Raw genomic sequence first — 55,173 nt, 5'->3', positions numbered from 1 at the left:
GGCCGACCGCACCAGCGGTACGGGCCGGGGGCCGGACGACTGGGGCTTCCTCCTCGCGGAGCCCGGCGACCGGCCGCCCGTCCTCGGCCTCGCCCCGGACGCGCCCCGGCTGCGCTCGCTCGCCCCGGACACCCTGGCCGCGGCCGCCCGCCGCGCCGAACGCACCAGGGGCACCGCCCCACCCCCGTCCACCCTGGTGCACCCGCGCTACGGCTCCTGAGGGCGGCCGGCGGGAGCGCGCGCCGCGACGGGAGGGCCGGCGCGGGCGCGCGCCGCCCACGGGAGGGCGGGCCGGCCCGGCGCGCGCCCCGCGTCAAACAGGCGACGCCGCGCCCCGGCCTGAGTAGGCTCGGCTTCCATGGAGCATGAGGTGTTCGTTCCCGTCCCGGCCGAGGCCCTGCGCGCGACGCTCACGGACCCGGCCCGGGTGGTGCGCTGCGTTCCCGGCCTCCAGCGCGACGCCGACGCGGCGGCGGGCCCCCTCACGGGACGGCTCAAGGTCCGGGTCGGCGGCAACACCATCACGTACCGCGGCTCCCTGAAGGTCGTCGAGCGGGACGGCGCCATCACCTACGAGGGCCAGGGCACCGAGGCCCGCGGCAAGGGCTCCGCCGAGCTCTCGCTGACCGTCGTCCTCACTCCGGTGGCCGAGGGCACCAGCCTCAGCTTCACCGGCGCCCTCACGGCGGCCGGCCGGCTCGCCGAGGCGACGGACGGGGCGCGGTCCCTGGCCGGCGCCAAGCTGCTCGACAAGTTCGTGGAGGCGCTGGCCGCCCTCGCGGAGGAGCCCTCGGCCGCCGAGGAGTCCGCTGAGGAGTCCGCGGAGGAGTCCGCCGATACGGACGACGACGGAGTCGACGACGGCATCGAGGAGCCGGGCGGGCGCGGTGACGTCGACACCCCCGTCGCGCCGACCTCTCTCGACCCGCTCCTGGACGAGGACTTCGGCGCCACCCCGATCGAGTTCCCCGCCCCGCAGCCCGCCGCCGAGGCCGCCCACGCCCGCCGGACGATGATCGGGCGGAGCGCCGAGGAGGTCGACCACGCCCCGCCGCGCGGCCGGTACGCCCCCGTCCCCGCGCCCGAGGCGACCAGCGCCGGCGCCACCCTGCGCTGGATCGCGCCCGCCGCGGCCCTTGCCCTCGCCTCGGCGGTCGTCGTCGGCCGCGCGCTGCGCCGGCGGCGCTGAGGCCTTTCACGGAGGGCGGCGGCGCTGAGGCCCCACGGAATCCGGCGGCGCTGAGGCCTTCACGGAAGCCGGGGGCGCTGAGGGCTAGGGTCGTGTCGTGACGACGAAGACGCGACTGACGGCGGGCGCCGCCGAGTTGACCATCAACCCCGAGCACGGGTGCCGGATCGAGAGCCTGCGCATCGGCGGCACCGAGCTGCTGCGCCAGGGCGACCGGTACGGCAGCTTCCCGATGGTGCCCTGGTGCGGGCGGACCGAGAACGGCCGCTTCCGCAACGGCGCCACGACCCATCAGCTGCCGGTCAACGCCGCCCCGCACGCCATCCACGGCACCGTCCGCGACGTGGCCTGGAAGACCGCGCGGACCTCCGCCACCGAGGCCGTGTTCACCTGCGAGCTCGGTGACCCGTGGCCGTACAAGGGCCGCGTCACCCAGGTCTTCGAACTGGCCGAGGACTCCCTCACCCTGCGCTTCGGCGTCGAGACCTACGCCGACTCGTTCCCCGCCCAGGCCGGCTGGCACCCCTGGTTCCTGCGCAACCTCGGCCAGGGCGGCCAGGACGTCGAGGTCGACTTCGCCCCCGCCTGGCAGGAGGAGCGCGGCGACGACCACCTCCCCACCGGCCGCCGCATCGAGCCCCTGCCCGGCCCCTGGGACGACTGCTTCGGCATGCCCGGCGGCGTCGACGTCACCCTCACCTGGCCGGGGGAGCTGGAGGTGAAGGTCGCGAGCCGCGCCGAGTGGGTCGTGATCTACGACGAGCCGGCCGAGGCGGTCTGCGTGGAGCCGCAGTCCGGCCCGCCGAACGGCCTCAACACCCACCCGCGTCTCGTCACCCCGATCGACCCGCTGGAGGTCGAGTCCGTCTGGAGCTGGCGGCGACCGTAAAAGACGCCCCTTAAGCTGCTGAGCATGACTGACGTACGCGCTGAGCTGCTCCAGCAGATCAAGGACAAGGCCGTGGTGCACGGCAAGGTGACCCTCTCCTCGGGCCTGGAAGCCGACTACTACGTGGACCTGCGCCGGATCACGCTGGACGGCGCGGCTTCGCCGCTGGTCGGCCAGGTCATGCTCGAACTGACCAAGGACCTGGAATTCGACGCGGTCGGCGGTCTGACGCTGGGCGCCGACCCGGTCGCGACCGCGATGCTGCACGCCTCCGCCGCGCGCGGCGAGCGGCTCGACGCCTTCGTCGTCCGCAAGGCCGCCAAGGCGCACGGGATGCAGCGTCAGGTCGAGGGCCCGGACATCAAGGGCCGTCGCGTCCTGATCGTCGAGGACACCTCCACCACCGGCGGTTCGCCGCTGACCGCCGTCGAGGCGGCTCGCGCGGCGGGCGCCGAGGTCGTCGCGGTCGCCACGATCGTCGACCGCGCGACCGGTGCCGGCGAGAAGATCAGCACCACGGCGGGGGTTCCGTACCTCTTCGCGTTCGCGCTGGACGAGCTCGGTCTGGCGTAACCGCCGCGAAGTCGTGACTTAGGTCCCGGACCCGTGCGATGTCGGGTCTGACCTGCTCTTTTACCGAAGGGCGGAGTGTTTCACGTGAAACACTCCGCCCTTCGTGTCGTCCGGGCCGTGGGAGCTCCGACGAGAGTCTGAAAGGATGGGGGCGACGATGACGTCGCCCCCAGGTCAGGGACAGCAACGCACACACCCCGCACATCACAAGGAGCGGACGAATGCCCATCGCAACCCCCGAGGTCTACAACGAGATGCTCGACCGGGCGAAGGCTGGCAAGTTCGCCTACCCGGCCATCAACGTGACCTCCTCGCAGACCCTGCACGCTGCGCTGCGCGGCTTCGCGGAGGCCGAGAGCGACGGCATCATCCAGATCTCGACCGGCGGAGCCGAGTTCCTGGGCGGTCAGTACAACAAGGACATGGTCACGGGCGCCGTTGCCCTGGCCGAGTTCGCGCACATCGTCGCCGCGAAGTACGACATCACGGTCGCCCTCCACACCGACCACTGCCCGAAGGACAAGCTGGACGGCTACGTCCGTCCGCTGCTCGAGGTCTCCGCCGAGCGCGTCGCCCGTGGCGAGAACCCGCTGTTCCAGTCCCACATGTGGGACGGCTCCGCCGAGACCCTCGCGGACAACCTGGCCATCGGCCAGGAGCTGCTCGCGAAGGCCGCCGCCGCCAAGATCATCCTTGAGGTCGAGATCACCCCGACCGGCGGCGAGGAGGACGGCGTCAGCCACGAGATCAACGACGAGCTGTACACCACCGTCGACGACGCGATCCGCACCGCCGAGGCCCTGGGCCTGGGCGAGAAGGGCCGCTACCTGCTCGCCGCCTCCTTCGGCAACGTGCACGGCGTCTACAAGCCGGGCAACGTCGTCCTCCGTCCCGAGCTCCTCAAGGACCTCCAGGCGGGCGTCGCCGAGAAGTTCGGCAAGGTCAACCCGTTCGACTTCGTCTTCCACGGCGGTTCGGGCTCGACCGCCGAGGAGATCGCCACGGCCCTTGAGAACGGCGTCGTGAAGATGAACCTCGACACCGACACCCAGTACGCCTTCACCCGCCCGGTCGTGGACCACATGTTCCGCAACTACGCCGGTGTCCTGAAGGTCGACGGCGAGGTCGGCGTGAAGTCCACCTACGACCCGCGCACCTGGGGCAAGCTGGCCGAGGCCGGCATGGCCACCCGCGTGACCGAGGCCTGTGCCGCGCTGCGCTCCACCGGCACCAAGCTGAAGTAAGCGTCCGAGCGACGGGCCCGGTACCTCCCGAGGTACCGGGCCCTCGTGCTGCCACGGGAGGGATGACCCGATGTACGACTTCGACCGCGAGATAGACCGACGCGGCACCTGGTCGGTCCAGTGGGACGGCATAGCGGACCGCTTCGGGGTGTCCGACCTGCTCCCCTTCACCATCTCCGACATGGACTTCTCCTCGCCGCCGGAGGTCCTCTCCGCCCTGCGTGAGCGGGTGGACCACGGGGTCTTCGGCTACACGGACTGGCGGATCGGGGAGTTCCGGGACGCGGTCCGGCACTGGTACGCGAGCCGGTACGCCACCGGGATCGACCCCGAGACCCTCGTCTACGCGCCCTCCGTGCTCAGCCAGATCTCCCAGCTGCTCCGGATGTGGAGCGCGCCCGGCGACGGCGTCGTCGTCCACACCCCCACGTACGACGGCTTCCGCAAGGTCGTCACCGGCCTCGGCCGCGAGCTGCGCGGGGTCCCCCTCGGCGACCTCGACGCCCTGGAGCGGGAACTCGCCCGCCCGGACAGCAAGGTCCTGCTGCTCTGTTCCCCGCACAACCCGACCGGCCGGGTGTGGACGGAGGAGGAGCTCACCGCCTTCGCCGAGCTCGCCGAGCGCCACGGAGCGGCGGTCGTCAGCGACGAGATCCACGCGGACCTCACCACCGAGGGCCACCGGCACATCCCGTGGACGCGGATCGCCGCAGCGGGCCGGAACCGCCGCTGGGCGCTCGTCACCTCGGCCACGAAGGCCTTCAACTTCCCCGCGCTCTCCGGCTCGTACGGCATCGTCGGCGACCCGGAGGAGCGCGAGACCTTCGTCCACCGCATGCAGAACGGCGAGGGCCTCGCCTCGCCCGCCGTGCTCTCCATGACCGCCCACATCGCTGCGTACCGGCACGGCGCCGCCTGGCTCGACGAGCTGCGCGGCTATGTCGCGGGCACGATGAAGCTGCTCCAGGAGCGGCTCGCGACCCTGCCGGGCGTCGTCTGGGAGCCCCCGCCGGCCGGCTACCTGGCCTGGATCGACCTGCGTCCGCTCGGCATCGAGGAAGCCCGGCTCCAGGAGGAGCTGGTGACGGTCGAGAAGGTCGCCATCATGCCCGGCGGCGTGTACGGGACTCCCGGCTTCGTCCGGCTCAACGTGGGCTGCCCCCGCGCCAAGGCCGAACGGGGCGTGGACGCGCTGGTGCGGGCGGCGGAGCGACTGCGCCGCGGCTGACGCCGGAGGAGTGCCGGATACCGGGAGGCGCGGTGTCGGAGACGTGTTCTAGTCTTCGTGCACCGTGCCCCGTCTGAGGGGCCGGGGACCATGTTCTCTGGGGGGTCTCCTAATCGTGCGCAAGCGCACTCTCTCCACCGCGACCTCGTTCGCGGTTCTTGTCAGCTCGGCGGCACTGGTCGCCGGCACGGCGGGCCAGGCGGCCGCCGACAGCAGCAAGCTCCTTCCCCTGTCGTCCGTGGGCGACATGCTGGTGGACGGCACCCACCGGAAGATCTTCATCAGCGACCCGTACACCGGCAAGGTCGTCGCGACGGACTACGCCGGCACCGTGCTCGGCACCGTCACCGACCTGCCCGGCGTCACCGGGCTCGCGCTCTCCGCCGACGCGTCGAGCGTGTACGCCGCCGTCCCGGGGGCCGACGTGGTCGTCGCCCTGGACGCGGACACGGTGACCGAGAAGGCCCGGTACGCCACCGGCGACGGCACCGACCCGAAGTTCGTCGCGGCCGCGGGCGGCCGGATCTGGTTCGGCTACGGCACCGACTACGACGGTGACATCGGCTCCATCGACACCTCGGGCGAGCAGCCCGTGGTGGCCCTGGGCCAGGACGCGGACATCAACTACTCGGGTGCGCCGAGGCTGGTCGCCTCGCCCACGGACCCGAACGCCCTCGCGGCCGTGTCCTCGTACTACCACTCGTTCCGGATCGGCGCCTACGACGTGAGCACGGGCGCGGCGGTCCGCACCGCGCGCTCGGCCGACTCCGAGACGGGCAGCGGCGGCATGGTCGGCGACCTCGCCTACACCCAGGACGGCAGCCGGCTGATCACGGCCACCGCCGGCAACCAGCACCGCGTCTGGCAGGTCTCCGACCTCGCCCAGGTGGGCACCTACCAGAGCGACTACCACGGCGCGGCCGTGGCCGTCGCCCCCGACGGCACCGTCGCGGCGGGCTCCGACTCCTCGTACGGCCCGGACGTCTTCGTCTACCGGCCGGGCGAGACGACGGCCGTGCGCCAGTACGACTTCCCCAACACCGGGAGCTACAGCTCCGGCGACGGCCTCGCCGACAGCGCTCTCGCCTGGGAGCCGGGCGGCAGCCGCCTGTTCGCGGTGACGGAGGCCAGCAGCGGCGACAGCATCCGGCTGAACGTCCTGTCCGAGCCCACCAAGTCGGTGCCGACCGTCACCGTGAAGGTGCCGGCCACCACGACCGTGCTCAAGGCGGTCACCGTCTCCGGCACGGTCGCGTCGACGCTGAAGCTGCCGGCGGGCACGCCGCTGACGGTGACGCGGTACGACGTGGAGTACCCGAAGGGCAAGGCGCTCGGGACGCGGACGCTCGGGGCGAACGGCACGTTCTCGTTCCCCGACACCCCGACGGCGGCCGGGAACGTCACCTACCGGGTGACGTACGCGGGTGACGCCACGCACGCGGGCGCCAGCGGCACCGCGGTCGTCAAGGTGTCGCCGTTCAAGACGTACATCGCGCTGGACCGGAACAACCAGACGGTCAACTACGGCACCAACGTCACGTACACGGCCACCCTCGGCTGGACGTATCGCAACCGGGTCGTGGAGATCTGGGCCGACCCGTACGGCGCCGAGCCGAAGCGGCTCCTGAAGCGCGGCACGGTGAACTCGGCGGGCAAGCTGTCGGTCACCACGAAGATGACCCGCGACACCTGGGTGACCGCGATCTTCGCCGGTGACACCCGCTCCGGCTGGGCCAAGGCCGGTTCCACGGTGTACACGAAGGCGGGTCTGACGACCTCGCTGTCCCGCCACTACAAGTGGTCCAAGATCGGCACCATCTGGTACCAGACGTACCACCAGTCCACCGACGTGCTGATCACCGCGTGGAACAACCCGTACCCGGGCCGCAAGACCAAGGTCGAGCTCCAGGTCTGGTACGCGGGTGCCTGGCGCACCGGTGCCGAGGACTACGTCTCGCTGAACAGCGGCGGCATGGCGTACGTCAACCTCGACGCCAACGGCGCCGAGGGTGTCCGCGCCCGTGTCCGCACGGCGTACGTGGACACCACGTCCGGCGACAACGTGAACACGACGAACTACGGCGGCTGGAAGTACTTCAACGTCACCCGCTGACCCGTCGCGCACCAGGGCCCCGTCCGCCGATTCCCCGGATTCGGTGGGCGGGGCCCTCGCGTTCGCGGGATCATGCAGGCATGGACATCCGGATGAGCTCCGGGACGGGCCGCTGGATCGTGTTCACGACCGTGCTCGGGTCCGGAATGGCGCTGCTCGACTCCACCGTCGTCAACGTCGCGCTGCCGCACATCGGCGAGGACCTGGACGCCGACCTCGGCGCGCTCCAGTGGACCGTGAACGCCTACATGCTCACCCTGGCCGGTCTCATCCTGCTCGGCGGGGCGCTCGGCGACCGCTACGGCCGCCGCCGGGTCTTCGTGATCGGCGTGGTGTGGTTCGCGCTCGCCTCGCTGCTGTGCGGGCTCGCCCCGAACGCCGGGGTGCTCATCGCGGCCCGCGCCTTCCAGGGCGTCGGCGGGGCGCTGCTCACGCCGGGGTCGCTCGCCCTGATCCAGGCGAGCTTCCACGAGGACGACCGGGCCAGGGCGGTCGGCCTGTGGTCCGGCTTCGGCGGCGTGGGCGCGGCGATCGGGCCGTTCGTCGGCGGCTGGCTGGTGGACGGCCCCGGCTGGCGCTGGGTGTTCCTGCTGAACGTGCCGCTCGCGGCCGTCTGCGTGCCGGTCGCCCTGCGGCACGTGCCGGAATCGCAGGACGAGGCCGCGCACGGCCGGTTCGACGTGCTCGGCGCGGTCCTCGGCGCGGCGGCGCTCGCCCTCGTCACGTACGCGCTGATCGGCGCGGCCTGGTGGGCCGGGGCGGCCGGGGCCGTGGTCGGGGCGGTGTTCGTGTGGGTGGAGCGGCGGCGCGGCGAGTCCGCGATGGCCCCGCCGTCGATCTTCCGCTCGCGTCTCTTCACCGCCGTCAACCTGGTCACCCTGTGCGTGTACGCGGCCTTCGGCGGGTTCTTCTTCCTGGCCGCGCTCCAGCTCCAGGTGGTCTCCGGCTATTCGGCGCTCGCCGCCGGTACGGCGCTGCTGCCCACGACCGTCCTGATGCTGCTGCTCTCGGCGAAGTCCGGCGAGCTGGGCGAGCGGATCGGCCCCCGCATCCCGCTCACCGTGGGCCCGCTGCTGTGCGCCGCCGGCATGCTGCTGATGCTGCGGGTCGGGGCGGACGCCTCGTACGTGCGGGACGTGCTGCCGGCCCTCCTCGTCCTGGGGCTCGGCATGACGGCCCTGGTCGCCCCGCTCACCGCGACCGTCCTCGCCTCGGTGGACGTGGCGAGGGCGGGCCTGGCCAGCGGCATCAACAACGCGGCGGCCCGCGCGGCCGGGCTCCTCGCGGTGGCCGCGCTGCCGCTGCTCGCCGGCATGGGCCCGGAGGCGTACCGCTCGGCGTCGGAGTTCGGCGAGACCTTCCGGCGCGCCATGCCCATGTGCGCCGGTCTCCTGGTCGCCGGCGCTCTCATCGCCTGGACCACCCTGCGCACCCCGGCGCCTGTCGCCGCCTGCCACCCGGAGTGCAAGGTCCACTGCGGGGTGACGTCACCGCCGCTGAACCCGGGGGAGCGGGGGAAGCCGGCGGACCGGGGGAGGCCTGAGGGCCCCGGGCGGCAGCCCTGAGGGCCCGGGGCGGCAGCCCTGAGGGTCCGGGGCGGCAGCCCTGAGGCAGACTGGGCGCATGGCCATCCACGAGAACCTGCTGGGGGGACCGGCCCCCACCCACCTGCCCGACGACCCGGGTCCGCGAGAGCTGCTCGCGAACGGTACGGCGCCGGCGGACGTCGCCGCGAAGTACCCGACCTCCTCGCTCGCCTGGGCCCAGCTCGCCGACGACGCCTACGAGCGCGGCGCGGTCGTCGAGTCGTACGCCTACGCCCGTACCGGCTACCACCGCGGTCTCGACGCGCTGCGCCGCAACGGCTGGAAGGGCCACGGCCCGGTGCCGTGGGAGCACGAGCCGAACCGCGGCTTCCTGCGCGCCCTGCACGCCCTGGCCCGCGCGGCCGGCGAGATCGGCGAGAAGGACGAGTACGAGCGCTGCACGACGTTCCTGCGGGATTCCTCGGAGACGGCCGCCGAGACCCTCGGCTGACGTCCGCCGGCCCCGCTCAGGTGCGCCCTCTCCTCCCGTGCGGGGGGAGAGGGCGCACCTGTTGATCGAACTCCGATTCGTGTCATGATGCGGTTGGGACGCGCGCGAAGAAGCACGCCTCCCGAGGGGACCGGAGCTCCCGTGGCGCACGCACGCACACGGTGGAGCGGACCGCTACCCGGTAGCACGTATCGAGGAGACAGAAATGTCCACCTTCCCCGATGCCTCCGGAGCCGGATCGGTCGTCGACGCACCGAACCTCGACTTCGCGGGCACCACGCCGTACGAGGACTACGTCCAGGCGGACGTCCTCACCCACCTCCAGCACCTCCGCTCGGACGACCCCGGCGAGATGGTCTTCCTGGTCACCACCCAGGTCATGGAGCTGTGGTTCACGGTGATCGTCCACGAGTGGGAGACCGCGAGCCGCGCCCTGCGCGAGGACCGCGTCCCCGTCGCGATGGACGCCCTCAAGCGGTCCGTCCGCGAGCTGGAGGCGCTCAACCACTCCTGGCGCCCGCTCGCGCAGCTCACTCCCGGCCAGTTCAACGCCTACCGCGCGGCGCTCGGCGAGGGCTCCGGCTTCCAGTCGGCGATGTACCGCCGGATGGAGTTCCTCCTCGGCGACAAGGCCGCCTCCATGCTGGTCCCGCACCGGGGCGCGCCCCGCGTCCACGCCGAACTGGAGAAGGCGCTCCAGGAACCCAGCCTGTACGACGAGGTCCTCGCGTTCCTGTCCCGGCGCGGCCTGCCGATACCGGCCTCGGTGCTCTCCCGCGACCTCTCCCAGCGGTACGAGCCGTCCCCCGAGGTCGAGGCCGTCTGGGCCGGGATCTACGCCGACCCCGACCAGAACACCGAGCTCGTCCGCCTCGGCGAGGCCCTCAGCGATGTCGCCGAGCTCGTCTGGCGCTGGCGCAACGACCACCTCGTCGCCACCCGGCGCGCGATGGGCGCCAAGACCGGCACCGGCGGCTCCGCCGGCGTGGCCTGGCTGGAGAAGCGCGCCCAGAAGAACGTCTTCCCCGAGCTCTGGACGGCCCGCAGCCATGTCTGACGACCTCCTGAACCGGGCCGGCGAGCCCGAGGCGGCCGAGGGCCTCCGCAAGCGGGCCCTCGACCTGGACGCCGGCGACCCGCTCGCCGCGCACCGCGAGAAGTTCGCGCTCGACGCCGACACCGTCTACCTCGACGGCAACTCGCTCGGCGCGCTGCCCGCGCACGTCCCGGCGCGGATGGCCGACGTCCTCACCCGCGAGTGGGGCGAGCTGCGCATCCGGTCCTGGGACGAGTCCGGCTGGTGGACCGCGCCCGAGCGGATCGGCGACCGGATCGCCCCCATCGTCGGCGCGGCCCCCGGGCAGATCGTCGTCGGCGACTCGACGAGCGTGAACGTCTTCAAGGCCGTCGTCGCCGCCGCGCGGATCAACGGCGCCGACCGGCCGGAGATCCTCGTCGACGCGACGACCTTTCCCACGGACGGGTACATCGCGAGCTCCGCGGCGCGCATGACGGGTCACGAGATCGTGGCATGCGACCCGGCCGGCATGGCGGACGCCGTCAGCGACCGCACCGCCCTCGCGCTCGTCAACCACGTCGACTACCGCACCGGCCGGCTCCAGGACCTGCCCGGCCTCACCGCCGCGCTCCACGAGGCGGGCGCGCTCGCCGTCTGGGACCTGTGCCACAGCGCCGGCGCGCTGCCCGTCGGGCTCGACGCGCACGGCGTCGACCTGGCCGTCGGCTGCACCTACAAGTACCTGAACGGCGGCCCCGGTTCGCCCGCGTACCTGTACGTCGCCGAGCGCCACCAGGCCGCCTTCGACTCGCCGCTGCCCGGCTGGAACTCGCACGCGGACCCGTTCGCGATGACCCCCGGGTACGAGGCCGCGGGGGGCGCGCTGAAGGGCCGGGTCGGCACCCCCGACATCCTGTCCATGCTGGCCCTCGAAGCGGCGCTCGACGTCTGGGACGGGGTCGCCGTCGAGGACGTGCGCGCCAAGTCCCTCGCGCTGACGGACTTCTTCCTGGAGTGCGTCGCCGCGTACGTGCCCGAGGGCCGGGTCGTCCCCGTCACCCCGGGCCCGGCCGCAGAGCGCGGCAGCCAGGTGGCGCTGAGCTGCGCGGACGCGCCCGCCGTGATGGCCGAGCTCATCCGGCGCGGGGTCGTCGGCGACCTGCGCCGCCCGGACGTGCTGCGGTTCGGTTTCACCCCGCTGTACGTCGGCTTCGCGGACGCGGAGCGGGCCGCGCGGACCCTCGCGGACGTTCTTCGGTAGGTCGGATCGTCGCCTGATCTGCGCGGGCTCCGGGGCTGGTACCGTCCCCGCAGGTCAGGCCGATTCGGCCGCGTATCCGAGAGGTTGGAACAGCATGCCGGACCCCGCCGCGCGCGATGCCGCCGAAGAGGCGTCGGCCTTCTCGCACCCGGCCGTCCCCCCGGACGCCTCCGCCGCGTACGGCGAACACCCGGACCAGGTCGTCGACTTCTACGCCCCGCGCGACGGGCGCACCCGGGCCCCGCTGGTCATCGCCCTGCACGGCGGCGCCTGGCGCGCCCCGTACGACCGGCAGCACCTCACGCCCTTCGTGGACTTCCTGGCCCGCCGGGGCTTCGCGGTGGCCAACGTCGAGTACCGGCGCGGCAGCGACATCCCCCGCCAGGGCGGTTCCGCCCCGGTGGCCGGCCGCTGGCCGGAGACCTTCGACGACGTCGCCGCCGCCCTCGACGCGCTGCCCGGCCTCGCCGCCGAGCACCTCCCGCAGGCCGACACCGGCCGCATCGTCCTCACCGGGCACTCCGCCGGCGGCCACCTCGCCCTCTGGGCCGCTGCCCGCCACGTCCTCCCCGCCGGCTCCGCCTGGCGTCTCCCCGCCCCGCCCGCCCTCCGCGGCGTCGTCGCCCTCGCCCCCATCGCCCACTTCGCCCGCGCCGTCGAACTCTCCGTCTGCGGCGGTGCCGTCACCGAACTCCTCGGCGACCCCGCCGCCTACGCCGAGCGCGCCGCCCACGCCGACCCCGCCGCCCTCCTCCCCACCGGCATCGCCACCACCCTCGTCCACGGCCGCGCCGACCTCGTCGTCCCCCACACCGTCGCCGAGTCCTACGCCGAGGCCGCCGCCAAGTCCGGCGAACAGATCGGCCTCACCTCCCTCGAAGACGTCGGCCACTTCCCCCTCATCGACCCCGCCGCCGACGCCTGCGCGGTCGTCGCCGAGGAAATCGCCCAGCTGGCCTTCTAGTACGTCGGCTAGTCCTCAAGGGGGACCCGGAAGGATCCGCATCGAGCCGGACGACCGGGTCCCGGGACGCCCGTACCGTGGTTCGCGTGACTCAGACAGAGACCTCCGAATCGAGCCGCAGCCCCGAGTTCCGCCTGGTGCAGGCGGCGCTCGGGGGGCTGCGGCAGGAACTGTTCGACGACGCGTTCGCGTATCGGCCGATGAGGCGGATGGACGTGGAGAGCGGGCCGACGCGCTTTTTGCCGGGACGGATACGGGTGTACGCGGGGCTGCTTCCGCACGCGTTCGTGGCGTTCTGCGCGGTGGTCGTGTTCGCGCTGGGGTATGAGCGGATCTACTACGTCTTCGGTGTCACGGCGTTCGTGACGACCTGCCTGCCGGCGGCGATCGTGCTGCTCACGCTGGTCCGGCCGGTGCTGGCCTTCTGGGCCTCGCTGGCCTCGGCGCCGTTCATCGGGTACGCGACCGGGTTCAACGGCGGGTGGCCGTGGACGGCGGCCTGCTTCGCCACGCACGTGATCGTGCTGGCCGTGGTCGCGGCGCGGACCCGGCCTCGTACCGCGGCGTGGATGTGGGTGGTGACGGCCGGGTACTCGCTGTTCCTTGAGGTGTCGCTGGGCGTCGGGCGGTCATCCGACGCGTTCCCGATGGCCTTCGTGTCGGCGATGGCCCTGCTGGCCGTGACCGTGGTGCAGGTCCGCCGGCAGGCCGACCGCGAGGTGACCGCGCAGCAGACGGTCACGGCGCAGGAGATCTCGAAGCGGACGGTCCTGGAGGAGCGGACGACGATCGCCCGCGAGCTGCACGATGTGGTGGCGCACCACATGTCGGTGGTGGCCATCCAGGCGGAGGCGGCGCCGTACCGGGTGGAGAATCCGCCGCCGGAGCTGGAGCAGGCGTTCCTGACGATCCGGGAGAACGCGGTGGCCGCGCTGACCGAGCTGCGCCGCATCCTCGGGGTCGTACGGGCCGAGGACTACGAGGCGCCGGACGCGCCGCAGCCGACGCTCGGGGATCTGGACGTGCTGATCCGGAACGTCGGGGAGGCGGGTCTCCAGGTGGAGAAGACGGTGACGGGGGCGGTGCGGGAGCTGCCGCAGGGCGTGGAGCTCTCGGCGTACCGGATCGTGCAGGAGGCGCTGTCGAACGTGCTGCGGCACGCGCCGGGCGCGGTGGCGAAGGTCGAGGTGAGCTATGTGCTCGGCGGTCTGGGGCTGCGGATCGCCAACGGGCCGGCGAGGGGGCTCGTGAAGCCCTCTCCGGGCGCGGGGCACGGCATCACCGGCATGCGGGAGCGTGTGACGATGCTCGGCGGGGAGATGACGGCCGAGGCGACCGGGGACGGTGGCTACGAGGTGACGGCCTTCGTTCCCGTGAGCCGCGAGGAGGCCCCGCAGTGATCCGCGTACTGATCGTCGACGACCAGATGATGGTCCGGGAGGGCTTCTCGGTGCTGCTCGGCGCGATGCCGGACATCGAGGTCGTCGGCGAGGCCGTCAACGGACGGGAGGCGATCGCCCAGGTCGCCGCCCTGCGTCCGGACGTGGTGCTGATGGACATCCGGATGCCGGAGCTCAACGGCATCGACGCGACCCGGGAGATCGTCGCCGCCGACCAGGACGCGAAGGTGCTGGTCCTGACGACCTTCGACCTGGACGAGTACGTGTACCAGGCGCTGCGCGCCGGCGCCTCCGGCTTCCTCCTCAAGGACGCCTCGGCCCGGCAGCTCGCGGAGGGGGTGCGGGTGGTCGCGGCGGGCGAGGCGCTGCTGGCGCCGACCGTGACGAAGCGGCTGATCACCGAGTTCGCGAAGGCGCCGGGCACGTCCCCGAGGCCGCCCGCGATGGCGCAGATCGGCGAGCTGACCGAGCGGGAGACGGAGGTCCTCGTCCTCATCGCCCAGGGCCTGTCGAACGCCGAGATCGCCGAGCACCTGGTCGTCGCCGAGTCCACCATCAAGACCCACGTCAGCCGCATCCTGGTGAAGCTGGGCCTGCGCGACCGCACCCAGGCGGCGGTCTTCGCGTACGAGGCGGGGCTGGTGCGCGTCGGCGGCTGAGGTACCTCCCCGGGGCGCGGGCGCGGCGGTAGCGTCCGGTCATGGACGCTGTTGACGCTGGATACGACCCGTGGTCGCCGGAGTTCGTCGCCGACCCGTACCCCGCCTACGCGCGGCTGCGTGCCGCTGGGCGTGCCCATTGGCACGGCCCGACGCGCCAGTGGCTGATCCCGCACCACGAGGACGTGTCGGCGCTGCTCCGCGACCGGCGTCTCGGGCGGACGTACACGCACCGGTTCACCCACGAGGAGTTCGGGCGGGAGGCGCCGGACGCGGCGTACGAGCCGTTCCACACGCTCAACGACCACGGGCTGCTCGATCTGGAGGCGGGCGATCACACCCGGATCAGGCGTCTGGTGTCGAAGGCGTTCACGCCGAGGACGGTGGAGAACCTGGCGCCGACGGTACGGAGGCTGGCCGCCGGGCTCGTGTCGGAGCTGGTGGCGGCGGGCGGCGGGGACCTGCAGGGGGCCGTCGCGGAGCCGCTGCCGGTGGCGGTGATCGCCGAGATGCTGGGGGTGCCGGAGTCGGACGAGGAGCGGGGGCGGCTGCGGCTCTGGTCGGCGGCGATCTGCGGGATGTTCGAGCTGAACCCTTCGGAGGAGACGGCCCGGCGGGCGGTGCGGGCCTCGATCGAGTTCTCGGACTATCTGCGGGAGCTGATCGCGCGGCGGCGGAAGGAGCCGGGGGAGGACCTGATCTCCTCGCTGATCGCGGTGGAGGAGCTGACGGAGCAGGAGATGATCTCCACCTGCGTCCTGCTCCTGAACGCGGGTCACGAGGCGACGGTGAACACCACGGTCAACGGCTGGTGGACGCTTCTTCGCGAGGGCGTGCGTCCGGATCCCGAAAAGTTGTCCACAGCTGTGGAAGAAATTCTGCGGTACGACACCCCGCTCCAGATGTTCGAGCGCTGGGTTCTCGACGACATCGAGCTCGGCGGCCAGGTCATCCCGCGCGGTTCCGAGGTCGCCCTGCTCTTCGGCTCCGCCAACCGCGACCCGGCCCGCTTCGGCCCGACCGCCGACGTCCTCGACCTCACCCGCGCCGACAACCCCCACATCACCTTCGGCGCCGGCATCCACTACTGCCTGGGCGCCCCGCTCGCCCGCCTCGAACTCACCGCCGTCTTCGACGAGTTGCTGAGGCAGGCGCCGGGACTCCGGCTCGTCGCCGAGCCGGTACGGAAACCGGGGTACGTCATCCGCGGCGTGGAGGCCCTGCTCGTGGAGGTGTGAGACTCCGGTTCTCAGCCCGTCACGTCCCGCCTCCGCAGCCCCGCGAGTCCCGCCGCGACCAGGGCCGCCGCCAGGGCGGTCAGGGTCAGGACCGGGGTCCAGGTCATGTCCGGGCCCGGGAGCTTGGGCAGATGGCCGAAGGGGGAGAGGTCGAGGGCGGCCTGGGGCAGGCCGAGGGCCGGGCCGACCCAGCCGAGGGCGAGGCAGAGCCCGGCGGCGCCCCAGGCGGCGGTCGCGGCCCTGGGGACGGCGCCCCAGAGGAGGACCGCGAGACCGGCGAGGGTCCAGACGGCGGGCAGCTGGGCGAGCGAGGCCCCGAGGAGCGGGCCGGCGTCGTGCCCGTACGAGAGGGCGAGGCCGAGCCCGCTGAGCGCGAGGACCAGGGCGGAGCCGCCGAACGCGACGGTCAGGTGGCCGGCGGCCCAGCGGAGGCGGCCGAGGCTGGAGGCGAGCAGGGGTTCGGCGCGGCCGGAGGTCTCCTCGCCGTGCGCGCGCAGCACCGAGCCGACGGCGAACAGCGCGGCGACCATCCCGAAGAGGGAGACCATGGTGGCGAGGAAGGCGTCCGTGAGGGCGCTCTGCCCGCCCATCCGCTCGAAGATCTCCCGGGCCCGCTCGTTGTCGCCGACGATGTCGGCCGCGCCCTCGACCATCCCGCCGAAGACGAGCCCGCCGAGCAGGAAGCCGAGCGACCAGCCGAGCAGCGAGCCGCGCTGGAGCCGCCACGCGAGCGCGCCCGCCGACGCGAGCCGCCCCTCGGCCGGGCCGGGACGGGTGGCGAAGAAGCTCCCGCCGACGTCACGGCGGCCGGCGAGGGCGTACGCCGCCGCCGTCTGCGCCAGGACGGCCCCGGCGAACAGGAGCAGCACCCACCAGCGCTCGCCGGCGAAGGCGCGGACGTTCTCGGCCCAGCCGACGGGCGAGAGCCAGGTGAGGACCGAACTCCCGTCGGCGTCACCGGCGTCGCCGGCCGCCCGCAGGACGAACGCGAGGCCGAGCGCCGCCGCCGTGAGGCCCTTGGCGAGGCGGGCGCTCTCGGTCAGCTGGGCGGCGAGCGCGGCCGTGGTCGCGAAGACCATGCCGGTGCCGCCGATCGCCAGGCCGAGGGCGAGCGCGCCCGCCGCGCCCTGTGCGGCGAGGCCGGCGGTGACGAGCAGGGTGACGGCCGCGTTGACGGTCAGGGCGGCGAGGAGGGCGGCGGTGAGCGGGGCCCGGCGGCCGACGGCTCCGGCGGAGAGAATCTCCTGACGGCCCGTCTCCTCCTCCTCGCGGGTGTGCCGGACGACCACGATCAGGCTCGCGACGGCGGCGAGCACGGCGGCGAAGGTGCCGAACCGCCAGGCCACGAGGGAGCCGAGGGAATCGCCGAAGACCGGTCCGTACAGCGAGCGCATCGAGCTGTTGGCGGTCATGGACGCGGCCAGCCCGGCCCGTTCGGCCGGCGTTCCGTACAGCCCTTCGAGGGAACCGGTCCCGCTCGCCACCATGCCGCCGGTGACCAGCGCCCAGACCGGGATCATCACCCGGTCGCGGCGCAGCGCGAGCCGGGTGAGGGCCGTGGTGCCGGTCATCGGGACCCCTCGGTGGCGTAGTGGCGGAGGAAGAGCTCCTCCAGGGTGGGCGGGGTGCTGGTGAGGCTCCGCACGCCCGAGGCGGTCAGCGAGCGCAGGACGGCGTCGAGCTTGTCGGTGTCGACCTGGAGCCGGACCCGCAGGCCGGTGACGGCGAGGTCGTGGACGCCGGGGAGGTGGGCGAGGCCGTTCGGCGGGGCGGCGAGTTCGGCGGTGACGCTGGTACGGGTCAGGTGCCGCAGCTCCGTGAGGGAACCGGACTCCACGGTCCGGCCCTTGCGGACGATGCTGACCCGGTCGCAGAGCGTCTCGACCTCGCTGAGGATGTGGCTCGACAGCAGGACCGTACGGCCCCGGTCGCGGGCCTCCCGGACGCAGTCGCGGAAGACCTCCTCCATCAGCGGGTCGAGGCCGCTGGTCGGTTCGTCGAGGACCAGCAGGTCGACCTCGGCGGCGAACGCGGCGACGAGGGCGACCTTCTGCCGGTTGCCCTTGGAGTAGGTGCGGCCCTTCTTGGTGGGGTCGAGCTCGAAGCGCTCGATCAGCTCCGCGCGCCGCGCCGGGTCGAGGGCCGCGCCCCGCAGCCTGGCGTACAGGTCGATGACCTCGCCGCCGGAGAGGTTGCGCCAGAGGGTCACGTCGCCGGGGACGTAAGCGATCCGCCGGTGGAGCTCGACGGCGTCCTCCCAGGGGTCCCTGCCGAGCACCCGGACGCCGCCGGAGCCCGCCCGCAGCAGTCCGAGGAGGACCCGGATGGTGGTGGACTTCCCGGCGCCGTTGGGGCCGAGGAAACCGTGGACCTCGCCGGACTCGACGGTGAGGTCGAGGCCGTCGAGCGCCTGGGTGCGCCCGAAGGACTTGTGCAGTCCGAGGACGCTGATTGCCTTCGTCATGATTCTGAACGTACGGTAGTTTCACAAAATTGTGAAGTTAAGGAACCGTATAAAGTCGGAGGATGGGTGAGAGCGACATGACGACGACCGGCGCGACCGGCGCGACCGACGGGGGCGGCGAGGACGAAGCGGTCTCCCGCTTCGTGGAGCGCTTCGCCGCCGAGATGACCGCCGCCGGCATGCAGCGCATGGCCAGCCGCGTCTTCGCGGCCCTCCTCGCCTCCGAGACGGCCTCCCTGACCTCGGCCGAACTCGCCGAACGGCTCCGGATCAGCCCGGCCGCCGTCTCCGGCGCGATCGGCTACCTCACCCAGGTCGGCATGGTCAGCCGCGAGCGCGACCCCGGCACCCGACGGGACCGCTACGTCCTCCACAACGAGCTCTGGTACGAGACCTTCACCCGCCGCGACCAGGTCCTCGTCCGCTGGGAGAAGGTCCTCAAGGAGGGCGCCGAGACCCTCGGGCCCGACACCGCCGCCGGCCGCCGCACCGCCGAGACCGGCGAGTTCTTCGCGTTCCTCCACGGCGAGATGGCAGGCATCACGGACCGCTGGCGCGCCCACAAGCGGGCGAAGGCGGCCGCGGAGGGTCAGAGCGACTGAACCCGCCGCTCCTCGGTGCTCCGCACCGGGGGTGCGAGGCGGTCGAGGAGCGCCAGGGCCTCCTTGGTGTCCGCCTTCTCGTACGGCCCCGCCGGCCAGTGCGGGCGCCCCTCGATCCACGGCACGAAGAAGTGCCGGTCGCCCCAGGACAGCTCCCGGCGGCCGCGGAGCTGGACGTACCCGGCCGGCCGGGCCGGAAGCCCGCGCCGCGGGTCCTTGGGCGGACCCGGCGGCACCAGCGGGAGGATCCCGACGGGACGGGCCTCCTCACCGCCGTGCGCCCGGAAGACCACCAGGACCGGGTCGCCGCCGTGCGGGTCGTACAGCAGCACGTACCGGAGCAGCAGGGGCGGGAAGCCGGTCGCGGCCCAGGCCATCGCCCGCGCCGCGCGGCGGCCGACGGTGAGCGTCCGGTAGCCGGAGTACAGCAGGGCGGCCACCGGCAGCGCCCCCGCCAGCCACAGCTTCGGCAGGTCCTCCTCGGGCGGCCCGGTCAGCGCGACCGCCCCCACGGCCAGACAGAACCCCAGCGCCACCGTCACCCGCCCCATCCCCGCCACCCGCCGCAGACTCCGCACCCGCCACCACGGCACCTCCCGCACGTCCGCCTCAGGCCGCGGCGCCTTTCCCCGTCCCTTGCCCTTGCCCCTGTCCTTGCCCTGCGGCGCGGCCTGTCGCCCGGCATGAGCGGCGAGCACGGCGTACGCGGGCCCGGCCTCGGTCCCGAGGGCCGGAACCGGGGCCGGGGCGGTGGCCGGGCCCTCCTCGGACCCCGTGCCCTGCCCGAACCCGGACCCGGACCCGGCCTCCGGGCCCTCGTCGTCCCCCAGCCCCCGCACCACGTACCAGCGCTCCTCGGGCTCGGCCGACTCCGACCGCTCCGACCGCTCCGACGGCTCCGACCTCTCCGGCTGCTCCGGCTGGTCCGGCCAGGTCACCGGGGCCTGCGGCTGAAGCGGGGCGGGCCGGCGCAGCAGGCCGTCCGCTTCGGCGGCGGCCACGATGCGGCGGCGGACCGGGCCGCCGCGGAGGGGCTTGGCCCAGATGAGGGGCGCGCCGCCGGGCGGGGCGAGGACGCCGCCCTTGCGCGGGTCGCCGCACCACCAGAGGACGGTGTCGGGGCCGGGCCGGATCGTCTCGTACCGGGACCGGGTGGCCATGACGGCCAGGGGCCACGCCTCGGTGCCGTCCTGAGCGCCGAGGACGAGGCTGGTCGCGTGGCCGGCGCGGGCGACCGCGAGGGCGGGGTGGGCGGTCCAGACGGCCGAGCCGAGGGCACGGCGCATACGCCGGGCGAGGAACAGCGACCCGGCGCCCGCCCCGAGGCAGAGAACGCCCGCCACGGTGAGCAGCATGGTGACGTCTTCCCGCCACGCCCCGTCGAGCAGCACCGAGGCCACGGCGGCCACCGCGAGCGTCACCGCGCCCGTCACGACCAGCCGGACCGCCTTGCTCCGGTACGCCCCCAGCGCCCTCGCCGTCGTCTCCACGTCCAGCGCACACGTCATCGCACGTCCCCCACCCCGGTCGATCCCCCGCCTCGTCGATCTTCGCCGACGCTAGGCCCTCCCGGGGGGTTACGTCATCCAGGAACCACACCGCCGGCGGTCAGGCCCCCCGGTGGGGTCCGGGGGCAGGGTCCCTGGGCAGGGTGAGGGACCAGGCGGCCGGGTGGAGGGTCCAGGTGCGGCGGCGGACCGGGCCGGTGAGGCGGCCGTCGGCGCGGTAGCGGAAGTCGGGGCCGGAGACGGTGAGGGTGCGGGCGGTGGCGCGGCGGGGAGGGGCGGCCGACGGGTGGACGGTCACCTGGACCGTACCGGCGGCGGAGCGGACCCTGAGGCACTCGACGGGGTCGTCGACGTCGGCGAGGAGGACGCCGTCCGCCTCGACGCGCAGCCGGTGGGTGCGGACCGCGAGCGCCGTGGGCGCCGGGCGGACCAGCGTACGGACGAGGGAGCGGCAGGTGCCCCAGACCGAGGGGGCGGCCGCGGCGAGGACGGGGGCGGCCGGGACGACGAGGTCGCCGAGGACGACGCCGTCGCTGTCGTCGACCAGCAGGTCGAGACGGCGGGCCGTCCCGTCGAGGACCGCGCGGGCCGCCGCCGGGGTGGCGTGCGGCACGCCGAGCGCGTGGGTGACTTCCCGGGCGTCCGGCGGGCCGATCGGGACGACGGACAGGGCCGCCCCGGCGAGCTCCCGTTCCCGGTGCAGCAGCGTCACCGCGCGCAGCAGCGCACGGTCGTCGCCGAGCACCACGGGCCGCCGGGAGCCGCGCCTCGCCAGGGCCCGGGAGAATTCCTCCGGGCCGTCCGGCAGGCAGATCTTCGCCTCCGCGCCCGCGCACAGGACATCCTTCGCGATCCGCACGGACTCGCCGTCACATCGGCGGGCGACCGGGTCGACGATGACCAGCAGCTGGTCGTGATCCGACACCTCGGTCCTTCCTCGGGTAGCATCTTTGTGCAAGAGCCCCTTGCGCTATTGCGCCAGGGGCTTCGTCTATTCCGGGGCACACCGGTGAGGCGGCGTACGCCCCCTGACCTTGGACATGCCCCACCCGGAAGGGGTGTACGCCTGTGCCCGCACTTGTGCTGCTCGGTGCTCAGTGGGGTGACGAGGGCAAGGGAAAGGCCACCGACCTCCTCGGTGGTTCCGTTGACTATGTAGTGCGTTACCAGGGCGGCAACAACGCCGGCCACACCGTCGTCGTCGGCGACCAGAAGTACGCGCTGCATCTTCTCCCTTCCGGAATCCTCTCGCCGGGGTGTACCCCGGTGATCGGAAACGGTGTCGTCGTCGACCCGGCGGTCCTGCTCTCCGAGCTGAGCGGACTGAACGAGCGCGGCGTCGACACGTCGAAGCTCCTGATCAGCGGTAACGCCCACCTGATCACCCCGTACAACGTCACCCTCGACAAGGTGACGGAACGGTTCCTCGGCAAGCGCAAGATCGGCACCACGGGCCGGGGCATCGGCCCCACCTACGCCGACAAGATCAACCGCGTCGGCATCCGGGTCCAGGACCTGTACGACGAGTCGATCCTCACCCAGAAGGTCGAGGCGGCGCTGGAGGGCAAGAACCAGCTCCTCGCCAAGCTGTACAACCGGCGCGCGATCCAGGCCGACCAGATCGTCGAGGAGATGCTCCAGTACGCGGAGCAGATCAAGCCCTTCGTCGCCGACACGACGCTGATCCTCAACAAGGCGCTCGACGACGACAAGGTCGTGCTCTTCGAGGGCGGCCAGGGCACCCTGCTCGACGTCGACCACGGCACGTACCCCTTCGTCACCTCCTCGAACCCGACCGCGGGCGGCGCCTGCACCGGCGCCGGCGTGGGCCCGACGAAGATCAGCCGTGTCATCGGCATCCTCAAGGCCTACACGACCCGTGTCGGCGCCGGCCCGTTCCCGACGGAGCTCTTCGACGCGGACGGCGAGGCGCTGCGCCGCATCGGTGGCGAGCGCGGTGTCACCACCGGCCGTGACCGCCGCTGCGGCTGGTTCGACGCGGTCATCGCCCGTTACGCCACCCGCGTCAACGGTCTGACCGACTTCTTCCTCACCAAGCTCGACGTCCTCACCGGCTGGGAGCAGATCCCGGTCTGCGTCGCGTACGAGATCGACGGCAAGCGCGTCGAGGAGCTGCCCTACTCGCAGACCGACTTCCACCACGCGAAGCCGATCTACGAAATGCTCCCCGGCTGGTCCGAGGACATCACCAAGGCCAAGACCTTCGCCGACCTGCCGAAGAACGCGCAGGCCTACGTGAAGGCGCTTGAGGAGATGTCCGGCGCCCCGATCTCCGCGATCGGTGTCGGCCCCGGCCGCACCGAGACCATCGAGATCAACTCCTTCCTCTAGGAGTTCCGCAGGAGCCCCGCAGGAGCCCCGCAGGACCCCTGCCGTTTCGGCGGCAGGGGTCCTGTTTTCTCATGCGTCGAGCTTGGTGTCCCGGCCGACCTTGTCCCAGGTCATGAGGTCGGCGCGGACCTGGTCGAGGTGGGTGTGGATGGCGTCGATGGCGTCGTCGCCGAGGGCCAGGCGGAGGGGGGTCTCGTCGGCGTCCAGGGCCGTGAGGACGGCCGCCGCCGCCTTCGCGGGGTCGCCGGCCTGGCCGCCGTCGCCGCCCTCCACGAAGGCGCGCGTGACGCCGACGCTGTCGGCGTAGTCGGCGATGGTGTCCGTGCTGAGGCTGCCGTTGCCGAAGAGGGACGTGCGGAAGGCGCCGGGCTCGACGACGAGGACCTTGATGCCGAGCGGGCCGACCTCGGCGGCGAGCGCCTCCGACAAGCCTTCCAGGGCGAACTTGGTGGCGCTGTAGGCGCCGAAGCCGGCCATGGACATCTGGCCGCCGACGCTGCTGAGCTGCACGATCGCGCCGGAGCGGCGGGCGCGCATGTGGGGCAGGACGGCGCGGGTGAGGGCGGCCGGGCCGAAGACGTGGACGTCGAAGAGGGAGCGGAGCTCGGCGTCGCCGGTCTCCTCGACCGAACCGACGTGGGTGCGGCCCGCGTTGTTGACGAGCACGTCGATCCGTCCGTGGCGTTCGACGGCGTGGGCGACGACCCGGTCGACGGCCGCCGTGTCGGTCACGTCGAGGGCGACCGCGTCCACCTGGCCGGGGTGCGCGGCGACCAGTCCGTCGAGGGTCTCGGTGCGGCGGGCGGCGGCGACCACGACGTCGCCGGCCGCGACGGCGGCCTCGGTGAAGGCGCGTCCGAAGCCGCTGTTGGCGCCGGTGATCAACCAGACCTTGCTCATGTTCCCGTTCCCCTTCGCGGTGCTTCCCGATGTTTCCTGCTGCCTCTTGCCGTCCCTTGCCGTCCCTCGCGCTCTCGAACCGGCTTGGGACGTAAGGGCGTTGCTCGTCAAAGATACGGCGACAGGCTTGAACTCGCCTTGTGGGGCGGGTGGTTCGGCTGCGTAATGAGGGGCAGCCGTAGCGATCCACCTCGGGGGGATGCATGGAGACGAACGGAACGCCGCCGCCGGAGCCCACGCGACCGCCCAGGCCCGCGCACGCGCCGCCGCCGGTGGCCCCGCCGCCCCGGCACGGCCTGGTGATCAGCAAGCGGCTGCTGTGGGTGAACGGGGGCGCGTACCCGCTGGAGAACATCGTGCGCGTCCACACCTTCGTGCTCCGGCCCCGCCGGGGGGAGGCCTTCCTCCGCTTCCTGAAGCGGGGCGGGTTCACGCTCGCCCTGTTCCTGGTCTTCCTGTACGTCGAGGACTCGACGTCGAGTTCCTGGGACTCGTACGGATCGAGCGGCGGCGACGGGGAGGGCTTCATCGCGTTCGTCCTGTTCCTCCTCGCGGTGCTGATGATCTACTTCATCGGCGACATGTGCTCGGTGGTCTTCGCCGCCAACCACGACGTCCTCGCCGTCGAGACGAACGGGCGGTCCACCGCCCTGGTGACCGGCAAGCGCGCCTACCTGGAGAGCCTGGTCCGCTCGATCGCCGAGGCGATCGACAAGCCGGACGCCGAGTTCCAGGCGGCCGTGGGGACGCTCTCGATCACCAACTACGGCAACTACTTCTTCGGCGACGCCGTGAACATGTACGGCGGCACCGGCAACACGGGGGTGGCGAAGTGACCTCGGGTGACCACTACTACGGCGACGTGGTGCGGATGGAGAACACCACGCACAGCGTCGGCATCGACAAGCGGACCGTCGTGGCGGGCGGGGCGGCCGCCGCCCCCGAACTGGAGCGGGCCGTGGCGGAGCTGCTGCCGCTGCTCCAGGAGCTGCGCGGGCGGCTGCAGCCCCTCGCGGCCAGGACCGTGGAGGCCGCGGAGGCGGAGATCGGCGGCTCCGCCGACCCGGAGGCGCGGCGGACGGCACTGGAGCGGGTCGGCGGGATCCTGGAGTCCGTGGGGACGGTCGGCGCGCCCGCGCTGGCCCTCGTCCACCAGATCCTGGGGCTGCTCGGCGGCTGAGGGCTGAGGGCTGAGGGCTGAGGGCTCAGGGCTGAGGGCTCAGGGGTTGCGGTAGTACTCGTTCGGCTCGCCGTCGAGCATCGGGTAGGCGAGGAGCCGGTCCTTGCCCTTGAACGTGTCGACGACCAGGAAGCGGGACAGGCCCTCCTGGCACTCGCGGTCCCAGGCGGTCGTGTCGCGCTGGCTGGGGCCGAGGACCAGCATGGTGCCGGCGCCGGCGAGGAGCGCGGTGGTGCCGCAGGACCAGTCCTCGTCGGTGGTCACGCCGTCGATCGTGCGCGGGTAGCCGTCGATGACGGTGACGACGGGGGCGCCGACCGGGCCCTGGGTGATCGTGACCTCCGAGGTGTGCCGTTCGTCCTCCTTGCCGTACACCTCGGGCGCGGGGATGCGCGACCAGTGGCCGAGGAAGCGGGCGGGCACGACCGCCGGGCCGCTGGGGGCCTTGCGGAAGGTGGCCTTCGCGGTGCCCGAGCTCCACTCCAGGACCTCGGGGGAGCGCAGGGTGAGGGTCTGGTGGGCGGCGGGCGTGCAGCGGGAGGCGGGGACGCTGGTGGTCACGTCGGACTCGCCGTAGACGACCTTGTCCTCGTCGGCCGAGACGAGCCGCGAGCGGCCCATGCACAGCCGGTTCTCGGTGACCTGGACGTAGACCGCGCTCTTCGAGCCCGCCGCGCCCTGGGCGATCTCGATCCGCGCGGTCTCCTTGGGGAACTCCGGCGACCCCTGGAGCACGCCCTCCCAGGCGCCGACGAAGCCCGCCGGGACGATCCCCGCCGGCCGGGCCGAGACGTCGCCCGTCTCACCGGCCGGCCGGTTCTTCTGGGCGTCCTTCCCGGTGTTCGGGTCGGGCCAGAAGCGGTACGCGGCACCCGCCCCGGCCGCCACCACGAGCGCCGTGATCCCGGCGACCAGCGCGGTGCGCCTGCGGCGGCGGGCGGGCGTCTGAGGGGCCGTGGAGGCGGTGGAGGGGTTGGCGGCGGGCCTCATGGCGGCGGGGCCGGTGGACGGCAGGGGCGTGGGCGGGGTCGGGTCGCCGGCGGGGAGGGCGGGCCCGCCGGTGGCGGTGCTCGGGCCGGGGCCCGTGCCGGTGCCGGTTCCCGGGGCCGGGCTCGCGAAGGCCGCCTCGGCTTCGAGGAGCCGGGCCGCGTGGCGGCCGATGGGGGCGAGGACGTCGGCCGGCAGCCAGGGATCGGCGACGGGGACGGTCTCGGCGATCTCGGCGGCGGTGGGGCGGGCCGCCGGGTCCTTGGCGAGGCAGGCCTTGATCAGGCCGGTCAGCTCGGGTGCCACGCCGGTCAGGTCGGGTTCGTCGTGGGCGATGCGGAACATGGTGGCGTGCACGCCGCTGTCGGCCGTCCCGAACGGCGCCCGGCCGGTCGCCGCGTAGACGAGGACCGAGCCGAGGCAGAAGACGTCCGATGCCGGGGTGAGGCGGTCGCCCCGCACCTGCTCGGGGGACATGAAGCCGGGCGAGCCGACGACCGCGCCGGTGCTGGTCAGGCCGCCGCCGTCGGCGACCGTGTCGACCGCGCGGGCGATGCCGAAGTCGATGACCTGCGGCCCGTCGACCGTCAGCAGCACGTTGGACGGCTTGAGGTCGCGGTGGACGAGCCCGGCGGCGTGGATGTGGACCAGGGCGCGGGCCAGACCCGAGGCCATCGACCGCACGGTCGTGGCCGGCAGCGGCCCGAACTCGTCGCCCACCACCGTCCGCAGCGACGGCCCCGGCACGTACCCGATGGCCACCCACGGCGACTCGGCGGCGGTGTCCGAGCCGAGCACCGGAGCCGTGCCCGCCCCGCCGACCCGCTCCAGGGCGGCGACCTCGCGGGCGAAGCGGCGCCGGAACTCGTCCTGGGCGGCGAGCTGCGCGTGCACCACCTTCACCGCGACCGTCCGCCCCCCGGCCGAACGCGCCAGGAACACCCGGCCCATGCCCCCGACCCCGAGGCGGCCGATCAGTCGGAACGGGCCGATCTCGACCGGGTCTTCCGCGTTCAAAGGCTCCACGTCGGAAGAGCATGCCAGACAGCGCGTCAGCAGTCCCGTGAAGATCCGGCGACGGCCGTCAGCCCTCTCCGCAGACCCGCAGCCCCTTCGGGGTGGCGCAGGGGAGGTGGCCGTGGGTGAGGATGACGTCCTGGCCGCTGCCCCGGCTCAGATAGGTCAGGAAGCTGGAGGTCAGGGAGTCGGCCGGCGGCCGGCCCCAGGTGTAGGCGTACTCGATCTCCCGGTACGGGTACCCCGACGTCCCGATCTCGTCGACGACCGGCCGCAGCCCGTCGATGGCCACCTTGTGGACGCCCTTCCGGCCGTCGCCGGCGCGGAGTTCGGCGTAGCCGATGGCGCCGGGGAGCTTGGCCACGGCGGACAGCACCTGCGCGGTGGAGTCGAGTTCACAGCGGATCACCTTCGCCTCGGGGTCGTCGCGGGTCACACAGTCCTGGGAGGAGTTCGCCGGCTCGTTGCGGTTCAGGACCCGGCGCTGGAACACCTGCCGGGTACCGGAGTTGGCGTCCCTGCTGACCAGCAGCACCGGCCGGTCGAGTCCGGGGACGAGCTGGTTCCAGTTGGTGATGTCGCCCCGGTAGAGCGCCCGGATCTGCTCCTGGCCGAGGTCCTCGACGGGTATCCCGTCGTTCAGGACGAGGGTGAAGAGGGAGACCGCCACCATGGACTCCCGCAGCTCCGGATAGCCGCCCGGCTTGCGCCCGTCCGACAGGGCGACGACGGCCGGCGAACCCTTCGCCTGCTTCGCCCCGGCCTCCGCCAGCTCCCGTATCCCGGCGGTCGAACCGTGCACGTCCACGTGGACCGTCGAGCCCTCGCAGTCCCGCTCGTACTTCTCCGCGACCTCCCGGACGGCCGGCGCGAACGCCGTCGAGCCGGTGACCGTCAGGGTGCCCCGCGCGCAGCCCACCGGCGGCGGGGTCTGCTCGCGGACGATGATCGCGGCGAGGGCGATCACACAGGCGGTGAGCACGATCGTGACCGTCCGTGCCGTCGGGCTGAACCTGGCCGCCTTCTCGTCGGGCGTGGTGCTCCTGTTGCGCCGGATCGCGCCCCCGTGGAGGCTCCCGTCGACCTTGACGTCCCGGTCCGCCACCCCGCCGGACAGCTGGACGAGCAGCTTGAAGTACTGCCCCCGCTCCAGCGCCACCTTGGGGACGAGGACGGCGCTGCCGCTGCGCCCCAGCTTCGGCGAGCGCTCCAGGTCGTCCCGCACGGACACCCAGCCGGCCGGGACGGTGGCGACGACTCCCTGTACCGTCCGGTCGCCGAAGGTGATCCTCAGCCCGTGGGGCTCGGCGGAGGCGCCGTAGTCGTCGGAGCTGATGTCGAGCTCCCGGTCGTTCTCGATGCGGAGCAGGACGAGCGTCGACCCGTTCGCGGGCGGCGCCATCCCCACCACCTCGCCCTCCCGGACCGTCATGACCTCCCTGTCCTGGTTCTCCTCCCGGTGGAGCGGGGTGTTGAGCTGGACGCGGTAGCCCAGCCGCTTGCGCTGGGGCGAGAACCGGTCGAGCCAGACGACGCCGACCGAGACCAGCACACCGAGGAGCGCCGTCCCCAGGGCGATGACGTTCTCTGCGGTTATCCACTCCATGGCCGGGACGGTACGCACGCCTGTGCGAAGGCGAGGTCGGTGTAGCGGGCGGACACATGGACTTCTCCATTCGTTCAGGTGGACGGACAGAGGTTGCCGGGGGTCGGGAGCGTGGGTGTAATGGCCACGAGGGGGCCTTCCGTCTGAGGAGTACCCCATGCGTGTCGTCGAAGTGACCGCCTACGGCGGACCCGAGGTCCTCAGAATGGCCCGCCGCCCCGAACCCGAGGCCGGGGAGGTCCCGGGCCGCGTCCGGGTCCGCCTCAAGGCGGCCGGAGTCAACCAGGCCGACCTGCGCATCCGCGCCGGCCGCTACGCCGACGCCGTCGGCGCGCTCACACCCCCCTTCGTCCTCGGTACCGACTTCGCGGGCAAACTGCTCGACCCCGCCCCCGGCATGCCCGCCGGGACCCGCGTCGCCGGTTACGTCCCCTGGTACTCCGAGCAGACCGGCGAAGGCACGTACGCCGAGGTCATCTGGGTCGACCCCGAGTGGATCGCCCCCGTCCCCGACGACGTCGAGTTCACCGTCGCCGCCTCCCTTCCGCTCGCCTCGGCCACCGCCCAGCAGGGCCTCGACCGCCTCGCCCTCCCGGCCGGTGCCACCCTCCTCGTCACCGGCGCCAGCGCCGTCGTCGGCCGGCTCGCCGTCCAGTACGCCTCCGCCGCCGGGCTCCGCGTCGTCGCCGTCGCCCACGAGGGCGACGAGAGCGAACTCCGCGTCCTCGGCGCCGACCACGTCGTCACCCGCGGCGCCCCCGAGGACGTCGTCGCCCAGGTGCTCGCCTCCGACCCCGACCGCGTCGACGCCGTCTTCGACGGCGCGCTCGTCGGCGACGCGCTCCTCCCCGTCCTCAAGGACGACGGCGTCTTCCTCGCCCTCGCCCCCGACCGCGTCCCCACCCCCGAACGCTCCGTCCGCGTCGAAACGATCCGCGCCGTCCCGGACGCCTCCCGCCTCACGGCCAGCCTCCAGCAGGTCGCCGACCGCGCCCTCATCACCCGCGTGGCCGACGTCCTCCCCCTTGAGGAAGTAGCCGAAGCCCACCGCCGAGCCGAAGCCGGCCACCGCCCCGGCCGCATCATCCTGATGATCTGACCCGATGCTCACCCCGTCGGCGCCGATGCTCACCCAGTCGGTCCCGATGCTCACCCGGTCGGTCCCGATGCTCACCCGGTCGGCGCCGATGCTCACCCCGTCGGTGCCGATGCTCACCCCGTCGGTCCCGATGCTCACCCCGTCGGCGCCGGGCAGGCTCAGGCGCGCCCGCCCAGGGCCTCGCTGTCCGCCCACTTCGTGAGCGCGGCGGCTATCGCCTGGGGCTGGTCCTCCAGGGCCTGGTGGCCGGCCGGGCCGCAGGAGGCCGTGGTGAGGGCGGCTATGTGCTCGGTGCACCAGGCGGCCATGGAGGGGTTGACGATCAGGCTCGGGGAGCCGGTGAAGGTGAGGAGGAGCTTGGGGACGTCGGAGGAGGCGGCCAGCCATGAGCCGTATGCCTCGATGCGAGCGATGACGTCCGCCGGTTCGCCGCCGAGGGGCATGGAGCGGGCCCATTGGAGGAGGGGCCGGCGGGAGGCGGGGGTGGGGTAGGGGGCGCGGTAGACGGCGTGGTCGGCCGGGGGGAGGCCGCTGAGCACCGTGTTGTGGAACGAGTCCTCGATGAAGACGTTCTCTTCGAGGACCAGGCGCTCGCCGACCCCGGGCGTGCGGATGGCCTCCCACCGCCCGCGCGCCTTCTCCGGGAACTCCTCCCAGCTCATCGGGCGGAGGATCGTCTCCATGAAGGCCACGCCTCGCACCCGGCCGGGGTGACGGGCGGCCCAGTCGAAGGCGAGCGAGCCGCCCCAGTCGATGCCGACGAGCACGACCTCGTCGAGTTCCATCGCGTCCATCCAGGCGTCCAGGTAGCGCGCCTGGTCCGCGTAGTCGTAGGTGATGTCCGGCTTGCCCGAGCGCCCCATGCCGATCAGGTCGGGCGCGAGCAGCCGGCGTCCGCCGCCGACGGCGGGCAGGACGTGGCGCCAGATGTGGGAGGAGGTCGGGTTGCCGTGGAGGAAGACGAAGGGGATGTCGGTCGTGCCCGCCCCGGCACCGGAGAGCCCGGAGGGCTCGTGGGACTCACGGGACTCATGGGACTCATGGGACTCGTAACTCTCGTAGTACATCGTCGAGTCGAGGACGTCGATCACGGGCATGGCGGGTCACTCCTTCAACGTTCGCGGCACTAACGTTCGTGGCACTAATGAAGTTATATCGTTCGGGCCACTAACGCAACGGGTAATCTGCGCGACATGACCGACCACTCCCCGGAGAACCCCGAGATCCCCGAGATCCCCGAGACCCTGGAGGCCCCGGAGCGCCTGCGCGCCCTCCCCAGCCGCCTCCTCGCCCTGACCGCCGCGCAGGCGGACCGCCTCGTCAGTGCGGGCCTCGCCTCCGAGGACGCCCGCAAGTGGCATTACGCGGCGCTCGTCTCGCTCGACGAGTACGGGCCCGCCAGCCAGGCCGACCTCAGTCGCCGTACCGGCATCTACCGCAGCGACCTGGTCTCGGTCATCAACGAGCTCGTCGACCAGGGCCACGTCGAGCGCACCCCGGACCCCGCCGACCGCCGACGGAACGTCATCACCCTCACCGCGCGCGGCCGACAGCACCTCGCCCGCCTCGACAAGGTCCTCTCCGACGCCCAGGACGAGCTGATGGGGCCGCTCACCGTCGCCGAACGAGCACTCCTTTCCAGCCTGTTGGAGCGCCTCCTGGACCGCTGAGGCGGGCGGAGGCCCGGCGGGTCGAGACGCGGACCGCAACCGGAACCTCAACTGTCACAACTTCTGGTCTAGACCTTGACAGGTCCAGACCAATCGCGCTTCGCTGTGCTCCCCCGCCCGGATTCCGCGCGGAATCCGCCCGGCCCCCCACCCGGAAGGAAGCACGCATGCTGCGCAAGTTGGTCACCGTGTTGGCCGCGCTCTGTACGACCGCCGGACTCGCCCTCCTCGTCCTCCCCGCCGCCTCCGCCGGCGCGGCCGCCGCCTGCGCGACCGCGTGGAACTCCGCGAGCGTCTACACCGGCGGCATGACCGCCTCGTACAACGGCCACAACTGGCAGGCCAAGTGGTGGACCCAGAACGAGACCCCCGGCACCACCGGCCAGTGGGGCGTCTGGGCCGACCAGGGCGCCTGCGCCGGCGGCGGCACCACCCCGCCCACGACTCCGCCCACCACCCCGCCGTCGGGCTCCGGATTCGTCGTCTCCGAGGCGCAGTTCAACCAGATGTTCCCGAACCGGAACTCCTTCTACACCTACGCCGGCCTCACCGCGGCCCTCAAGTCCTACCCTGCCTTCGCCAACACCGGCAGCGACACGGTGAAGAAGCAGGAGGCCGCGGCCTTCCTCGCCAACGTCTCCCACGAGACCGGCGGCCTCGTCTACATCGTCGAGCAGAACACCGCCAACTACCCCCACTACTGCGACGCCACCCAGTCCTACGGCTGCCCCGCCGGCCAGGCCGCCTACTACGGCCGCGGCCCCATCCAGCTCTCCTGGAACTTCAACTACAAGGCCGCCGGTGACGCCCTCGGCATCGACCTCCTCAACAACCCCTGGCGCGTCGAGCAGGATCCGGCCGTCGCCATGCAGACCGGCCTCTGGTACTGGAACACCCAGAACGGCCCCGGCACCATGACCCCCCACAACGCCATGGTCAACGGCGCCGGCTTCGGCGAGACCATCCGCTCCATCAACGGCAGCCTCGAATGCAACGGCGGCAACCCCGCCCAGGTCCAGAGCCGCATCACCAAGTACCAGCAGTTCACCCAGATCCTCGGCGTCCCCACGGGCTCGAACCTCTCCTGCTGACGCCCCCACCCCCGCGCACACAGAAGGGGCCGGTCCGCATCCCGCGGACCGGCCCCTTCCCCTCTGTCTCAGCCCTGCCAGGCGACGAACGCCGACCAGGCCCCCGGCTCCACCGCGAACGTCGGCCCCTCCTGCACCTTCGAGTCCCGGAGGTGCACGGCGTGGGCGCAGGCGGCGACCTCTACGCAGTTGCCGCCGCCGTCGTCGCTGTACGAGGACTTGTGCCAGGTGAAGGCGACTTCGACGCAGTCACCGCCGTTGGAGGTGCTGTAGCTCGACTTGAACCAGTGCAGGGTGTCGTTCATCTCGGTGCTCCCGCCAACCGTTCGATGAGGCCCAGCGACTCGCGCGGATCCAGGGCCTGTGCCCGGATCTTCGCATACCGCTGCCGGTGCGTACTGACCTTCGCCCGGTCGGTGATCAACAGGCTCTCCCCCTGGATCTCCAGGTACGTGACGTGGTCATGAGCGGCGGTTTCCACGATGTTCAGATCACCTCGGGCACCCGCGTACTCACCCCCCAGCCCCGCGTTCAGCGGCAGCACCTGAAGGTTCACATTCCTCCTCCGCGCGCACTCCGCCAGGTACGCCAACTGCTCCCGCATGACCTCCTGGTCGCCGATCGCCCGCTTCAGCACCGACTCGTCGAGCACCAGCTCGATCTCGCACACCCGCTTCCGGTCGAACAGCGCCTTCCGTGCCATCCGGGCCACCACCAGCTCCTCGGTCCGCTCCGGCGTCGGCTCCGGATACCCACCCGCGATCAACGCGCGCGCGTAGGCCTCGGTCTGGAACAACCCGTGGACGACATGATTGGCGTACAACCACAGCGCCACCGCCTTCTGCTCGATCGAGGCGTACTCCCGGAACTGCTCCGGCAGCTTCTCCAGCCGCAGCACCTCCTGCATCTCCTCGAAGATTCCCGTCCCGCCGCCGAGCGTGCGTTCGAGGAGGAGGAGCATCTCCTCGCTGATGGGGTGGATGAGGCGTTCCATGGCGCTGATGGCGGCGCCGGAGAAGCCCATCTGGGCGCCGAGCTGTTCCTGTGTCAGTCCCTTCTTCACGCGCATTCGCTTTGCTACGGCCGCGGCCATGCGGGCCGCGGGGCCGATGGTCGTTTCCTTGTTGTCCACTCGCGTCATCGCGTCCCCATTCGGACTCAACCGATCTCAACCGGTCTCAACTGCTCCCCGCCGAATTCGACTGCGTACGAGGTGCGTTGGTGCAGGTCAAGGGGTTTCCGACGCGCCCACCACAGTCGTGGAAAACGCTAGCGTCGGCGCGGGAGCATGTCCCTGTGAATGACGAGAATCGGGAAGTAAACGTGGATTGGATTCCTGTTTCCGGATTCCAACTCCGTAAGGCGGGGGTGCAATTCGACGCGGTGCGGGTCGACGGCGAGGAGGGGCGCCGGGTGGCCGACTGGATGGAGGTGCTGACGGGTGGGGATCCGGGGCCGGTGGTGATAGAGGCGAACGGGCGGCGGGGGGTGTATTTCCTGGTGCCGCCGGGGTCGACGGCGTACAAGTCGTGGCCGCGCGGGGTGACGAGGTTCGGCGCGGGTCCTGCGCATGTGAGCTATGTGCCGGTGCCGGCGCTGACGGGGAGGACGTGGCCGCTGTCGTGGCGGTGTCTGCCGTCGGGGGCGGACAGGTTCGTGCATCCGCTGCTGCTGAGGAGCGCGGTGACGGAGCTGTTCCACGGGGTTTCGACGGGGGTCGACGGGGCCGGTCAGTAGCGCTTGACGACCCAGAGGAGGGCGAGGGGCGGGGCGAGGGTGGCGAGGGCGGCGGGCAGTTCGTCGTAGCCCGCCACTTCGAAGCCGACGGCCTTGGGGAGGAGCAGGAGGAGGCCGGTGAGGAGGATGGCGAGGGCGGGCAGGTGGGTGCCCGGGTCGAAGCGGCGGAGTTCGTCGAGGTCGTCGGCGTCGGTGTTGGCCTTGAGGAGTCCGCCGCCGATGAGGAGCAGGGGCCAGATCCAGATGCCCATGAAGAGACAGATGAACCAGCGGACGTTGGTGCGCCTGCCGTTCTCGACGACGGGCGTCCCGGGGTCGCGGGGCGCGAAGTAGACGTCCACCTTCCCGCCGGGGCGGGGGGCCTTGTAGCGGGTGTACATGCCCTTGACGGTGACCTCGCGGGGGCCGGTCTCGTACGGGATCCGGAGGGTGAGGTCGGTGAGGTAGTACGGGTCCTGGTCCTGGTCGCCCTCGTGGTACTCGGGCTCGCCGGCGAGGCGGACGACGGTGACCTCGTACTCGCCGTATCCGGCGCGGTCGAGGCGTTCGGTCTCGCGGCCGACGTCGGGGGTGACCATGAAGGCCGTGAGGAAGGCGGTGAAGGCGGCGACGGGGATGCCGAAGGAGAAGAGGTAGGGCAGGGCCCGGTTCTGCTTCCGGGTGTCGTGGTACGGCTTCGCCAGCGGGTCTTCCTCGTGTGCACGCGCGCGTGCCTCGGCCCGGTAGGAGGCGATGACCCAGGCGGCCGCGAAGAGCACGGAGAGGCCGGCGAGGGCCAGTTCGGGTATGAGCGGCGGGTAGGGCGAGACCGCGTAGAGGGTGGCGGCGACGGCGGCCGTGCCGCTCAGGACCATGCCCCAGCCGGTGATCGTGGTGGCGACGGTACGCCCTGGCGTGCTCATGGCGGGCAGCATAGGGCGCGGGCCGTGAGGGCCTTACGCCTCCGATGGTCGCGGCGGTTGCCGGTAGGCCGCGGAGGCGTTCTCGATGGCCTCGGAGAGCCGTTCCAGGACGCGTACCGTCTCGTCGAAGGCTTCCTGGCCGCCGAGTTCGCGCAGGAGGAGGGCGGCGAGTTCGGCGTGGCCGGGGTCGATGCGGCGGACGGCGGCGCGGCCGGCCTCGGTGGGGGCGAGGAGTTTGGCGCGCCGGTGGGCGGGGTTGGGTTCGTAGGCGGCGAGGCCTTCGCGTACGAGGAGGTCGGCGACGCGCTGGACGCTCTGGCGGGTGATGCCCATGACGCGGGCGATGCCGGAGACGGGCAGGGGCTGGGGGAGTACGGCTCCGAGGACCTGCCACCAGGCGGCGGTGAGCCCGGCGGGTTCGGCGAGCTTCTCGGAGACGGCGAGGAACTGGCCGTTGAGGCGGAAGACGCCGAGGGCGGTGCGGGAGAGGGCGTCCTGCTGTGCGCGGCTCACGCGTGGAGCTCCTCGAAGGCGGCGGGGTCCGAGTGCTGGAAGAGGCGGTACCAGGCGTCCCGCTTGCCCTCGTACGCGCCGAGCAGGGCGAAGATCTCGCGGGCGAAGGCGACGGGTTCGGTGGGACCCGCGGTGACGAGGTTCCCGGCGGTGACGGCGTCCGCGTCGACGTAGTGCTCGGCGCCCCGGTAGCCGGTGGCGGCGAGGTAGAAGGAGACGGCGCTGGTGTGGGGGCGGTCGTCGAGGAGGCCCTCCTTGGCGAGGCCGGCGGTGGCGCCGCAGATGGCGGCGACGGGGACGCCGGCGTCGAGGAAGGTCCGGGCCTTGGCCGTGAAGGGGGCGAGTTCGTCGCCCTCGTCGTACTTCTCGGCGCCCGGGAGGATCAGCAGGGCGCTGTCCTCGGGGGAGAGGTCGGCGAGTGCGAGGTCGGGGACGATCCGGAGGCCGGCGAGGGTGGTGACGGGCTCTCCGGCGGCCGGTCCGACGGTCCTGATCGTGTAGCCGGCGCGGGCGAGCCAGGCCGTGGCGTGGCCGGTCTCCCAGTCGGCGAGGGTGTCGTAGACGGCGAGGTGCACGGTCCTGGTGTCAGTCACGGTTCCCATGACAGAAGACTGTCATCCCGACAGGATGCTGTCAATCACATGATGAGACGGGACGCGGGCCGAGGCCCGGCAGAACAACGTGTCGCGTCCGTCCCGGTCTCGGTGGACAAGATGGCCATGGCCCGCCCCACCTGCGGTTCCTTACCCTCGACCGCATGACCCCTCATGTCATCGAACCCGATCCCCAGGCCGGCGCGGCCGTCAAGGCCGCCGACCGCGCGCACGTGTTCCACTCCTGGTCCGCCCAGGGCCTGATCGACCCGCTCGCCGTCGCCGGCGCCGAGGGTTCGTACTTCTGGGACTACGACGGAAACCGCTACCTGGACTTCACCAGCGGTCTCGTCTACACGAACATCGGCTACCAGCACCCCAAGGTGGTCGCCGCGATCCAGGAGCAGGCCGGGAAGCTCGCGACCTTCGCGCCCGCCTTCGCCGTGGACGTCCGCTCCGAGGCCGCACGCCTCATCGCCGAGCGCACCCCGGGCGACCTGGACAAGATCTTCTTCACCAACGGCGGTGCCGAGGCCGTCGAGAACGCCGTCCGCATGGCCCGGCTGCACACCGGCCGCACGAAGGTGCTCTCCGCCTACCGCTCGTACCACGGCGCCACCTCCACCGCGATCAACCTGACCGGTGACCCGCGCCGCTGGGCCTCCGACAACGGCTCCGCCGGCGTCGTGCGCTTCTGGGCGCCGTTCCTCTACCGCTCGCCCTTCTACGCCACCACCGAGGCGGAGGAGTCCCAGCGCGCCCTCCAGCACCTCGAGGACACCATCGCCTTCGAGGGCCCGGCGACCATCGCCGCGATCATCCTGGAGACCGTGCCCGGCACCGCCGGCATCATGACCCCGCCGCCCGGTTACCTCGCCGGCGTCCGCGAGATCTGCGACAAGTACGGCATCGTCTTCATCCTCGACGAGGTCATGGCGGGCTTCGGCCGCACCGGCAAGTGGTTCGCCGCCGAGCACTTCGACGTCGTGCCCGACCTGATGACCTTCGCCAAGGGCGTCAACTCCGGCTACGTGCCGCTCGGTGGCGTCGCCATCAACGGCGCCATCGCCGCGACCTTCGAGAAGCGCCCCTACCCGGGCGGACTGACCTACTCCGGTCACCCGCTGGCCTGCGCCGCCGCCGTCGCCACCATCAACGTGATGGAGGACGAGAAGGTCGTCCAGAACGCCGCCCACATCGGCGAGAACGTCCTCGGCCCCGGCCTGCGCGAGCTCGCCGAGCGCCACCCGTCCGTCGGCGAGGTCCGCGGCATGGGCGTCTTCTGGGCCCTCGACCTGGTCAAGAACCGCGAGACCCGCGAGCCGCTCGTCCCGTACAACGCGGCCGGCGAGGCCAACGCGCCGATGGCCGCCTTCGGCGCCGCGGCGAAGAAGCAGGGCCTGTGGCCCTTCGTGAACATGAACCGCACCCACGCCGTTCCCGCCTGCAACGTCTCCGAGGCGGAGGCCAAGGAGGGTCTGGCGGCGCTGGACGCGGCGCTCTCGGTGGCCGACGAGCACACCGCGTAACCGCAGGAACAGGGAGGTTTCCTCCGTCTGGACTAGGGTGTCCCGAAGCCGGACGGAGGGGGCCGACCAATGCCCGCGAGCGGAGCTGTCACCCGCAACACCTTGCGACAGCAGATCGCGGACGCGCTCCGTGACGAAGTGCTCGCGGGCCGTCTCCAGCCGGGCGAGGAATTCACCGTCAAACAGATCGCCGAGCAGTACGGCGTGTCGGCGACACCCGTACGGGAAGCGCTCGTCGACCTCTGCGCACAGGGCCTCCTCGACTCCGACCAGCACCGCGGCTTCCGCGTCCACCAGTACTCGGTCGACGACTACCGGGGCATGGTCGAAGCCCGGATGCTCGTCGTCGACGGCATTTTCCGCCGCCACGCGCCCGCGGTGGTGCTGTCCCCGCCGGCCGTCCCCGACTCCGACCCCGACCCGGGCCCCGGCATAGGGGTCGCGCTCGTCTCCGTACGCCGACGCGGCGAAGCCGCCGCCCGCGCCGCCCGCGCCGGCGACCTGGACATCCTCATCGGCTACGACATCCGCTACTGGCGCGAGCTGGGCCGCCTGGTCGCCGCCAACACCTACATCGCCGACTTCCTGCACAAACTCCGCGTCCAGGCCTGGGTCTTCTCCGTGCCCTACCTGCGCTCCGAGCGCGACCTCCTCGGCTGGCTCTGGGGCGGTCACGTCGAACTCGTCGAGGCGATCACCCGCGGCGACGCGGAAGCGGCCGTCGAGGTCGTACGGCAGTACAACGCGCACTCCCTGGAATGGGCGGACCGCCTGGAACAGCGGGCACGCTGAAGGCCGGTGGCGCGGGGCGGGTTGAGGCCCGGTCTCCGGGGGCAGGTCCTCAGCGGGTGGGCGTGGCCGGCCGCGCCGACTACCCTGGCCGTCCCTGCAACCGACGGAGAGCGAGCCTCCCTTGGCCTGTGACCTGTGGCTGGTCCCCCTCGTCGACGTGCTGTGCCACAGCCCCGACAACCCCTTCGCCGAAGAGATAGCCGTCTTCGACTCCGCCCTCAGCGCGTCCGGTCTGCCGACCGTGCCCGTCTACGCGTACATGCCGGGGCTCTCCGGGGACGTCGCACCGGTCGCGGGCTTCGACTACGAGGCCCTGCACTTCCTGCGCCGCGCGTACCTCCTCCAGGTCTGCGGGCTGCCGGTCGAGCCGGTCGGCGAGCTCGGCGGGGACTACGAACAGCTCCTGGAGATGTTCGAGGCGACCGCCCAGCAGTCCCACCTGGTCTGGCACTACGACCACGCGGGCGCGTACGTGCCGGTCGACTTCCCGGCGCCGCTCACCACCGACGAGCTCCTGGAGGGCGGCGGCCCGCTCGGCTCCTCGTACGGGCTGCTGCGCGAGCTCGAATTCGTGGCGCCCTCGATCGGCATCGACCCGGCGAACCCGCCGTCCGCCCCGCTGCCGCCGGAGCGCCCGACCTCCCTGGAGGAGCCGGCCGCCCCCGTCCCGCACGACGGCAGCCCCTTCGCCCGGGAACGGCACGTGTGGCTCGGGCTCCACGCGGCCGCGGTCCGGAGCCTCGCCCAGGGCTCGATGATCATCCTGAGCTGAGCGGCTGCCCGCCGCCCGCCGGCCGGGGGCGCGGGCCGTCCGGGGGAGTCCGAGGCCCCCGGACCCGCCCGGGGTGCCCTCGTACGAGCTCCAGCGGGCCCCAGCGGGCTCTAGCGGGCCTCGGGGGGCCGCTGGCGGGGCATGTTGGGGCGGGTGCCGGGAGGGAGCGGGAAGCGGCCCGAGGGGTGGTGGCTCTCGGCGCGGGCCGGGAGGACGCCCACCGACTGGAGCGCCAGCGGCGCCGGGCCGGAACGGAACTCGACCATCCAGTCCGCCGTCTCCGCCCGCACGAGCTCCGTCACGTCCTCCGAGAAGCGGCGCAGCACGCCGAGACATCGCTCGGCGGCCTCGCTCGCGGTGCCCTCCGTCGGGCCGAGGACCTCCCGGACGCTCTCCGAGGCCCAGTCGAACTGGAGGGCCTGCAGACGGCGCTGCACGGCCTGCGCCGTCGCCACGTTCCTTATCCAGCCGGACGTCAGCCCGAAGTACCGGTCGCAGGCCATGCAGGCCGCGCCGAGAAGCAGCGACAGATAGCCCCAGCCGGCCGTGCCCTCGGCCACGCCGGTCAGGTCGAGCAGCGGCAGCGCCGCGCCCGCGATCACCCCGGCGGCCGTGCCGACCCGGAGGGCGCGGGCGCAGCGGCGCTTCCAGACGCGGTCCGAGAGGTACCACTCGGCGGTGCGCAGGGCATTGGACTCCACCCAGCGGTACAGCTCGTCGAGACGTTCGGCCGGCTCACCCCAGTCGCCCAGGGGGAACGGCGTACCGGTCAGATCGCGGTGGACGTCTCCCCCGGGGGGCCCCGGCGGCTGCATCTCCGGCTGCTGGCTCACCGGGGGACTCCTCTGTTCAGCTCAGCGCTCGTGTCCTTCTGTGACGTGCGGTGCACGTGGTGCCTGCCCTTCCTACCGCCGAATGGTGGGCGGCGGGCCCGGAATCCCGGGATTTCCGCCCACAAGAGGGTGTTGATCAGGTAGAGGAGGCCGCAGTTTCTCACTCGAAAGAGTGATGGAGGCACAGCGGGCGGGGACCACGTAGGCTCGGCGTACCGACACATACGGACGTACCGAACTTCGGACGCGACCAACCTCAGGAGTGAGTGACCGTGTTTCCCGGTGGTGGCCAGCCCAACATGCAGCAGCTTCTCCAGCAGGCCCAGAAGATGCAGCAGGACCTCGCCAAGGCGCAGCAGGAGCTCGCGGCGACCGAGGTGGACGGCCAGGCGGGCGGTGGCCTGGTGAAGGCGACCGTCACCGGCTCCGGCGAGCTGCGCGGCCTGGTGATCGACCCGAAGGCGGTCGACCCGGAGGACACCGAGACCCTCGCCGACCTGATCGTGGCCGCCGTCCAGGCCGCCAACGACAACGCGCAGCAGCTCCAGCAGGCCAAGCTCGGCCCGCTGGCGCAGGGCATGGGCGGCATGCCCGGCCTGGGCTTCTGAACCCGCTCTTCTAACGAGCACTTCCAGCCACTACCGTAAGAATCAAGCACTCCCGAGGAGGGCGTTCCGTTGTACGAAGGCGTGGTTCAGGACCTCATCGACGAACTGGGCAGGCTGCCCGGCGTCGGTCCCAAGAGCGCGCAGCGGATCGCCTTCCACGTCCTCCAGGCCGAGCCGACGGACGTCCGGCGGCTCGCCCACGCGCTCCTGGAGGTCAAGGAGAAAGTCAGGTTCTGCGCGGTCTGCGGCAATGTGGCGCAGCAGGAGCAGTGCAACATCTGCCGGGACCCGCGGCGCGACCTCACCGTCATCTGTGTGGTCGAGGAGCCGAAGGACGTCGTCGCGATCGAGCGGACCCGCGAGTTCCGGGGGCGGTACCACGTCCTCGGCGGCGCGATCAGCCCGATCGAGGGCGTCGGCCCGGACGACCTGCGCATCCGTGAACTCCTCGCGCGGCTCGCCGACGGCGCCGTCACCGAGCTGATCCTCGCGACCGACCCGAATCTGGAGGGCGAGGCCACCGCGACGTACCTGGCGCGGATGATCAAGCCCATGGGGCTGAAGGTCACCCGGCTCGCCAGCGGGCTCCCGGTCGGCGGCGACCTGGAGTACGCCGACGAGGTGACCCTCGGCCGTGCCTTCGAGGGGCGGAGGCTGCTAGATGTATGACGACAGGGCCGGTGCGCTCTCAGGGAGGCTGCTCGATGTCTGACGCCACACTGCACTCCGTCACGCAGGACCCCGACGACTTCGCGGTCCAGATCTCCGACTCGATCGAGAGCTTCATCGTCGCGACCACCGAGGTCGCCAAGGGCGACGAGCCGGACAGCGCCGTGCCCTTCCTGCTCCTGGAGATCTCCCAGCTGCTCCTGGCGGGCGGCCGGCTCGGCGCGCACGAGGACATCGTCCCGGACGAGCGGTACGAGCCGGACACGGGCCCCGAGCCGGACGTCGACGACCTGCGTGAACGGTTCGCGGTGATGCTGGACCCGGTCGACGTCTTCTCCGAGGTCTTCGACCCCTACGAGCCCCGCAAGGCCCCCGTCCCGGCCCGGATCTCCGACAACCTCGCGGACATCGTCACCGACCTCCGCCACGGCCTCGCCCACTACCGCGCCGGCCGCACCAGCGAAGCGCTCTGGTGGTGGCAGTTCTCCTACTTCTCGAACTGGGGCCCCACCGCCTCCGCCACCCTCCGCGCCCTCCAGTCCCTCGTCGCCCACGTCCGCCTCGACCAGCCGCTCGCCGAGCTGGACGGCCTCGACACCGACGAGGACCTGGCGGAGGAGGACCTCGCCGAGGAGGCGGGCCGCGTGATGCTGGAGGAGATCGCCGCCCCGCTGGGCATCCGCTCCCTCGGGAAGTAGCCCCTCCCTTCCCGATCACCCTTCCCGATCACCCGTCTTGATCAGCCAGTGAGCACCGCATCTCAGGATGCGATATCACCCTGGCGTTTTCGGGTCCCTCGATAGACTGAGTCGATCGCAGCGCCGGCTGCGGCACAGACTGAGCGAGGAGCGCACGTGGGCCTTGTCGTGCAGAAGTACGGAGGCTCCTCCGTTGCCGATGCCGAAGGCATCAAGCGCGTCGCCAAGCGGATCGTCGACACCAAGAAGCACGGCCATCAGGTCGTCGTCGTGGTGTCCGCGATGGGCGACACGACGGACGAGTTGATCGATCTCGCCGAGCAGGTATCCCCGATGCCTGCCGGGCGTGAGTTCGACATGCTGCTGACCGCCGGAGAGCGGATCTCCATGGCCCTGCTGGCCATGGCGATCAAAAACCTGGGCCACGAGGCCCAGTCGTTCACGGGCAGCCAGGCGGGCGTCATCACCGACTCGGTCCACAACAAAGCGCGCATCATCGATGTCACGCCGGGCCGGATCCGTACCGCCCTCGACGAGGGCAACATCGCCATCGTCGCCGGCTTCCAGGGTGTGTCCCAGGACAAGAAGGACATCACCACGCTGGGCCGCGGCGGTTCCGACACCACGGCCGTGGCGCTCGCCGCCGCGCTCGACGCCGAGGTCTGCGAGATCTACACCGACGTCGACGGCGTGTTCACCGCCGACCCGCGCGTGGTGAAGAAGGCGCAGAAGATCGACTGGATCTCCTTCGAGGACATGCTGGAGCTCGCCGCCTCCGGGTCCAAGGTGCTGCTGCACCGCTGCGTCGAATACGCGCGCCGCTACAACATCCCGATCCACGTCCGCTCGTCCTTCTCGGGACTGCAGGGCACGTGGGTCAGCAACGAACCGCAAGGAGCCCAGAAGGTGGAGCAGGCCATCATCTCGGGTGTCGCCCACGACACCTCCGAGGCGAAGATCACCGTCGTCGGCGTGCCGGACAAGCCGGGCGAGGCCGCGGCCATCTTCCGCGCCGTCGCGGACGCCGAGATCAACATCGACATGATCGTGCAGAACGTGTCCGCGGCCTCCACCGGCCTCACGGACATCTCCTTCACCCTCCCCAAGGCCGAGGGCCGCAAGGCCATCGACGAGCTGGAGAAGGCGAAGACCGCGATCGGCTTCGACTCGCTCCGCTACGACGACCAGATCGGCAAGATCTCCCTGGTCGGCGCCGGCATGAAGACGAACCCGGGCGTCACCGCGGACTTCTTCAAGGCGCTGTCCGACGCGGGCGTGAACATCGAGCTCATCTCGACCTCCGAGATCCGCATCTCGGTCGTCACCCGCGCCGACGACGTCAACGAGGCCGTGCGCGCCGTCCACAGCGCCTTCGGCCTGGACAGCGACTCGGACGAGGCCGTCGTCTATGGAGGCACCGGCCGATGACGCCGAAGCCGACGCTCGCGGTCGTCGGTGCGACCGGGGCCGTCGGCTCGGTGATGCTCCAGATGCTCTCGCACCACGCGGACGTCTGGGGCGAGATCCGACTCCTCGCCTCCCCGCGTTCGGCAGGCCTCAAGGCCTCCGTGCGCGGGGAGGAGTGCGAGATCCTCGCGCTGGGCGAAGAGGCGCTGGACGGCGTCGACCTGGCGCTCTTCCTGGTGCCCGAGGCGGTCGCCGCCCAGTGGGCGCCGATCGCCGCCGCCAAGGGCGCCGTCGTCGTGGACACCTCCGCGGCCTTCCGGGCCGACCCCGACGTGCCCCTGGTGGTCCCCGAGACCAACCCGCACGCCGCGCGCGTACGCCCCCGGGGCATCGTGGCGAGCCCCGGCTCCACCACCCTCGCGCTGATCGTCGCCGTGGGCGCCCTGCACGCCGAGTTCGGTCTCGACGAGCTGGTCGTCACCGCCCAGCAGGCCGCCAGCGGCGCCGGTGCCGGGCAGGCGGGCGTCGACGCGCTCCGCGCCCAGCTCGGCCTGGTGGCCGGCGGCGGCGACCTGGGCACCCACCCCGGAGACGTACGGCGGGCCGTCGGCGAGAACACCGGCCCCTTCCCCGGCCCCCTCGCGCTCAACGTCCTGCCCTGGTCGGGCACGGCCGGCGCCGACGGGGCCTCCTCCGAGGAGGAGCGCGTCCGGGACGAGACCCGCCGGATCCTCGGCCTGTCCGCCCTGCGGGTCGCCGCCACCTGCGTCCGCGTGCCCGTCGTGACCGGGCACTCCGTCTCCGTCCACGCCCGCTTCGAGCACCCCGTCCCGCTCGACCGCGCCCACGAGGTCCTCGCGACCTCGCCCGGCGTCGTCCTGTACGACGATCCCGCCACGGGCGACTTCCCCACCCCCGCCGACGTCGTCGGCACCGACCCCGCCTGGGTCGGACGGGTCCGGCGCTCCATGGACGACGAGCGCGCGCTCGACTTCTTCGTCTGCGCCGACAACCTGCGCAAGGGCGCGGCCCTGAACGCCCTTCAGATCGCGGAATCGGTTGTCCCGTCTTTGTAGGATCTGTGAACGTCCTGTGAGCAATTAGGCGTCAGATATCTCTTGAACTGCGGCGATGCCGTGGAAGAGGATGCTCTTCCCCCTTGTCGCAACCAACGGCCGGGTGGAGGGCGTCTCTGCGTTCACCCACGACCTTGTGGCGCGGAGCACGCTGCGAAAGCGGGGCACAGGGGGAGAACGGTTACGCATGAGGACAAACGACTCACCGTCAAAAAGGGTGGCGTACGCGTACAACCCTGTCGGGGGGACGCGTGTCCAACAGGCGTGGCAGAGGTACTCGACATCGCGACGATCGCCCCGCTCCGCGGCGCGGGCACAGGCGTGCTCCCCGTGCGGGGCGCCGCAGTGCTCCCCCTACGGGGCGGTGCCGTCGGCCCCGTGTACGGCGGTGCGGCCGGGACCGTACGGGGCCCGCGGGTCCTTCCGTACGGGCGGCCGCGCGCACTCGGCGGGATGCCGGTGATCGCCCCCGTGCCCGCCGCGCCCCGCGCGACCGGGATGGACGCCATCCCGTCGCCCCGCGGCAGCGCCGAAGGCGCCCAGGCCGCCGGAACCACCGTCGACCACCTGACCGAGACCTACCGCGCCCACTACCGGTCGCTGCTCGGTCTCGCCGCGCTCCTCCTCGACGACACGGCCTCCTGCGAGGACGTCGTCCAGGAGGCGTTCATCCGCGTCCACTCGGCCCGCAAGCGCGTCCGCGAGCCCGAGAAGACCCTCGCCTATCTGCGCCAGACCGTCGTGAACCTCTCCCGGTCCGCGCTGCGCCGCCGCATCCTCGGCCTCAAGCTGCTGTCCAAGCCGATGCCGGACATGGCGAGCGCCGAGGAGGGGGCGTACGAGCAGCTGGAGCGCGAGGACCTCATCAAGGCGATGCGCGGACTCCAGCGCCGCCAGCGCGAGGTGCTCGCCCTGCGGTACTTCTCCGACATGACCGAGGCTCAGGTCGCCGAGACGCTCGGGATATCCCTGGGGTCCGTGAAGGCATACGGCTCGCGGGGCATCGCGGCGCTGCGCGTCGCCATGGGAGCGAGCGCATGAGCGGCACGCCCGACGAGACGCCCGCGGGTATACCTGACGAGACGTCCGGTGAGGTGCCCGCCGCCCCGGAGGCCCCGGAAGCCTCCGCCGCCCCGGAGGCCCCGAAGGCCTCGAAGGCCTCGAAGGCCTCGGACGGCCGAGATGTACGCGACGACGTGAGTGGACAGCGCATGGTGAAGATCGAGCCCGGGCCCGGCGAGGGCGACGGGGACGACGAACTCGCGCTGCGACGGCTCTTCCAGGGGGCAGTCGCCGGCCTGGAGCCCTCCCAGGGCTCGCTCGAGCACCTGCGCCGTGCCGTTCCCGCACGGCGGGCCCGCAAGCGGCAGGCCCTCGTCGGCGCCTGCGCCGCCGCGGTCCTCATCGGCACGGCCGTTCCCGCCTTCGTGCACGTCGCCTCCTCGGGCGGCCTGTCCGCCGCCGACGCGGTGAACGCGGGCCACGGCGAGGACGCCCAGGGCGGCACCGGCGCCGAAGCCGGCGTCGAGGGCGCCCAGAGCAGCAAGACCCCCGCGGGCGCCGTCTCGCCGAGCCAGGGCGCCGACGGGGGCGCCGCGGGCAGCCCGCAGTCGCCCGGAGCCGGCGGGCCGCACCAGTCGCAGGACGCGGGCGGCGGCTCGGGACCGCGCTGCGCCCCCGACCAGCTCGGCGTCACCAGCGAGGGCGCCCAGGGCCCCGACGACCAGGGCAGGGTCTACGGCAACTTCCGCGTCGCCAACGTCTCGGCCAAGGACTGCGTCGTCGACGGCAGCGGTGTCGTCGGCTTCGAGGCCAGGGGCGCCGCCGACCCCGGGCGGATCTCGGTGGTCCGGCACACCTCGGGCGACGGCGGCAGCGGCCTGCCCGACCCCTCCGCGGAGTCCTCCTCGCTCGTCCTGAAGCCGAACGCCTCCTACGAGGTGAAGTTCGTCTGGGTGCCGAGCGAGACCTGCCCGACGACCGGGACCAGCCCGACGCCGACGCCGCCCACGCCGACCGATCAGCCGACCAGCCAGCCGCCGACGGTCCCGCCCACCACCGACCCCGGCCCCAGCACGGGCACCGGAGGCCCCGCCACGCCGGGCACCGGCACCGAGGCGGGCGCGGGCTCCGACGCCGGCGCGGGGGTCACCACCCAGCTGCTCCACGAGGACGGCACGCCGGCCGAGGGCAGCGTCGTGGTCAGCCACACCGCGGAGCCCGGCGGCCCCACGGCCTCCGCGGTCGTCCCGAACGCCTGCGCGGGCGTCATCTACCGGACCGGGATCCTGGGCGCCTCCTGAGGCGCCCACCGGGCGGTACGGGTCACAGACCCAGGGCCTCGTCCCGGGAGGCCTCGGCCTCCCGGCGGACCAGGCGGAACCACATGAAGACGACGAAGCCGGCGAAGACGAACCACTCGGCGGTGTAGCCGAGGTTCTGGAAGGCCTTCGCGTCCAGGCCGGTGCCCGCCGCGGCGGCCGCCGGGACCGGCGTCAGACCGGCGGGGGAGTCGGTGAGGGTGATCCAGGCGTCGTAGACGTCGTCCTTCACCACGTTCACCAGGGACGCGGCGCTGATCATGCCGAGCTGGCCCTCGGGCAGCCCGCCGGCGGCGTGGACGCCCTTCGAGCCCGCGTTCTCCGAGGCCTGGAGCGCGCCGACCACCGTGACCTCGCCGGACGGCGGGGCGGGGGCCTTCGCGCCCGTGGGGAGCCAGCCCCTGACGACGGGCAGGGAGCGGCCGCCGTCCGTCTTCAGGAGCGTCAGGACGTACGAGCCGGTGCGGCCGTCCAGCTCGCGGCCCGGGACGAGGAACTGCTCCCCGAACCGGCCGCGCGCCTCCGCCGGGCGGCCCGAGGTCTCGGTGTCCACCGGAAGCAGGGACGCCAGCGGCTCGGCCTTCCGCGAGCTCGCGGCGGGCCGCTGCTCGGCCTCCTGGTGCGAGTCGACGCGGTCCTCGAACTTGCCGAGCTGCCAGGTGCCCATGAAGACGCAGAACGGGATCGCGAGGAGGACGAAGGCGTTGATCCCCCACCAGCGGGGCGTTCTCAGGAACCGGTACACGCCCCCACGGTACGCAAGCCGACCGGGCCCCCCGTCGCCCGGGTCGGCTTCCACCGGCCCCCAGCGAGCCCGGTCCGGCCCCCGGGGAGCCCGGTCCCGCTCAGGTCCGGTCCGCTCGGGCCGGTCCCGGTGTCCCCAGGTGCTTCGCGGCGAAGGCCAGGTCGAGGGCGACCTGCTTGATGCGCTCCTCGACCACCAGTGAGCCGTGGCCCGCGTCGTACCGGTAGACGTCGTGGACGGCGCCCCGGGCGGCGAGCCGGTCCACGTAGTTGTCGATCTGGCGGATCGGGCAGCGCGGGTCGTTGACGCCGGCCGAGATGTGCACGGGGGCCTTCACCGCGTCCACGTACGTGAGCGGCGACGAGGCCTCGTACCGCTCGGGGACCTCCTCGGGCGAGCCGCCGAGCAGGGTGCGGTCGAGCGCCTTGAGGGCCTCCATCTCGTCCTCGTATGCCGTGACGTAGTCCGCGACGGGGACGGCCGCGAGGCCGACCGCCCAGTCGTCGGGGCGGGTGCCAAGGCCGAGGAGGGTGAGGTAGCCGCCCCAGGAGCCGCCGGAGAGGACGAGGCGCGCCGGGTCCGCGAGGCCGCTCGCCACCGCCCAGGCGCGGACCGCGGTGACGTCCTCCAGCTCGATCAGGCCGACCCGGTGCTTGAGGGCGTCGGTCCACTCCCGGCCGTAGCCGGTCGAGCCCCGGTAGTTGACCCGCACCACCGCGTACCCGTGGTCGACCCAGGCCGCCGGGCCGGACGCGAAGGCGTCGCTGTCGTGCCAGGCGGGGCCGCCGTGCACCTCGAAGATCGTGGGGAAGGGGCCCTCGCCCTCGGGGCGCTGCACGAGCGCGTGGACCCGGCCGCCGGGGCCGTCCACCCACACGTCCTCCACGGGCACCGACGCCGGGGCCTTCGCGCCGGGCGGGTCCAGGACGACGCCGCCGGCCGTGGAGCGGACCACCGGCGGCTCGGCGGCCGAGGACCACAGGTACTCGACGCTGCCGTCGGGCCGGGCCGTGGCGTCCGACACCGAGCCGGGTGGGGTCTCGACCCTCGCCAGGGCGCCGGTGGCGATGTCGTACCGCCAGAGCTCGCTGCGCGCCTCGAAGCCGTGCACGATCAGCAGGCCGGAGCCGTCCGGGTACCACTCGGCCGACACGTCGCCGGGCAGGTCGAGGCGGAGGTCGGTCTCGGTGCCCGCCGCCACGTCCCAGAGCATCGGCTCCCAGCGGCCGCGCCGCTGGTGGCCGACGAGCAGCCGGGTGTCCCCGGCCACCGGGGCGAAGCCGAGGACCGCGAGCCCCAGCTCCTCCGTGCCGCCCTTGGTGTCGTCGAGCTCGGCGAGGACGGTCGCGTCGGAGGCGCGGAGCACGCGGAGCGCCGAGTGCATGGCGTCCCCGTGCTCGGTGTGCTCGATCGCGATCAGCGAGCCGTCGTACGAGAGGTCGCCGACCCCGGCCGACTCCCGGTGCCGGTAGATCTCGACGGGGGCGGTGGCCCCGGGGCGTACGAGATGGACCGTGGAGCCCTCCTCGTCGGTGGAGCGGCCCACCACGAGGGTGCCCTCGCGGCCGATGGCGAGTCCGGCCGGGTAGGAGGCGTCGAGGCCGGGCACGGCGGGCTCGTCGGGGCCGCCGGCGAACGGCTGGCGCATCCACACCCCGAACTCGTCGCCGTCGGTGTCCGCGAACCACCAGATCCACGCGCCGTCCGGGGACAGCGCGCCGTCCGTGGTGCCGTTCGGCCGGTCGGTGACCTGCCGCTGCGCGCCGCTCGCCCGGTCCCAGGCGTACAGCTCGTACGTCCCGGTCGCGTTGGAGACGAACAGCGAGCGGTCGGGGGCCTCCTCGGCCCAGTCGGGCAGGGAGACGCGCGGGGCGCGGAAACGCCGCTCCCAGGCGGGGGTCTCCGCGGTGGTCTCGTCGTTCTTGCTCTCGGTCATGGGCCTCTCCGTCATGCCCCCATGATGCTCCGGGCCGCCCACAATTCGGGTCGCGTCCTCCGCGGCCTGTGGATAACCTCGCCGACATGTACTCTCCGACCCCCGAGGACTGGCTCGAGGCCAATCGCGCCCGCTGGGACGAGCGCGTCCCGATCCACGCCGCCAGCGAGTTCTACGACCTCGACGCCTTCCGCGCCGGCAAGGACGCCCTGCGCGACTTCGAGCTCGCGGAGGTCGGTGACGTCACGGGCCGCTCGCTGCTGCACCTCCAGTGCCACATCGGCCTCGACACGCTCTCCTGGGCCCGGCACGGCGCCTCGCACGTCGTCGGCCTTGACTTCTCCGAGCCGGCCGTCGAGACGGCCCGTTCGCTCGCCGGCGACCTGGGCCTCTCGCAGGAGCGGGCCGCGTTCGTCGCCGCCGATGTGTACGACGCGGCGGAGGCCGTCCCGGACCGGGCGTACGACATCGTCTACACCGGCAGCGGCGCGCTGTGCTGGCTCCCGGACATCGACCGCTGGGCGGAGACCGCCGCCTCGCTCGTCGCGCCCGGCGGCTTCCTGTACGTGGCGGAGTTCCACCCGCTGACGGACTCGCTCGACGACGAGACGGGCAGCCGGATCGTGCACGACTACTTCGTCCGCGAGCCCTGGGTGGACACCTCCCCGGGCACGTACGCCGATCTCGACGCGGCGACCGTCCACAACCGCAGCGTGGAGTGGGTGCACCCGGTCGGCGAGGTCGTCACGGCGCTCGCCAAGGCGGGTCTGCAGATCGAGTTCCTGCACGAGCACGAGGCCTCGCTGTTCCCGCGCTACGGCGCGCTCCAGCGGCACGAGGACGGCTACTACCGCTTCCCGGCGGACCGTCCCCGCATTCCCCTGATGTACTCGGTGAAGGCGTCCAAGCCGGCCTGACCGGAGGCCGCTACGCCGGCCCGCCCAGTCTGATGACGGCGCGCCCGCCCTTGAGATCCACCGTGGAGTGGTGGGGCGGCGCGCCGTCCTCCTCGTCGTCGCGCAGCACCAGGGAGCTCTGCCGCTCCTTGAGCTCGTTCTGCTTGCCCTGCGAGAAGGTGGCGTGCAGCTGTTCGAAGCCGGTCGAGGAGACCGTGCCGGTGCGCTTGCCGCGCCCGGTCATGCGCAGCAGCTGATCGGCGAAGGCGATCACGGTCAGCAGGATGACCAGACCGGGCAGCGTCACGAACACGGCGAACTCCATACGGCCATCAGAACACGCCCCGGGGCGCCCTGTCAGCGCCCCGGCCGCCGCTGCCCCAGGAGCGGCCCCAGGGGCTGCCTCAGGGGGCTTCGTAGGGCCGTACGTGGTGGGTCCGGCGGCCGTCGGGGCCGAGGACCTGCGCCCCTATCTTGTGGGTGCGCAGCGACAGCGAGGTGCCCGCGACACGGAGCGCGGGGGCGGCCCGCACCATGGCGGCGGTGATGTCGTGGAGTTCGTCGACGGTACGGAGCCACATGGCGAGGGCCAGGTTGTGCGGCCCGGTGACCGAGGTGATCACGCGGGTCTGCCGCAGCCGGGTCAGCGCCGCCACGGTCGACTGCACTTCGAGGGGCGGGACGTCGGCCGTGACCATCGCCCAGACCGGGCGCCCGGAGAAGCGGGGGGCCGCCTGGCAGTGCTGGTGGAGCACGCCGGAGTGGGTGAGGGTGTCGAGCCTGCGGCGCACGGTGGACTCGCTGGTGCCGCACTGCCGGGCGAGCTCGGCGGCGCTGCGGCGGGCGTCCCCGGCCAGTTCCGCGACCAGCCGCCGGTCGAGCTCGGTGACGTACGGGTACGCGCGCGCGTGCGGGGTGCGGGGCCGCCGGTCGCCGCCCGCGGCCTCGGCGAGGAGCTGGGCCTGGCCCGGGGGGAGTTGTTCGAGCCGTGACCGGTAGGGGCGGTTGTGGAGCCGGGTGACGACCTGGGTGCGGGACCGGATGACTCCGGGCAGCCGGCGGATGCGGTCGGCGAGGTAGGCGTCGAGCGCGTACAGATCGGGCCAGACGACGAGCAGCACCAGATCGGCATCGCCGGTCACCTGGTGGACGCCGAGGGTGCAGGGGTCGCCGGCGACGGTGACCGCCGTGGCCTCCGCGTCGCCGGGGACGCATTCCAGCTCCACCCACGCGTACAGGGTGGCTTCTGTTCCCAAGCGGGCGGCGAGGAGGGAGTTCCAGGCGTAACCTCCGGAACTGAGGTGTTCCCAGCGGCGGGCCAGGGTGTCGGGGCTCGCCCCCAGGACCGCCGACAGCTGGGTCCAGCTCGCGCGCGGGGCGATCTGCAGTGCGTGGATCAGTGACAGATCCGCGTCTCCCAGGACGGATTCCCCGGTATCCATGTACCTCCTTGGTCGATCCCGGCCAAACCCTGGGTGTGGGCTCCGGGAAGCCCCAGGATGTGGACCAGGGCAAATGCATTCAAGCCGCGACGGTGGCTGATTTCCATTAAATCCGTCCTAAGTCACAGGAGAAGGACGGAGAAGGAACACGGGGGCTGGGCCATGTGGACAGGAGAATCGGCGGAAAGCGAAATCTTGTGGGGCGAACCGGTCGGCCTTGACCAGCTGGCCGCGGCCGAACGCGGCTACGCGAGCTGCGGTCCGGCCGAACAGCTCCTGTGGGAAAGGCTCTCCGTCTTCGAAGGCGCCTTCGGCAGGGACGCCGTCCGGGAGGTCTGCGCCTCCGGCGTGCTGCCCGCCGGCGAGATCCAGGCGGTCCTCGACCGGCTCGCGCCCCTCGCGCTGCTCCCCGTCGACGACCTCTTCGACGGCGAGGACGGCCTGCCCCGCTACTGGATGCCGCACCCGATGCGGGCCGTCGGCGCCCGCAGGCTCACCGCCCGCGGCGACCGCTGGGCGGTCGTCCTCCACCACCGCAGGTGGTGCGTGAAGGTGGCCCGGCAGGCCGCCGACTGGTGGCAGCGGGGCCGGCAGATCGACGCCAGGGACCTCGCCCTGCGTGAACTCCCCGACCTGGCCGCCGCCATGGACCCGACGACCGCGCCGCTTTCGCCGAGCGCCGAGGCCGGCACCTCCGTCGAGATCGCCGTCTCCCTGTGGTTCCTGTGGGTGGCCTGCGGGCGGGTCGCCGAGGGCCGCACCCGGCTGCGGCACGCCCTCAGCCTGCACTCCGGCCCGCCGCCCGCCCGCGCCCTGTGGCTCGCGGCCTTCCTCGAACTGGAGGCGGGCCGCCCGGAGGACGCCGACCCGCTCCTCGCGCAGGCGTGGGCGGCGGCTGTACGGGACGGGGACGACCGCTGTCTGTCGCTGCTCGCCCATCTGCGCGGCTCGACCGCCCTCTACCAGGGCCGCTCGACCGCCGCCGCGGCCGAGTTCCGTGAGGCGCTCGCCCTGATGGAGGAGCACCCGGAGTTCGGGCCGAGCCGGCCGGCCTGCTGGGTCGGCCTCGCGCTCTCCCTGTGCCGCTCCGACCCGGAGGCCGCGCAGGAGGCGCTCGACCAGGCCGACCTCGACCGGGAGAGCCGGCGGGCCTGGGTGGGCCGCGACCTGTCCGCCGACGCCTGGGCCTTCCACGTACGGGCCGAACTCGCGGCCTGGGACGGGGACCGGCGGCGGGCCGCCGAGCACGCCCGGCGGGCCCTGCGCGAGCACCTGCGGCTCGGTTCCGCCGTGGGCGCGGCCTGCGCGGCCGAACTCCTCGCCCAGATGCGGGCGCTGGACGGCCAGCACGACACGGCGGCCCATCTGCTCGGCGCGGTCGACCTGTTGCGGAGCTCGGTCTTCGACTCCTCGTACCGTCCGGCCGAGTACTGCGTGGTGACACGCGCGCGCGGGGAGGCGGTGCTCCGGGCCCTGGTCGACGACCCGGAGCTGAGGAGCGCGTACGAAGAGGGCGCGAGGCGCGGCCTGTTCTCCCTGGCGGGCGAGAGCTAGAAGACCCCGGAGCCGCCCCGATTCGAGGGCCGTTGTCGGTGGCGCTGTCTACGATGTCGGAATGTTCGCCTTCGCCGTGGCCGCCGTGTTCCTGCTGCTCTTCGGGGTCGGTGTGCTGCGCGACCGGCGCCGCTTCGGCAACGCCGTGTACCTCGGTCTCGCCGTCACCTTCCTCGGCCTCGGGCTGCTCGCGGGCATCGAGGAGACCCGTCCCGGTGTCGCCGAGACCCTGATGATCCTGGTGCTGCTCGTGCTCGGCCTCGGCCCGGTCGTGCTCGCCGGGCTGCTCTGCGCGAACGGCGTGAAGATGGTCCGCAAGGAGGGCAGACGCCCCGCGAACCTGCTCGCGCTCCTCGCCGGACTCGGCATGTTCGCGGTGATGGGCCTCGCGATCGCGGCGGTCGTCCTCCGCTCGCCGCTGCTCGGCTTCCTCGTCGGCACGACCCTGCTCGTGCTCGCCTACGTCTCGTTCCTCTTCGTCTGCTTCGTCGGCTACGCCTATCTGTACGGCCGGATGCGGATCCGCCGCGACGCCGACTACGTCGTGGTCCTCGGCTCCGGGCTGATCGGCGGCCGCCGCGTGCCGCCGCTGCTCGCCAGCCGCCTTGACCGGGGACGCGAGGTGTACGAGAAGCTGGCCGCGCGCGGGGGAGACGCGCCCGTCCTCATCACCTCCGGCGGTCAGGGCCCCGACGAGGAGCTGCCCGAGTCCCACGCGATGGCCGACTACCTCGTCGAGCGCGGCTTCCCGGCCGGCGCGGTCGTGCGCGAGGACCGCTCGCGCACGACCGAGGAGAACATGCTCCTCAGCAAGGAGCTGATGGAGCGCGACCGGCCGGGCTCCTCCTGCGTCATCGTCACCAACAACTTCCACGCCTTCCGGGCCGCCCTGACGGCCCGGAGAGCCGGCGTCGACGGCCAGGTCGTGGGCTCGCCGACCGCCGCCTACTTCTGGCCGTCGGCGACCATCCGCGAGTTCGTCGCGGTCTTCCTCCAGTACAAGGTGGTCAACCTCGGGATCTGCCTGACGCTGATCCTGCTGTGCGTCCTGGCCTGGTTCACGCGCTGAGCGCGGCCGGTGCTCACGGGGTCACGACCGGGAAGAGCGGATCGGCCTTCGTCACGTACGACAGGAGGCGGGCCAGCAGCTCCGGATCGCCCTCCACGCCGACCCCGAGCTCCTGGGGGCTCTTCCCGGCGAGCAGCCCGAGCAGCTGCGCCTTCCCCAGGGTGAGGGTGAGCCCGGCGGGCGTCCGGGGCGCGGCGACCGCCCGCTGGGTGAGGGCCCCGTTGTGCAGGGTGAGACGCCGTCGCTCGCCCGCGCCCGTGGGCCCGTCCGTCAGGACCAGGTCGATCGTCAGGTCGTCGTCCCAGGCGCGCGGCCCGTCGATCGCGATGGCGACCGAGTCGATCAGCATCGGGACGGTCAGGGCCATCGCCATCTCCGGGTTGGTCATGTCGACCATGTCGCCCACGATGCCCTCCCGGAGCTCCTGGGCGCCGCGCAGGTAGAAGTTGCGCCAGGTCGCGTTCTCGGCGCCGTACCCGAGCCGCTGGTACACCCCGGCGAGGACCTCCTTCGCCTCCTCGTTCCCCGGGTCGGCGAAGACCACGTGGTTGAGGAGGGTCGCGGCGAACCGCAGGTCGCCGTCCTCGGCGTACCCGCGGGCCTTGGCGAGGGCGTCGGCGGGCCCGCCCGCCACCTCCACGTACCGCTTGGCCAGTTCCGTCGGCGGCTGCTCCCACAGATGGGCCGGGTTGCCGTCGTACCAGCCGAGGTAGCGCTGGTAGATCGCCTTGGTGTTGTGGCTGAGCGAGCCGTAGTAGCCGCGGCCGTGCCAGGCCTTCTCCAGGGCCGGCG

Annotated in this window: 55 protein-coding genes (2 of these 55 running past the window's edge); 36 read left to right on the top strand and 19 right to left on the bottom strand. The window is 72.6% G+C overall.

Annotated features, from left to right (window positions below; genetic code table 11):
* The 15 genes from ACZ7G1_RS26125 to ACZ7G1_RS26055 form a co-directional block, all read left to right on the top strand.
* Positions 1–220, top strand: the end of a protein-coding gene (locus tag ACZ7G1_RS26125) for a polyamine aminopropyltransferase (protein ID WP_470876263.1). The gene continues 1,466 nt to the left of window position 1, outside the view; 220 of the gene's 1,686 nt are visible here — the last part of the coding sequence; its start codon lies off the left edge, out of view; it ends in the stop codon at positions 218–220.
* Positions 221–358: 138 nt separating this feature from the next.
* Positions 359–1,189 carry an SRPBCC family protein gene (locus ACZ7G1_RS26120; protein ID WP_470876261.1) on the top strand — a complete coding sequence of 277 codons (831 nt, stop codon included), beginning with the start codon at positions 359–361 and terminating at the stop codon, positions 1,187–1,189.
* 97 nt (positions 1,190–1,286) lie between these two features.
* Positions 1,287–2,078, top strand: coding sequence for an aldose epimerase family protein (locus tag ACZ7G1_RS26115; RefSeq protein WP_470876259.1), 792 nt, complete (start codon positions 1,287–1,289; stop codon positions 2,076–2,078).
* A gap of 24 nt (positions 2,079–2,102) precedes the next feature.
* Positions 2,103–2,651 (top strand): orotate phosphoribosyltransferase, encoded by a 549-nt coding sequence (gene pyrE, locus ACZ7G1_RS26110; RefSeq protein ID WP_470876257.1) that lies wholly within the window; start codon positions 2,103–2,105, stop codon positions 2,649–2,651.
* Positions 2,652–2,872: 221 nt separating this feature from the next.
* Positions 2,873–3,895, top strand: a complete 1,023-nt coding sequence (gene fbaA / locus ACZ7G1_RS26105) for a class II fructose-bisphosphate aldolase (protein WP_470876255.1) — start codon at positions 2,873–2,875, stop codon at positions 3,893–3,895.
* Positions 3,896–3,965: 70 nt separating this feature from the next.
* On the top strand, positions 3,966–5,123 hold the full coding sequence (locus ACZ7G1_RS26100; protein WP_470876253.1) for a MalY/PatB family protein: 1,158 nt from the start codon (positions 3,966–3,968) through the stop codon (positions 5,121–5,123).
* A 115-nt stretch (positions 5,124–5,238) separates the two neighbouring features.
* The gene (locus ACZ7G1_RS26095) at positions 5,239–7,236 is read left to right on the top strand and encodes an Ig-like domain repeat protein (RefSeq protein ID WP_470876251.1); all 1,998 of its coding nucleotides are present in this window, start codon (positions 5,239–5,241) and stop codon (positions 7,234–7,236) included.
* Positions 7,237–7,316: 80 nt separating this feature from the next.
* Positions 7,317–8,801 (top strand): MFS transporter, encoded by a 1,485-nt coding sequence (locus tag ACZ7G1_RS26090; RefSeq protein WP_470876249.1) that lies wholly within the window; start codon positions 7,317–7,319, stop codon positions 8,799–8,801.
* 58 nt (positions 8,802–8,859) lie between these two features.
* The gene (locus tag ACZ7G1_RS26085; RefSeq protein WP_470876247.1) at positions 8,860–9,273 is read left to right on the top strand and encodes a DUF3151 domain-containing protein; all 414 of its coding nucleotides are present in this window, start codon (positions 8,860–8,862) and stop codon (positions 9,271–9,273) included.
* Positions 9,274–9,478: 205 nt separating this feature from the next.
* Positions 9,479–10,330, top strand: coding sequence for a tryptophan 2,3-dioxygenase family protein (locus ACZ7G1_RS26080; protein WP_470876245.1), 852 nt, complete (start codon positions 9,479–9,481; stop codon positions 10,328–10,330).
* A complete protein-coding gene (gene kynU / locus ACZ7G1_RS26075) occupies positions 10,323–11,552 on the top strand; it encodes a kynureninase (protein WP_470876243.1) in 1,230 nt (409 codons plus the stop codon). The genes ACZ7G1_RS26080 and kynU overlap by 8 nt, the downstream gene beginning before the upstream one ends.
* Before the next feature lie 94 nt (positions 11,553–11,646).
* Positions 11,647–12,516 carry an alpha/beta hydrolase family protein gene (locus ACZ7G1_RS26070; protein WP_470876241.1) on the top strand — a complete coding sequence of 290 codons (870 nt, stop codon included), beginning with the start codon at positions 11,647–11,649 and terminating at the stop codon, positions 12,514–12,516.
* Positions 12,517–12,593: 77 nt separating this feature from the next.
* Positions 12,594–13,916, top strand: coding sequence for a sensor histidine kinase (locus tag ACZ7G1_RS26065; RefSeq protein ID WP_470876239.1), 1,323 nt, complete (start codon positions 12,594–12,596; stop codon positions 13,914–13,916).
* Positions 13,913–14,575 (top strand): response regulator, encoded by a 663-nt coding sequence (locus ACZ7G1_RS26060; protein WP_470876237.1) that lies wholly within the window; start codon positions 13,913–13,915, stop codon positions 14,573–14,575. The genes ACZ7G1_RS26065 and ACZ7G1_RS26060 overlap by 4 nt, the downstream gene beginning before the upstream one ends.
* A gap of 41 nt (positions 14,576–14,616) precedes the next feature.
* Positions 14,617–15,813: a cytochrome P450 gene (locus ACZ7G1_RS26055; RefSeq protein ID WP_470876235.1), complete on the top strand. Its 1,197-nt coding sequence runs from the start codon at positions 14,617–14,619 to the stop codon at positions 15,811–15,813.
* Positions 15,814–15,824: 11 nt separating this feature from the next.
* On the opposite strand, the gene ACZ7G1_RS26050 is transcribed toward ACZ7G1_RS26055, so the two are convergent.
* Positions 15,825–17,384 carry an ABC transporter permease gene (locus ACZ7G1_RS26050; protein ID WP_470876233.1) on the bottom strand — a complete coding sequence of 520 codons (1,560 nt, stop codon included), beginning with the start codon at positions 17,382–17,384 and terminating at the stop codon, positions 15,825–15,827.
* Positions 17,381–18,277 (bottom strand): ABC transporter ATP-binding protein, encoded by an 897-nt coding sequence (locus ACZ7G1_RS26045; protein ID WP_470876231.1) that lies wholly within the window; start codon positions 18,275–18,277, stop codon positions 17,381–17,383. Before ACZ7G1_RS26045 ends, ACZ7G1_RS26050 begins: the two co-directional genes overlap by 4 nt.
* A gap of 62 nt (positions 18,278–18,339) precedes the next feature.
* Here ACZ7G1_RS26045 and ACZ7G1_RS26040 point away from each other — a divergent pair, with 62 nt between their 5' ends.
* On the top strand, positions 18,340–18,879 hold the full coding sequence (locus ACZ7G1_RS26040; RefSeq protein ID WP_470876229.1) for a GbsR/MarR family transcriptional regulator: 540 nt from the start codon (positions 18,340–18,342) through the stop codon (positions 18,877–18,879).
* On the opposite strand, the gene ACZ7G1_RS26035 is transcribed toward ACZ7G1_RS26040, so the two are convergent.
* Entirely contained in the window at positions 18,867–20,387 is a 1,521-nt protein-coding gene (locus tag ACZ7G1_RS26035; protein ID WP_470876227.1) for a hypothetical protein, read from the bottom strand. The genes ACZ7G1_RS26040 and ACZ7G1_RS26035 overlap by 13 nt on opposite strands.
* 100 nt (positions 20,388–20,487) lie before the next feature.
* Positions 20,488–21,312: a diacylglycerol kinase family protein gene (locus tag ACZ7G1_RS26030; protein WP_470876225.1), complete on the bottom strand. Its 825-nt coding sequence runs from the start codon at positions 21,310–21,312 to the stop codon at positions 20,488–20,490.
* A 143-nt stretch (positions 21,313–21,455) separates the two neighbouring features.
* Between ACZ7G1_RS26030 and ACZ7G1_RS26025 the strand changes: the two genes are divergently transcribed.
* On the top strand, positions 21,456–22,739 hold the full coding sequence (locus tag ACZ7G1_RS26025) for an adenylosuccinate synthase (protein ID WP_317875160.1): 1,284 nt from the start codon (positions 21,456–21,458) through the stop codon (positions 22,737–22,739).
* Between the two features lie 69 nt (positions 22,740–22,808).
* On the opposite strand, the gene ACZ7G1_RS26020 is transcribed toward ACZ7G1_RS26025, so the two are convergent.
* Complete coding sequence (locus tag ACZ7G1_RS26020) at positions 22,809–23,639, bottom strand: oxidoreductase (protein ID WP_470876222.1); 831 nt, start codon at positions 23,637–23,639, stop codon at positions 22,809–22,811.
* 203 nt (positions 23,640–23,842) lie between these two features.
* On the opposite strand from ACZ7G1_RS26020, the gene ACZ7G1_RS26015 reads away from it, so the two are divergent.
* Positions 23,843–24,475: a DUF6232 family protein gene (locus ACZ7G1_RS26015; RefSeq protein WP_470876220.1), complete on the top strand. Its 633-nt coding sequence runs from the start codon at positions 23,843–23,845 to the stop codon at positions 24,473–24,475.
* Positions 24,472–24,819, top strand: coding sequence for a hypothetical protein (locus tag ACZ7G1_RS26010; RefSeq protein ID WP_470876218.1), 348 nt, complete (start codon positions 24,472–24,474; stop codon positions 24,817–24,819). Before ACZ7G1_RS26015 ends, ACZ7G1_RS26010 begins: the two co-directional genes overlap by 4 nt.
* A gap of 39 nt (positions 24,820–24,858) precedes the next feature.
* Here the strand turns inward: ACZ7G1_RS26010 and ACZ7G1_RS26005 are convergent, their stop codons facing one another.
* Positions 24,859–26,832: a serine/threonine-protein kinase gene (locus ACZ7G1_RS26005; protein ID WP_470876216.1), complete on the bottom strand. Its 1,974-nt coding sequence runs from the start codon at positions 26,830–26,832 to the stop codon at positions 24,859–24,861.
* 58 nt (positions 26,833–26,890) lie between these two features.
* Positions 26,891–28,429, bottom strand: coding sequence for a substrate-binding domain-containing protein (locus ACZ7G1_RS26000; RefSeq protein WP_470876214.1), 1,539 nt, complete (start codon positions 28,427–28,429; stop codon positions 26,891–26,893).
* A gap of 157 nt (positions 28,430–28,586) precedes the next feature.
* On the opposite strand from ACZ7G1_RS26000, the gene ACZ7G1_RS25995 reads away from it, so the two are divergent.
* Positions 28,587–29,528 (top strand): NADP-dependent oxidoreductase, encoded by a 942-nt coding sequence (locus ACZ7G1_RS25995; RefSeq protein ID WP_470876212.1) that lies wholly within the window; start codon positions 28,587–28,589, stop codon positions 29,526–29,528.
* A 158-nt stretch (positions 29,529–29,686) separates the two neighbouring features.
* Here ACZ7G1_RS25995 and ACZ7G1_RS25990 read toward each other — a convergent pair whose 3' ends face one another.
* Positions 29,687–30,625, bottom strand: coding sequence for a haloalkane dehalogenase (locus tag ACZ7G1_RS25990; RefSeq protein ID WP_470876210.1), 939 nt, complete (start codon positions 30,623–30,625; stop codon positions 29,687–29,689).
* 96 nt (positions 30,626–30,721) lie between these two features.
* Here ACZ7G1_RS25990 and ACZ7G1_RS25985 point away from each other — a divergent pair, with 96 nt between their 5' ends.
* Both ACZ7G1_RS25985 and ACZ7G1_RS25980 read left to right on the top strand, forming a co-directional pair.
* Entirely contained in the window at positions 30,722–31,198 is a 477-nt protein-coding gene (locus ACZ7G1_RS25985) for a MarR family winged helix-turn-helix transcriptional regulator (RefSeq protein ID WP_470876208.1), read from the top strand.
* 167 nt (positions 31,199–31,365) lie between these two features.
* Positions 31,366–32,289: a glycoside hydrolase family 19 protein gene (locus ACZ7G1_RS25980; protein WP_470876206.1), complete on the top strand. Its 924-nt coding sequence runs from the start codon at positions 31,366–31,368 to the stop codon at positions 32,287–32,289.
* Between the two features lie 68 nt (positions 32,290–32,357).
* On the opposite strand, the gene ACZ7G1_RS25975 is transcribed toward ACZ7G1_RS25980, so the two are convergent.
* Together ACZ7G1_RS25975 and ACZ7G1_RS25970 are read right to left on the bottom strand one after the other, a co-directional pair.
* Positions 32,358–32,594 carry a DUF397 domain-containing protein gene (locus ACZ7G1_RS25975; RefSeq protein ID WP_470876204.1) on the bottom strand — a complete coding sequence of 79 codons (237 nt, stop codon included), beginning with the start codon at positions 32,592–32,594 and terminating at the stop codon, positions 32,358–32,360.
* Positions 32,591–33,430, bottom strand: a complete 840-nt coding sequence (locus ACZ7G1_RS25970) for a helix-turn-helix domain-containing protein (RefSeq protein ID WP_470876202.1) — start codon at positions 33,428–33,430, stop codon at positions 32,591–32,593. Before ACZ7G1_RS25970 ends, ACZ7G1_RS25975 begins: the two co-directional genes overlap by 4 nt.
* Before the next feature lie 155 nt (positions 33,431–33,585).
* Here ACZ7G1_RS25970 and ACZ7G1_RS25965 point away from each other — a divergent pair, with 155 nt between their 5' ends.
* Positions 33,586–34,026: a hypothetical protein gene (locus ACZ7G1_RS25965; protein WP_470876200.1), complete on the top strand. Its 441-nt coding sequence runs from the start codon at positions 33,586–33,588 to the stop codon at positions 34,024–34,026.
* On the opposite strand, the gene ACZ7G1_RS25960 is transcribed toward ACZ7G1_RS25965, so the two are convergent.
* The 3 genes from ACZ7G1_RS25960 to ACZ7G1_RS25950 are packed head-to-tail and all read right to left on the bottom strand — an operon-like array spanning position 34,020 to position 36,043.
* The gene (locus ACZ7G1_RS25960; RefSeq protein ID WP_470876199.1) at positions 34,020–34,928 is read right to left on the bottom strand and encodes a hypothetical protein; all 909 of its coding nucleotides are present in this window, start codon (positions 34,926–34,928) and stop codon (positions 34,020–34,022) included. The genes ACZ7G1_RS25965 and ACZ7G1_RS25960 overlap by 7 nt on opposite strands.
* A 33-nt stretch (positions 34,929–34,961) precedes the next feature.
* Positions 34,962–35,441 (bottom strand): MarR family winged helix-turn-helix transcriptional regulator, encoded by a 480-nt coding sequence (locus ACZ7G1_RS25955; RefSeq protein WP_470876197.1) that lies wholly within the window; start codon positions 35,439–35,441, stop codon positions 34,962–34,964.
* Entirely contained in the window at positions 35,438–36,043 is a 606-nt protein-coding gene (locus ACZ7G1_RS25950) for a DJ-1/PfpI family protein (RefSeq protein WP_470876195.1), read from the bottom strand. The genes ACZ7G1_RS25955 and ACZ7G1_RS25950 overlap by 4 nt, the downstream gene beginning before the upstream one ends.
* A gap of 155 nt (positions 36,044–36,198) precedes the next feature.
* Between ACZ7G1_RS25950 and ACZ7G1_RS25945 the strand changes: the two genes are divergently transcribed.
* The 3 genes from ACZ7G1_RS25945 to ACZ7G1_RS25935 all read left to right on the top strand — a co-directional run bounded on the left by ACZ7G1_RS25945 (position 36,199) and on the right by ACZ7G1_RS25935 (position 39,127).
* Entirely contained in the window at positions 36,199–37,563 is a 1,365-nt protein-coding gene (locus ACZ7G1_RS25945; protein ID WP_470876193.1) for an aminotransferase class III-fold pyridoxal phosphate-dependent enzyme, read from the top strand.
* A 69-nt stretch (positions 37,564–37,632) separates the two neighbouring features.
* Positions 37,633–38,355: a GntR family transcriptional regulator gene (locus ACZ7G1_RS25940; RefSeq protein ID WP_470876191.1), complete on the top strand. Its 723-nt coding sequence runs from the start codon at positions 37,633–37,635 to the stop codon at positions 38,353–38,355.
* Positions 38,356–38,476: 121 nt separating this feature from the next.
* Positions 38,477–39,127 (top strand): hypothetical protein, encoded by a 651-nt coding sequence (locus tag ACZ7G1_RS25935; protein ID WP_470876189.1) that lies wholly within the window; start codon positions 38,477–38,479, stop codon positions 39,125–39,127.
* 110 nt (positions 39,128–39,237) lie between these two features.
* On the opposite strand, the gene ACZ7G1_RS25930 is transcribed toward ACZ7G1_RS25935, so the two are convergent.
* The gene (locus tag ACZ7G1_RS25930; RefSeq protein ID WP_470876324.1) at positions 39,238–39,942 is read right to left on the bottom strand and encodes an SLATT domain-containing protein; all 705 of its coding nucleotides are present in this window, start codon (positions 39,940–39,942) and stop codon (positions 39,238–39,240) included.
* A 290-nt stretch (positions 39,943–40,232) separates the two neighbouring features.
* On the opposite strand from ACZ7G1_RS25930, the gene ACZ7G1_RS25925 reads away from it, so the two are divergent.
* From ACZ7G1_RS25925 to ACZ7G1_RS25895, 7 genes are all read left to right on the top strand, one after another.
* Complete coding sequence (locus ACZ7G1_RS25925; RefSeq protein ID WP_376488431.1) at positions 40,233–40,568, top strand: YbaB/EbfC family nucleoid-associated protein; 336 nt, start codon at positions 40,233–40,235, stop codon at positions 40,566–40,568.
* Between the two features lie 69 nt (positions 40,569–40,637).
* The gene (gene recR / locus ACZ7G1_RS25920) at positions 40,638–41,237 is read left to right on the top strand and encodes a recombination mediator RecR (RefSeq protein WP_033202382.1); all 600 of its coding nucleotides are present in this window, start codon (positions 40,638–40,640) and stop codon (positions 41,235–41,237) included.
* Between the two features lie 35 nt (positions 41,238–41,272).
* The gene (locus ACZ7G1_RS25915; RefSeq protein WP_470876187.1) at positions 41,273–41,935 is read left to right on the top strand and encodes a DUF5063 domain-containing protein; all 663 of its coding nucleotides are present in this window, start codon (positions 41,273–41,275) and stop codon (positions 41,933–41,935) included.
* Between the two features lie 156 nt (positions 41,936–42,091).
* Positions 42,092–43,363 carry an aspartate kinase gene (locus tag ACZ7G1_RS25910; RefSeq protein WP_470876185.1) on the top strand — a complete coding sequence of 424 codons (1,272 nt, stop codon included), beginning with the start codon at positions 42,092–42,094 and terminating at the stop codon, positions 43,361–43,363.
* A complete protein-coding gene (locus tag ACZ7G1_RS25905) occupies positions 43,360–44,418 on the top strand; it encodes an aspartate-semialdehyde dehydrogenase (RefSeq protein ID WP_470876184.1) in 1,059 nt (352 codons plus the stop codon). Before ACZ7G1_RS25910 ends, ACZ7G1_RS25905 begins: the two co-directional genes overlap by 4 nt.
* A 264-nt stretch (positions 44,419–44,682) precedes the next feature.
* On the top strand, positions 44,683–45,459 hold the full coding sequence (locus ACZ7G1_RS25900) for a SigE family RNA polymerase sigma factor (protein WP_470876182.1): 777 nt from the start codon (positions 44,683–44,685) through the stop codon (positions 45,457–45,459).
* On the top strand, positions 45,456–46,721 hold the full coding sequence (locus tag ACZ7G1_RS25895; protein WP_470876180.1) for a hypothetical protein: 1,266 nt from the start codon (positions 45,456–45,458) through the stop codon (positions 46,719–46,721). The genes ACZ7G1_RS25900 and ACZ7G1_RS25895 overlap by 4 nt, the downstream gene beginning before the upstream one ends.
* Positions 46,722–46,743: 22 nt before the next feature.
* Here ACZ7G1_RS25895 and ACZ7G1_RS25890 read toward each other — a convergent pair whose 3' ends face one another.
* Positions 46,744–47,484, bottom strand: coding sequence for an SURF1 family protein (locus ACZ7G1_RS25890; RefSeq protein ID WP_470876178.1), 741 nt, complete (start codon positions 47,482–47,484; stop codon positions 46,744–46,746).
* Positions 47,485–47,584: 100 nt separating this feature from the next.
* Positions 47,585–49,420 (bottom strand): S9 family peptidase, encoded by a 1,836-nt coding sequence (locus ACZ7G1_RS25885; RefSeq protein ID WP_470876177.1) that lies wholly within the window; start codon positions 49,418–49,420, stop codon positions 47,585–47,587.
* Positions 49,421–49,506: 86 nt separating this feature from the next.
* Here ACZ7G1_RS25885 and ACZ7G1_RS25880 point away from each other — a divergent pair, with 86 nt between their 5' ends.
* Positions 49,507–50,337, top strand: coding sequence for a class I SAM-dependent methyltransferase (locus ACZ7G1_RS25880; RefSeq protein WP_470876175.1), 831 nt, complete (start codon positions 49,507–49,509; stop codon positions 50,335–50,337).
* 10 nt (positions 50,338–50,347) lie between these two features.
* Here ACZ7G1_RS25880 and ACZ7G1_RS25875 read toward each other — a convergent pair whose 3' ends face one another.
* Together ACZ7G1_RS25875 and ACZ7G1_RS25870 are read right to left on the bottom strand one after the other, a co-directional pair.
* A complete protein-coding gene (locus tag ACZ7G1_RS25875) occupies positions 50,348–50,641 on the bottom strand; it encodes a DUF6191 domain-containing protein (protein WP_470876173.1) in 294 nt (97 codons plus the stop codon).
* A 79-nt stretch (positions 50,642–50,720) separates the two neighbouring features.
* Positions 50,721–51,758 carry an Lrp/AsnC family transcriptional regulator gene (locus ACZ7G1_RS25870; RefSeq protein WP_470876171.1) on the bottom strand — a complete coding sequence of 346 codons (1,038 nt, stop codon included), beginning with the start codon at positions 51,756–51,758 and terminating at the stop codon, positions 50,721–50,723.
* 195 nt (positions 51,759–51,953) lie between these two features.
* On the opposite strand from ACZ7G1_RS25870, the gene ACZ7G1_RS25865 reads away from it, so the two are divergent.
* Both ACZ7G1_RS25865 and ACZ7G1_RS25860 read left to right on the top strand, forming a co-directional pair.
* The gene (locus tag ACZ7G1_RS25865) at positions 51,954–53,312 is read left to right on the top strand and encodes a tetratricopeptide repeat protein (RefSeq protein ID WP_470876170.1); all 1,359 of its coding nucleotides are present in this window, start codon (positions 51,954–51,956) and stop codon (positions 53,310–53,312) included.
* 61 nt (positions 53,313–53,373) lie between these two features.
* Positions 53,374–54,381, top strand: a complete 1,008-nt coding sequence (locus tag ACZ7G1_RS25860) for a YdcF family protein (protein ID WP_470876168.1) — start codon at positions 53,374–53,376, stop codon at positions 54,379–54,381.
* A 13-nt stretch (positions 54,382–54,394) separates the two neighbouring features.
* Here ACZ7G1_RS25860 and ACZ7G1_RS25855 read toward each other — a convergent pair whose 3' ends face one another.
* Positions 54,395–55,173, bottom strand: the 3' portion of a protein-coding gene (locus ACZ7G1_RS25855; RefSeq protein WP_470876166.1) for an alkyl/aryl-sulfatase. 1,060 nt of this gene lie beyond the right edge of the window; the window shows 779 of its 1,839 coding nt (coding positions 1,061–1,839); its start codon lies beyond the right edge, outside the window; the stop codon is at positions 54,395–54,397.

The organism is Streptomyces sp. NPDC037273 (genome assembly GCF_055603625.1).
Note: the sequence above shows the minus strand (reverse complement) of the source record. Positions and strands in the feature narration are given on the sequence as shown.

What these genes read in the sequence shown, in the direction of transcription:
- ACZ7G1_RS26120 (WP_470876261.1), top strand. Translation starts at nt 359, where the DNA reads ATGGAGCATGAGGTGTTCGTTCCCGTCCCGGCCGAGGCCCTGCGCGCG.
- pyrE (WP_470876257.1), top strand. Translation starts at nt 2,103, where the DNA reads ATGACTGACGTACGCGCTGAGCTGCTCCAGCAGATCAAGGACAAGGCC.
- fbaA (WP_470876255.1), top strand. Translation starts at nt 2,873, where the DNA reads ATGCCCATCGCAACCCCCGAGGTCTACAACGAGATGCTCGACCGGGCG.
- ACZ7G1_RS26100 (WP_470876253.1), top strand. Translation starts at nt 3,966, where the DNA reads ATGTACGACTTCGACCGCGAGATAGACCGACGCGGCACCTGGTCGGTC.
- ACZ7G1_RS26090 (WP_470876249.1), top strand. Translation starts at nt 7,317, where the DNA reads ATGGACATCCGGATGAGCTCCGGGACGGGCCGCTGGATCGTGTTCACG.
- ACZ7G1_RS26085 (WP_470876247.1), top strand. Translation starts at nt 8,860, where the DNA reads ATGGCCATCCACGAGAACCTGCTGGGGGGACCGGCCCCCACCCACCTG.
- ACZ7G1_RS26080 (WP_470876245.1), top strand. Translation starts at nt 9,479, where the DNA reads ATGTCCACCTTCCCCGATGCCTCCGGAGCCGGATCGGTCGTCGACGCA.
- kynU (WP_470876243.1), top strand. Translation starts at nt 10,323, where the DNA reads ATGTCTGACGACCTCCTGAACCGGGCCGGCGAGCCCGAGGCGGCCGAG.
- ACZ7G1_RS26070 (WP_470876241.1), top strand. Translation starts at nt 11,647, where the DNA reads ATGCCGGACCCCGCCGCGCGCGATGCCGCCGAAGAGGCGTCGGCCTTC.
- ACZ7G1_RS26055 (WP_470876235.1), top strand. Translation starts at nt 14,617, where the DNA reads ATGGACGCTGTTGACGCTGGATACGACCCGTGGTCGCCGGAGTTCGTC.
- ACZ7G1_RS26050 (WP_470876233.1), bottom strand. Translation starts at nt 17,384, where the DNA reads ATGACCGGCACCACGGCCCTCACCCGGCTCGCGCTGCGCCGCGACCGG.
- ACZ7G1_RS26045 (WP_470876231.1), bottom strand. Translation starts at nt 18,277, where the DNA reads ATGACGAAGGCAATCAGCGTCCTCGGACTGCACAAGTCCTTCGGGCGC.
- ACZ7G1_RS26040 (WP_470876229.1), top strand. Translation starts at nt 18,340, where the DNA reads ATGGGTGAGAGCGACATGACGACGACCGGCGCGACCGGCGCGACCGAC.
- ACZ7G1_RS26035 (WP_470876227.1), bottom strand. Translation starts at nt 20,387, where the DNA reads ATGACGTGTGCGCTGGACGTGGAGACGACGGCGAGGGCGCTGGGGGCG.
- ACZ7G1_RS26020 (WP_470876222.1), bottom strand. Translation starts at nt 23,639, where the DNA reads ATGAGCAAGGTCTGGTTGATCACCGGCGCCAACAGCGGCTTCGGACGC.
- ACZ7G1_RS26015 (WP_470876220.1), top strand. Translation starts at nt 23,843, where the DNA reads ATGGAGACGAACGGAACGCCGCCGCCGGAGCCCACGCGACCGCCCAGG.
- ACZ7G1_RS26000 (WP_470876214.1), bottom strand. Translation starts at nt 28,429, where the DNA reads ATGGAGTGGATAACCGCAGAGAACGTCATCGCCCTGGGGACGGCGCTC.
- ACZ7G1_RS25995 (WP_470876212.1), top strand. Translation starts at nt 28,587, where the DNA reads ATGCGTGTCGTCGAAGTGACCGCCTACGGCGGACCCGAGGTCCTCAGA.
- ACZ7G1_RS25990 (WP_470876210.1), bottom strand. Translation starts at nt 30,625, where the DNA reads ATGCCCGTGATCGACGTCCTCGACTCGACGATGTACTACGAGAGTTAC.
- ACZ7G1_RS25985 (WP_470876208.1), top strand. Translation starts at nt 30,722, where the DNA reads ATGACCGACCACTCCCCGGAGAACCCCGAGATCCCCGAGATCCCCGAG.
- ACZ7G1_RS25980 (WP_470876206.1), top strand. Translation starts at nt 31,366, where the DNA reads ATGCTGCGCAAGTTGGTCACCGTGTTGGCCGCGCTCTGTACGACCGCC.
- ACZ7G1_RS25975 (WP_470876204.1), bottom strand. Translation starts at nt 32,594, where the DNA reads ATGAACGACACCCTGCACTGGTTCAAGTCGAGCTACAGCACCTCCAAC.
- ACZ7G1_RS25970 (WP_470876202.1), bottom strand. Translation starts at nt 33,430, where the DNA reads ATGACGCGAGTGGACAACAAGGAAACGACCATCGGCCCCGCGGCCCGC.
- ACZ7G1_RS25960 (WP_470876199.1), bottom strand. Translation starts at nt 34,928, where the DNA reads ATGAGCACGCCAGGGCGTACCGTCGCCACCACGATCACCGGCTGGGGC.
- ACZ7G1_RS25950 (WP_470876195.1), bottom strand. Translation starts at nt 36,043, where the DNA reads ATGGGAACCGTGACTGACACCAGGACCGTGCACCTCGCCGTCTACGAC.
- ACZ7G1_RS25945 (WP_470876193.1), top strand. Translation starts at nt 36,199, where the DNA reads ATGACCCCTCATGTCATCGAACCCGATCCCCAGGCCGGCGCGGCCGTC.
- ACZ7G1_RS25940 (WP_470876191.1), top strand. Translation starts at nt 37,633, where the DNA reads ATGCCCGCGAGCGGAGCTGTCACCCGCAACACCTTGCGACAGCAGATC.
- ACZ7G1_RS25930 (WP_470876324.1), bottom strand. Translation starts at nt 39,942, where the DNA reads ATGCAGCCGCCGGGGCCCCCCGGGGGAGACGTCCACCGCGATCTGACC.
- ACZ7G1_RS25915 (WP_470876187.1), top strand. Translation starts at nt 41,273, where the DNA reads ATGTCTGACGCCACACTGCACTCCGTCACGCAGGACCCCGACGACTTC.
- ACZ7G1_RS25905 (WP_470876184.1), top strand. Translation starts at nt 43,360, where the DNA reads ATGACGCCGAAGCCGACGCTCGCGGTCGTCGGTGCGACCGGGGCCGTC.
- ACZ7G1_RS25895 (WP_470876180.1), top strand. Translation starts at nt 45,456, where the DNA reads ATGAGCGGCACGCCCGACGAGACGCCCGCGGGTATACCTGACGAGACG.
- ACZ7G1_RS25885 (WP_470876177.1), bottom strand. Translation starts at nt 49,420, where the DNA reads ATGACCGAGAGCAAGAACGACGAGACCACCGCGGAGACCCCCGCCTGG.
- ACZ7G1_RS25880 (WP_470876175.1), top strand. Translation starts at nt 49,507, where the DNA reads ATGTACTCTCCGACCCCCGAGGACTGGCTCGAGGCCAATCGCGCCCGC.
- ACZ7G1_RS25875 (WP_470876173.1), bottom strand. Translation starts at nt 50,641, where the DNA reads ATGGAGTTCGCCGTGTTCGTGACGCTGCCCGGTCTGGTCATCCTGCTG.
- ACZ7G1_RS25870 (WP_470876171.1), bottom strand. Translation starts at nt 51,758, where the DNA reads ATGGATACCGGGGAATCCGTCCTGGGAGACGCGGATCTGTCACTGATC.
- ACZ7G1_RS25860 (WP_470876168.1), top strand. Translation starts at nt 53,374, where the DNA reads ATGTTCGCCTTCGCCGTGGCCGCCGTGTTCCTGCTGCTCTTCGGGGTC.